This window comes from Streptomyces morookaense (genome assembly GCF_013030945.1).
In the GTDB taxonomy this organism is placed as follows: domain Bacteria; phylum Actinomycetota; class Actinomycetes; order Streptomycetales; family Streptomycetaceae; genus Streptomyces; species Streptomyces morookaensis.
Genome location: NZ_JABBXF010000041.1, coordinates 56,833 through 113,285, shown reverse-complemented (window position 1 = coordinate 113,285; position 56,453 = coordinate 56,833). Strand labels below are relative to the sequence as shown.

54 protein-coding genes and 1 riboswitch (1 of these 55 running past the window's edge) are annotated in these 56,453 nt (G+C 73.1%); of the genes, 18 read left to right on the top strand and 36 right to left on the bottom strand.

Annotated features, from left to right (window positions below; all coding sequences use genetic code 11):
- The 15 genes from HG542_RS19080 to rsmH form a co-directional block, all read right to left on the bottom strand.
- Nucleotides 1-85: the 5' end (the start) of a YggT family protein gene (locus HG542_RS19080; RefSeq protein WP_086567466.1), read on the bottom strand. The gene continues 200 nt to the left of window position 1, outside the view; the window shows 85 of its 285 coding nt (coding positions 1-85); its start codon is at nucleotides 83-85; its stop codon lies beyond the left edge, outside the window.
- Nucleotides 86-162: 77 nt separating this feature from the next.
- Nucleotides 163-771: a cell division protein SepF gene (locus HG542_RS19075; RefSeq protein WP_171083033.1), complete on the bottom strand. Its 609-nt coding sequence runs from the start codon at nucleotides 769-771 to the stop codon at nucleotides 163-165.
- 120 nt (nucleotides 772-891) lie between these two features.
- A complete protein-coding gene (locus HG542_RS19070) occupies nucleotides 892-1,611 on the bottom strand; it encodes a YggS family pyridoxal phosphate-dependent enzyme (protein ID WP_171083031.1) in 720 nt (239 codons plus the stop codon).
- 3 nt (nucleotides 1,612-1,614) lie between these two features.
- Nucleotides 1,615-2,370: a peptidoglycan editing factor PgeF gene (gene pgeF, locus HG542_RS19065; protein WP_373313163.1), complete on the bottom strand. Its 756-nt coding sequence runs from the start codon at nucleotides 2,368-2,370 to the stop codon at nucleotides 1,615-1,617.
- A 28-nt stretch (nucleotides 2,371-2,398) separates the two neighbouring features.
- Nucleotides 2,399-3,640, bottom strand: a complete 1,242-nt coding sequence (gene ftsZ, locus HG542_RS19060) for a cell division protein FtsZ (protein ID WP_171083027.1) — start codon at nucleotides 3,638-3,640, stop codon at nucleotides 2,399-2,401.
- 240 nt (nucleotides 3,641-3,880) lie between these two features.
- Nucleotides 3,881-4,741: a cell division protein FtsQ/DivIB gene (locus tag HG542_RS19055; protein WP_171083026.1), complete on the bottom strand. Its 861-nt coding sequence runs from the start codon at nucleotides 4,739-4,741 to the stop codon at nucleotides 3,881-3,883.
- Nucleotides 4,742-4,769: 28 nt separating this feature from the next.
- Nucleotides 4,770-5,864 carry an undecaprenyldiphospho-muramoylpentapeptide beta-N-acetylglucosaminyltransferase gene (gene murG, locus HG542_RS19050; RefSeq protein ID WP_171083023.1) on the bottom strand — a complete coding sequence of 365 codons (1,095 nt, stop codon included), beginning with the start codon at nucleotides 5,862-5,864 and terminating at the stop codon, nucleotides 4,770-4,772.
- A gap of 6 nt (nucleotides 5,865-5,870) precedes the next feature.
- Complete coding sequence (ftsW, locus tag HG542_RS19045; protein WP_171083055.1) at nucleotides 5,871-7,199, bottom strand: putative lipid II flippase FtsW; 1,329 nt, start codon at nucleotides 7,197-7,199, stop codon at nucleotides 5,871-5,873.
- A gap of 102 nt (nucleotides 7,200-7,301) precedes the next feature.
- Nucleotides 7,302-8,741, bottom strand: coding sequence for a UDP-N-acetylmuramoyl-L-alanine--D-glutamate ligase (murD, locus tag HG542_RS19040; RefSeq protein ID WP_227725123.1), 1,440 nt, complete (start codon nucleotides 8,739-8,741; stop codon nucleotides 7,302-7,304).
- Entirely contained in the window at nucleotides 8,738-9,802 is a 1,065-nt protein-coding gene (mraY, locus tag HG542_RS19035) for a phospho-N-acetylmuramoyl-pentapeptide-transferase (protein WP_171083020.1), read from the bottom strand. Before mraY ends, murD begins: the two co-directional genes overlap by 4 nt.
- Nucleotides 9,802-11,214 carry a UDP-N-acetylmuramoyl-tripeptide--D-alanyl-D-alanine ligase gene (locus HG542_RS19030; RefSeq protein WP_171083018.1) on the bottom strand — a complete coding sequence of 471 codons (1,413 nt, stop codon included), beginning with the start codon at nucleotides 11,212-11,214 and terminating at the stop codon, nucleotides 9,802-9,804. Before HG542_RS19030 ends, mraY begins: the two co-directional genes overlap by 1 nt.
- A 65-nt stretch (nucleotides 11,215-11,279) precedes the next feature.
- A complete protein-coding gene (locus HG542_RS19025; RefSeq protein WP_171083016.1) occupies nucleotides 11,280-12,983 on the bottom strand; it encodes a UDP-N-acetylmuramoyl-L-alanyl-D-glutamate--2,6-diaminopimelate ligase in 1,704 nt (567 codons plus the stop codon).
- A 12-nt stretch (nucleotides 12,984-12,995) separates the two neighbouring features.
- Complete coding sequence (locus HG542_RS19020; protein ID WP_171083014.1) at nucleotides 12,996-14,915, bottom strand: peptidoglycan D,D-transpeptidase FtsI family protein; 1,920 nt, start codon at nucleotides 14,913-14,915, stop codon at nucleotides 12,996-12,998.
- An 8-nt stretch (nucleotides 14,916-14,923) separates the two neighbouring features.
- Nucleotides 14,924-15,418 carry a cell division protein FtsL gene (gene ftsL, locus HG542_RS19015; RefSeq protein ID WP_373313164.1) on the bottom strand — a complete coding sequence of 165 codons (495 nt, stop codon included), beginning with the start codon at nucleotides 15,416-15,418 and terminating at the stop codon, nucleotides 14,924-14,926.
- Entirely contained in the window at nucleotides 15,415-16,374 is a 960-nt protein-coding gene (gene rsmH, locus HG542_RS19010; RefSeq protein WP_171083012.1) for a 16S rRNA (cytosine(1402)-N(4))-methyltransferase RsmH, read from the bottom strand. Before rsmH ends, ftsL begins: the two co-directional genes overlap by 4 nt.
- Nucleotides 16,375-16,677: 303 nt before the next feature.
- On the opposite strand from rsmH, the gene HG542_RS19005 reads away from it, so the two are divergent.
- The 4 genes from HG542_RS19005 (at nucleotide 16,678) to HG542_RS18990 (ending at nucleotide 22,287) form a co-directional block, all read left to right on the top strand.
- Nucleotides 16,678-17,232 (top strand): beta-class carbonic anhydrase, encoded by a 555-nt coding sequence (locus HG542_RS19005; RefSeq protein ID WP_171083010.1) that lies wholly within the window; start codon nucleotides 16,678-16,680, stop codon nucleotides 17,230-17,232.
- Nucleotides 17,233-17,390: 158 nt separating this feature from the next.
- Nucleotides 17,391-18,389, top strand: a complete 999-nt coding sequence (locus HG542_RS19000; RefSeq protein WP_171083009.1) for an AAA family ATPase — start codon at nucleotides 17,391-17,393, stop codon at nucleotides 18,387-18,389.
- A gap of 128 nt (nucleotides 18,390-18,517) precedes the next feature.
- Nucleotides 18,518-19,819, top strand: coding sequence for a DUF58 domain-containing protein (locus tag HG542_RS18995; protein WP_171083007.1), 1,302 nt, complete (start codon nucleotides 18,518-18,520; stop codon nucleotides 19,817-19,819).
- The gene (locus HG542_RS18990) at nucleotides 19,816-22,287 is read left to right on the top strand and encodes a transglutaminase TgpA family protein (RefSeq protein WP_171083004.1); all 2,472 of its coding nucleotides are present in this window, start codon (nucleotides 19,816-19,818) and stop codon (nucleotides 22,285-22,287) included. The genes HG542_RS18995 and HG542_RS18990 overlap by 4 nt, the downstream gene beginning before the upstream one ends.
- Nucleotides 22,288-22,365: 78 nt before the next feature.
- Here HG542_RS18990 and HG542_RS18985 read toward each other — a convergent pair whose 3' ends face one another.
- The 3 genes from HG542_RS18985 to HG542_RS18975 all read right to left on the bottom strand — a co-directional run bounded on the left by HG542_RS18985 (nucleotide 22,366) and on the right by HG542_RS18975 (nucleotide 24,272).
- Nucleotides 22,366-22,758 carry an SCO2097 family morphological protein gene (locus tag HG542_RS18985; RefSeq protein ID WP_171083003.1) on the bottom strand — a complete coding sequence of 131 codons (393 nt, stop codon included), beginning with the start codon at nucleotides 22,756-22,758 and terminating at the stop codon, nucleotides 22,366-22,368.
- A 240-nt stretch (nucleotides 22,759-22,998) separates the two neighbouring features.
- Nucleotides 22,999-23,754 carry a methyltransferase domain-containing protein gene (locus tag HG542_RS18980; protein WP_171083002.1) on the bottom strand — a complete coding sequence of 252 codons (756 nt, stop codon included), beginning with the start codon at nucleotides 23,752-23,754 and terminating at the stop codon, nucleotides 22,999-23,001.
- Between the two features lie 74 nt (nucleotides 23,755-23,828).
- Nucleotides 23,829-24,272, bottom strand: coding sequence for an SAV_6107 family HEPN domain-containing protein (locus HG542_RS18975; RefSeq protein ID WP_171082999.1), 444 nt, complete (start codon nucleotides 24,270-24,272; stop codon nucleotides 23,829-23,831).
- Nucleotides 24,273-24,468: 196 nt separating this feature from the next.
- Here HG542_RS18975 and HG542_RS18970 point away from each other — a divergent pair, with 196 nt between their 5' ends.
- From HG542_RS18970 to HG542_RS18950, 5 genes are all read left to right on the top strand, one after another.
- A complete protein-coding gene (locus HG542_RS18970; RefSeq protein ID WP_171082997.1) occupies nucleotides 24,469-25,233 on the top strand; it encodes an ATP-binding cassette domain-containing protein in 765 nt (254 codons plus the stop codon).
- Nucleotides 25,205-27,346, top strand: coding sequence for a YhgE/Pip family protein (locus HG542_RS18965; protein ID WP_171082995.1), 2,142 nt, complete (start codon nucleotides 25,205-25,207; stop codon nucleotides 27,344-27,346). The genes HG542_RS18970 and HG542_RS18965 overlap by 29 nt, the downstream gene beginning before the upstream one ends.
- Before the next feature lie 35 nt (nucleotides 27,347-27,381).
- Nucleotides 27,382-28,002 (top strand): TetR/AcrR family transcriptional regulator, encoded by a 621-nt coding sequence (locus tag HG542_RS18960; protein ID WP_171082992.1) that lies wholly within the window; start codon nucleotides 27,382-27,384, stop codon nucleotides 28,000-28,002.
- A gap of 249 nt (nucleotides 28,003-28,251) precedes the next feature.
- Entirely contained in the window at nucleotides 28,252-28,896 is a 645-nt protein-coding gene (locus HG542_RS18955; RefSeq protein WP_171082990.1) for a DUF4126 domain-containing protein, read from the top strand.
- Between the two features lie 75 nt (nucleotides 28,897-28,971).
- Nucleotides 28,972-30,462 (top strand): phytoene desaturase family protein, encoded by a 1,491-nt coding sequence (locus HG542_RS18950; RefSeq protein ID WP_171082988.1) that lies wholly within the window; start codon nucleotides 28,972-28,974, stop codon nucleotides 30,460-30,462.
- Nucleotides 30,463-30,495: 33 nt separating this feature from the next.
- Here HG542_RS18950 and HG542_RS18945 read toward each other — a convergent pair whose 3' ends face one another.
- The 5 genes from HG542_RS18945 to HG542_RS18925 all read right to left on the bottom strand — a co-directional run bounded on the left by HG542_RS18945 (nucleotide 30,496) and on the right by HG542_RS18925 (nucleotide 34,914).
- Complete coding sequence (locus HG542_RS18945; RefSeq protein WP_171082986.1) at nucleotides 30,496-31,314, bottom strand: hypothetical protein; 819 nt, start codon at nucleotides 31,312-31,314, stop codon at nucleotides 30,496-30,498.
- Between the two features lie 39 nt (nucleotides 31,315-31,353).
- Nucleotides 31,354-32,271, bottom strand: a complete 918-nt coding sequence (gene metF, locus HG542_RS18940; protein WP_171082985.1) for a methylenetetrahydrofolate reductase [NAD(P)H] — start codon at nucleotides 32,269-32,271, stop codon at nucleotides 31,354-31,356.
- A gap of 106 nt (nucleotides 32,272-32,377) precedes the next feature.
- Complete coding sequence (thiE, locus tag HG542_RS18935; RefSeq protein ID WP_171082983.1) at nucleotides 32,378-33,031, bottom strand: thiamine phosphate synthase; 654 nt, start codon at nucleotides 33,029-33,031, stop codon at nucleotides 32,378-32,380.
- An 86-nt stretch (nucleotides 33,032-33,117) separates the two neighbouring features.
- Nucleotides 33,118-33,483: an Rv2175c family DNA-binding protein gene (locus HG542_RS18930; protein WP_171082981.1), complete on the bottom strand. Its 366-nt coding sequence runs from the start codon at nucleotides 33,481-33,483 to the stop codon at nucleotides 33,118-33,120.
- Between the two features lie 186 nt (nucleotides 33,484-33,669).
- A complete protein-coding gene (locus tag HG542_RS18925; RefSeq protein ID WP_171082978.1) occupies nucleotides 33,670-34,914 on the bottom strand; it encodes an NAD(P)/FAD-dependent oxidoreductase in 1,245 nt (414 codons plus the stop codon).
- 314 nt (nucleotides 34,915-35,228) lie between these two features.
- Nucleotides 35,229-35,341, top strand: a riboswitch (TPP riboswitch).
- Between HG542_RS18925 and thiO the strand changes: the two genes are divergently transcribed.
- The 5 genes from thiO to HG542_RS18900 all read left to right on the top strand — a co-directional run bounded on the left by thiO (nucleotide 35,333) and on the right by HG542_RS18900 (nucleotide 40,530).
- Nucleotides 35,333-36,529 carry a glycine oxidase ThiO gene (gene thiO / locus HG542_RS18920; protein WP_227725130.1) on the top strand — a complete coding sequence of 399 codons (1,197 nt, stop codon included), beginning with the start codon at nucleotides 35,333-35,335 and terminating at the stop codon, nucleotides 36,527-36,529. (Overlaps the previous riboswitch by 9 nt.)
- On the top strand, nucleotides 36,526-36,762 hold the full coding sequence (gene thiS, locus HG542_RS18915; protein ID WP_171082976.1) for a sulfur carrier protein ThiS: 237 nt from the start codon (nucleotides 36,526-36,528) through the stop codon (nucleotides 36,760-36,762). The genes thiO and thiS overlap by 4 nt, the downstream gene beginning before the upstream one ends.
- A 7-nt stretch (nucleotides 36,763-36,769) precedes the next feature.
- Nucleotides 36,770-37,573: a thiazole synthase gene (locus tag HG542_RS18910; RefSeq protein WP_171082974.1), complete on the top strand. Its 804-nt coding sequence runs from the start codon at nucleotides 36,770-36,772 to the stop codon at nucleotides 37,571-37,573.
- A 96-nt stretch (nucleotides 37,574-37,669) separates the two neighbouring features.
- Nucleotides 37,670-39,628: a Stk1 family PASTA domain-containing Ser/Thr kinase gene (gene pknB / locus HG542_RS18905; protein WP_171082973.1), complete on the top strand. Its 1,959-nt coding sequence runs from the start codon at nucleotides 37,670-37,672 to the stop codon at nucleotides 39,626-39,628.
- Nucleotides 39,629-39,663: 35 nt separating this feature from the next.
- Complete coding sequence (locus HG542_RS18900; protein ID WP_171082971.1) at nucleotides 39,664-40,530, top strand: deoxyribonuclease IV; 867 nt, start codon at nucleotides 39,664-39,666, stop codon at nucleotides 40,528-40,530.
- 4 nt (nucleotides 40,531-40,534) lie between these two features.
- Here the strand turns inward: HG542_RS18900 and HG542_RS18895 are convergent, their stop codons facing one another.
- Nucleotides 40,535-41,155 carry a sulfite oxidase-like oxidoreductase gene (locus HG542_RS18895; RefSeq protein ID WP_171082969.1) on the bottom strand — a complete coding sequence of 207 codons (621 nt, stop codon included), beginning with the start codon at nucleotides 41,153-41,155 and terminating at the stop codon, nucleotides 40,535-40,537.
- Nucleotides 41,156-41,319: 164 nt separating this feature from the next.
- Here HG542_RS18895 and bfr point away from each other — a divergent pair, with 164 nt between their 5' ends.
- Nucleotides 41,320-41,808 (top strand): bacterioferritin, encoded by a 489-nt coding sequence (bfr, locus tag HG542_RS18890; protein ID WP_171082967.1) that lies wholly within the window; start codon nucleotides 41,320-41,322, stop codon nucleotides 41,806-41,808.
- A 16-nt stretch (nucleotides 41,809-41,824) separates the two neighbouring features.
- Here the strand turns inward: bfr and HG542_RS18885 are convergent, their stop codons facing one another.
- Both HG542_RS18885 and HG542_RS18880 read right to left on the bottom strand, forming a co-directional pair.
- On the bottom strand, nucleotides 41,825-42,088 hold the full coding sequence (locus HG542_RS18885; RefSeq protein WP_171082965.1) for a (2Fe-2S)-binding protein: 264 nt from the start codon (nucleotides 42,086-42,088) through the stop codon (nucleotides 41,825-41,827).
- A gap of 119 nt (nucleotides 42,089-42,207) precedes the next feature.
- Nucleotides 42,208-43,557 carry a class II 3-deoxy-7-phosphoheptulonate synthase gene (locus HG542_RS18880; RefSeq protein ID WP_171082963.1) on the bottom strand — a complete coding sequence of 450 codons (1,350 nt, stop codon included), beginning with the start codon at nucleotides 43,555-43,557 and terminating at the stop codon, nucleotides 42,208-42,210.
- 295 nt (nucleotides 43,558-43,852) lie between these two features.
- Between HG542_RS18880 and HG542_RS18875 the strand changes: the two genes are divergently transcribed.
- Nucleotides 43,853-45,751, top strand: a complete 1,899-nt coding sequence (locus HG542_RS18875) for an anthranilate synthase family protein (protein ID WP_171082961.1) — start codon at nucleotides 43,853-43,855, stop codon at nucleotides 45,749-45,751.
- Nucleotides 45,752-45,807: 56 nt separating this feature from the next.
- On the opposite strand, the gene HG542_RS18870 is transcribed toward HG542_RS18875, so the two are convergent.
- The 4 genes from HG542_RS18870 to HG542_RS18855 are packed head-to-tail and all read right to left on the bottom strand — an operon-like array spanning nucleotide 45,808 to nucleotide 49,569.
- The gene (locus tag HG542_RS18870) at nucleotides 45,808-46,839 is read right to left on the bottom strand and encodes a 6-phosphofructokinase (protein ID WP_171082960.1); all 1,032 of its coding nucleotides are present in this window, start codon (nucleotides 46,837-46,839) and stop codon (nucleotides 45,808-45,810) included.
- 49 nt (nucleotides 46,840-46,888) lie between these two features.
- Entirely contained in the window at nucleotides 46,889-47,533 is a 645-nt protein-coding gene (locus HG542_RS18865; RefSeq protein ID WP_227725281.1) for a response regulator, read from the bottom strand.
- Between the two features lie 41 nt (nucleotides 47,534-47,574).
- Nucleotides 47,575-48,798 (bottom strand): MacS family sensor histidine kinase, encoded by a 1,224-nt coding sequence (gene macS, locus HG542_RS18860; RefSeq protein WP_227725132.1) that lies wholly within the window; start codon nucleotides 48,796-48,798, stop codon nucleotides 47,575-47,577.
- Between the two features lie 21 nt (nucleotides 48,799-48,819).
- Nucleotides 48,820-49,569, bottom strand: coding sequence for a lysophospholipid acyltransferase family protein (locus tag HG542_RS18855; RefSeq protein ID WP_171082956.1), 750 nt, complete (start codon nucleotides 49,567-49,569; stop codon nucleotides 48,820-48,822).
- Nucleotides 49,570-49,704: 135 nt separating this feature from the next.
- On the opposite strand from HG542_RS18855, the gene HG542_RS18850 reads away from it, so the two are divergent.
- Together HG542_RS18850 and HG542_RS18845 are read left to right on the top strand one after the other, a co-directional pair.
- Entirely contained in the window at nucleotides 49,705-50,487 is a 783-nt protein-coding gene (locus HG542_RS18850) for an alpha/beta hydrolase (protein WP_171082955.1), read from the top strand.
- Entirely contained in the window at nucleotides 50,480-51,016 is a 537-nt protein-coding gene (locus tag HG542_RS18845) for a hypothetical protein (RefSeq protein WP_171082953.1), read from the top strand. The genes HG542_RS18850 and HG542_RS18845 overlap by 8 nt, the downstream gene beginning before the upstream one ends.
- A 223-nt stretch (nucleotides 51,017-51,239) precedes the next feature.
- Here HG542_RS18845 and HG542_RS18840 read toward each other — a convergent pair whose 3' ends face one another.
- From HG542_RS18840 to HG542_RS18815, 6 genes are all read right to left on the bottom strand, one after another.
- The gene (locus HG542_RS18840) at nucleotides 51,240-51,986 is read right to left on the bottom strand and encodes an endonuclease/exonuclease/phosphatase family protein (RefSeq protein ID WP_171082951.1); all 747 of its coding nucleotides are present in this window, start codon (nucleotides 51,984-51,986) and stop codon (nucleotides 51,240-51,242) included.
- 8 nt (nucleotides 51,987-51,994) lie between these two features.
- Entirely contained in the window at nucleotides 51,995-52,936 is a 942-nt protein-coding gene (locus HG542_RS18835; RefSeq protein ID WP_171082949.1) for an ROK family glucokinase, read from the bottom strand.
- Between the two features lie 56 nt (nucleotides 52,937-52,992).
- Entirely contained in the window at nucleotides 52,993-53,391 is a 399-nt protein-coding gene (locus HG542_RS18830; RefSeq protein WP_171082947.1) for a DUF5304 domain-containing protein, read from the bottom strand.
- Between the two features lie 56 nt (nucleotides 53,392-53,447).
- Complete coding sequence (locus HG542_RS18825) at nucleotides 53,448-54,878, bottom strand: ArsA family ATPase (RefSeq protein WP_171082945.1); 1,431 nt, start codon at nucleotides 54,876-54,878, stop codon at nucleotides 53,448-53,450.
- A gap of 36 nt (nucleotides 54,879-54,914) precedes the next feature.
- Complete coding sequence (locus tag HG542_RS18820) at nucleotides 54,915-55,361, bottom strand: SRPBCC family protein (RefSeq protein WP_171082943.1); 447 nt, start codon at nucleotides 55,359-55,361, stop codon at nucleotides 54,915-54,917.
- A gap of 70 nt (nucleotides 55,362-55,431) precedes the next feature.
- On the bottom strand, nucleotides 55,432-56,193 hold the full coding sequence (locus HG542_RS18815; protein ID WP_171082941.1) for a metallophosphoesterase family protein: 762 nt from the start codon (nucleotides 56,191-56,193) through the stop codon (nucleotides 55,432-55,434).
- Nucleotides 56,194-56,453 lie beyond the last annotated feature (260 nt).

The window sequence follows — 56,453 nt, the reverse complement described above, 5'->3', positions numbered from 1 at the left end:
AGACGTAGTCCATCACCAGTCGGAAGATCAGCACGATCAGGAAGCAGTACAGCGCGATGTAGATCACCTGCTGTGCGATTCCCATCTCGCGCGTCCCTCTCCCCTGTTGCTCGTACTGCTCGGCCTGACTGGCCGTTTGCCCGGATTGCCCGGTCTTGCGTCTCAGCTCTGGTTGAAGAACCCACCCTCTGCGATGCGGGCCTTGTCCTCCGCCGTGACATCGACGTTAGCAGGAGACAGCAGGAACACCTTCTGCGTCACCCGCTCGATGCTGCCGTGCAGTCCGAAGACCAGACCGGCCGCAAAGTCGACAAGTCGCTTCGCGTCGGTGTCGTCCATCTCCGTGAGATTCATGATCACCGGAGTACCTTCGCGGAAGTGTTCCCCGATGGTACGGGCCTCGTTGTAGGTCCGGGGGTGCAATGTCGTGATGCGGTAGGGCTCCCGCTCGGACACAACCTTGGGCATGATCACCGGTGCGTTCTTCTCCAGAGAGTGGCGTTCGGGTGTGATGGACGACACGGGGGCGATTCGGGCGGGTCGTCCCGTTTCCGCTACGAGCGGAGCCGGTTCGCGCTGGGCGGGCGGCTGGGCGACTCGAACCGGTTCGTCCGATTGCGCCTGTTGGGTTTGGTGGGTCTGGTGCTGCCGACGCCGGTCGGGCTCCGGCTCGGGCTCGAACTCGTCGTCGGGGTCGAACCCCGGGCCGTCGTACCCATCGTCCTCCACGAGGCCGAGGTAGACCGCCATCTTGCGCATCGCGCCGGCCATTCTCTGCGTCCTCCGCTCTGTGGTGGATCGGCTCCGTCAACGGGCCCGGATCCACGTGGTCCACCCGCCTTTTGACGGGAATGACCATATTTTCTGCTGTGGTCCGACTTCTTGGCGACGTTACCCGAGCCGGGGTCGGACTCCGAGTACCGCCGAGCCGACACGTACATGTGTCGCACCGGCCGCAACGGCTTCTTCGAGGTCCGCGCTCATCCCTGCTGACACCATGTTCGCAGCAGGATGGGCCGCGCGCAGGTCCGTTGAGATTTCCATCAGCCGCTCGAAGGCCGCCCGCGGCCGTCCCGCGAACGGCCCGGCAAGTGGAGCAACCGTCATCAGTCCTGCGGGTCGCAGCCCTTCGGCCGACGCGAGGGCGTCGGCCAGTTCCGCCACCCCGTCCGGTGCCGCTCCGCCGCGCTCGCCCCGCTCGCCCGACTCCGCGTCAAGTGCCACCTGGACCAGGCAGTCGAGCTCCCGGCCCGCGTTCACCGCGGCCGTCGAGAGCGCCGTGACCAGTCGGGTTCGGTCGACGGAGTGCACGACGTCGGCGTACCGGACCACCGAACGCACTTTGTTTGTCTGCAATTGACCAACAAAATGCCAAGTCAGAGGCAGATCCGAACACTCCGCCGCCTTGGGAGCGGCGTCCTGGTCGCGGTTCTCGGCGACGTGACGGACCCCCAGCTCCGCGAGGAGGCGGACGTCGCTCGCCGGGTAGGTCTTGGTGACCACGATGAGCGTCACCTCGTCCCGCGGCCGGCCGGCCGCGGCGCAGGCGGCGGCGATACGTTCCTCCACCCGGGCGAGGTTCCCGGCCAGTTGGGTTCTACGGTCCGTCACTGCTCAGTCCAGCCAGACATAACTGGCGAGTCGCCCCGTCATGCGCTCGCGTCGGTAGGAGAAGTGGTCCGCGGACTCCAGCGTGCAGACGCCGGATCTCCCGCCGACCGTGACGCCCAGCCGGGCGAGCTGGGCGGCGACGCCCCGGGCCACGTCCACGGCCGGGGTGCCCTGCCGGGTGGTGGCCCGGGCCTCCGGGACCACCGCGGCGACCTCGTCGCGCATGGCCGCCGGCACCTCGTAGCAGAGTCCGCAGACCGAGGGGCCGAGGTGGGCGACGATCCGGTCCGGCTCGGCGCCGAGCCCGGTCATGGCCTCGACCACGGCCGGCACGACACCGGCGACGAGTCCCGGCCGGCCGGCATGGGCCGCGCCCGCGACCCCGGCGACCGGGTCCGCCAGCAGCACCGGGGTGCAGTCGGCGGTCAGCACCGCGAGGGCCAGGCCCCGACGGGCCGTCACCACGGCGTCGACGGCCGGGATCTCACCGGTCCGCCAGGGTCCATCCACCACGGCCACATCGCGGCCGTGCACCTGGTTCATCCAGACGACCGCCGCCGGGTCGAGCCCGAGGGCCCCGGCCGCACGCGCCCGGTTGGCCAGGACGGCCTCCGGGTCGTCGCCGACCGCGCCGCCGAGGTTGAGCTCCGCATACGGAGCGGCGCTCACTCCGCCCCACCTGTCGGTGAAGGCGAAGTGCGCGCCGCGTGCGTGTGCCGTATGTGCTGCGGGGGGCACTGTGTGCTGCTGCCCTATCACGTGGGCCCGTTCACCCGTTCCTGGTCGCTTACTTGAGGAAGTCCGGGACGTCCAGTTCCTCGGCCGTCGAGTCCTGGTACGGACGGGCCGGCGGGATGGGCGGGGCCGGCGGCGGGGGCACCTCGGCGACCGGGGACGGGTCCACCGGTGCGGGCTCCTCGGTGCGCGGGGTCACATTGCCGAGACCGCCGAAGGACGGACGGGACTGCGTCTCCGGCGCGGTGGCCGGGCGGCCGGGGGCCGGGGTGGAGGCGGTGCTCTCCTCGCGGCCGGAACCGTAGGGGGAGCCCAGCACCTTGTCGCGGCTGCCCTTGGCCGGCGGCTGTCCGCCGTCGAAGCCGGCGGCGATGACCGTGACGCGGACCTCGTCGCCCAGGGCGTCGTCGATGACGGCACCGAAGATGATGTTGGCCTCGGGGTGGGCGGCCTCGCTGACCAGCTGCGCGGCCTCGTTGATCTCGAAGAGACCGAGGTCCGAGCCGCCGGAGATGGAGAGCAGGACGCCACGGGCGCCGTCGATGGACGCCTCCAGCAGCGGCGAGGAGATCGCCATCTCGGCCGCGGCCACCGCGCGGTCGTCGCCGCGGGCCGAACCGATGCCCATGAGGGCCGAGCCGGCCTCGGACATCACGGACTTGACGTCGGCGAAGTCGAGGTTGATCAGACCCGGGGTGGTGATCAGGTCGGTGATGCCCTGGACGCCCGACAGCAGCACCTGGTCCGCGGACTTGAACGCGTCCAGCACGCTGACCTGGCGGTCCGAGATGGACAGCAGCCGGTCGTTGGGGATGACGATGAGGGTGTCGACCTCGTCGCGCAGCCCCGCGATGCCGTCCTCCGCCTGGTTGGCGCGGCGGCGGCCCTCGAAGGTGAACGGCCGGGTGACCACACCGATCGTCAGGGCGCCCAGCGAGCGGGCGATGTTGGCCACGACGGGCGCGCCGCCGGTGCCGGTGCCGCCGCCCTCACCGGCCGTCACGAAGACCATGTCGGCCCCCTTGAGGACCTCCTCGATCTCCTCGCGGTGGTCCTCGGCGGCCTTGCGGCCGACGTCGGGGTTGGCGCCGGCACCGAGGCCACGGGTGAGCTCACGGCCGACATCGAGTTTCACATCGGCGTCGCTCATCAGCAGGGCCTGTGCATCGGTGTTGATCGCGATGAACTCGACGCCCTTGAGACCGACCTCGATCATCCGGTTGATGGCGTTCACGCCACCGCCGCCGATGCCGACGACCTTGATGACTGCGAGGTAGTTCTGCGGTGCTGCCACGTCGAAGGCCTCTCGCCTCGAGTTACGTATGCCTGGGGGCGGTTCTCAATGCCGACCCGAACCCTAACGTTGAAGTTTAGGGTTACCGGTGTCACTGTTCCCTGGGTTCTCTGAACCAGGACACTAAGTCGACAAGGCGCGCGCGTTCAACGAACACGCCGAACCTCCCGTTTTTCTTTTCACCCTATGTGATCACCCATAGCCGTAGCCAGCCAGGGTGCTGGCCGGACCTACGCGGCGTCAACTCCCGGACACCGCGGGGGCGCTCGGAGCGCTCACATCGAAGTGGTTCGCGCCCCTTGCGGCCTTGAGCAATGCCGTGAGCGTACGGGCTTTCGCCTCGCCCCGCTCGCTGCTGCCCCAGACCACCGTCCTGCCGCCCGTCAGCTCCAGGGTGATGGAGTCGTACGAGCGTACGCGGACGGCGGTGGTGTCCCTGCGGACCCCGGGGGGCAGGTCGCCCATGACCTCGACGGCCTCGCGTTCGAGCCGGCCGGCGCCGAAACCGCCGGCGCCGGGCGTGTCCTGGGGGTCCATCAGCAGCCGCGTGGCACCCTGCGGGACCTGATCGACTGTGGCGAACCGCACGCCCATGGAGTCGATTTCGATGAACTTGCCGCCCTTTTCGAGCACCACTTGGGGTTGCCGCTCGGTCACTTTGAGACTGATTGCGTGCGGCCAGGACCGTTCGACATCGACCGTCCGGATCCTGGGCAGCCCCTCGCGCAGCCGGTCCGCGATGGCGTCGGTGTCCACCGAGACCAGCGGCTCGCCGAGCGGCACCCGGGCGGCCGCGCGGACCTCGTCGGCCGTCAGCACCTTCGTGCCCTCGACCTCCACCTGGCTGACGCGCAGCCAGGCGGCCCCGTACAGCGCCCAGACGGAGGCGGCGCCCGCCAGCACCGCGCCCGCCGCCCAGACGACGATCCTGCGGCGCCGGGACAGCCCGGAGGGGCGGGGCCGGGGGATGCGGGGGCGGCCCTTGCGGGGCTTGCCGCCGGGCCGGGGCGGGCCGGACGACCCCGGTTTCCGCGCTGACTTCGAAGACTTCTGCTTGTTGCTCTTCTCGCCACCGCGCCGGGCGGTCGTCGGTCCGGCCACGCTCCCAGCCTCCTGCCTCTACGGGCCGTCAGCCCGCTCTGTGTGCGGCAATCGCCTCGTACACCATGCCGACCAGCAGCTCGTCGGCGTCCCGGCGGCCGAACTCGGCGGCGGCGCGGGACATCTCGTACAGCCGGTGCGGGTCGCCGAGCACCGGGAGCACCTGGCTCTGCACCCACTCGGGGGTCAGTTCCGCGTCGTCGACCAGCAGACCGCCGCCGGCCTTGACCACCGGCTGGGCGTTGAGTCGCTGCTCGCCGTTGCCGATGGGCAGCGGGACGTAGGCCGCGGGGAGGCCGACGGCCGACAGTTCGGCGACGGTCATCGCGCCCGCGCGGCAGAGCATCATGTCGGCCGCGGCGTACGCAAGATCCATCCGGTCCAGATACGGTACCGGGACATAGGGGGGCATTCCAGGCATGTTGTCCACGTGCGGCAGCTCGTTCTTCGGGCCGACCGCGTGCAGCACCTGGATGCCGGAACGCTGGAGGAACGGCACGGCCGCCTGGACGACCTCGTTCAGCCGGCGGGCGCCCTGCGAGCCGCCGGAGACCAGCAGCGTCGGCAGGTTGGGGTCGAGCCCGAAGGCCGCCCGCGCCTCGAAGCGCAGGGCCGCCCGGTCCAGCGTGGCGATGGAGCGGCGCAGCGGGATGCCGACATAACGGGCGTTGCGCAGCTTGCTGTCCGGGGTGCTCACCGCCACCGAGGCGGCGTAGCGCGAGCCGATCTTGTTGGCCAGGCCGGGACGGGCGTTGGCCTCGTGGACGATGATGGGCACCCCGCGCCGCTTGGCGGCCAGGTAGCCCGGCAGCGCCACATAGCCGCCGAAGCCGACCACGCAATCCGCCTTGGTGCGCTCCAGGATCTGCTCGGCGGCCTTGATGGTGCCGCGCAGCCGCCCGGGGACGGTGATCAGCTCGGGCGTGGGCTTGCGGGGCAGCGGCACGGCGGGGATCAGCCCCAGCTCATAGCCCCGCTCGGGCACCAGACGGGTCTCCAGGCCCCGCTCCGTGCCGAGCGCCGTGATCCCCACGGTCGGGTCCTGCCTGCGCAGGGCGTCCGCGAGGGCGAGCGCGGGCTCGATGTGGCCGGCGGTCCCCCCGCCGGCGAGTACGACATGCACCGAAATTCACCGCTCTCCGGACGGTCGCTTCTTGACGCGCCGTCTCATCGTCTTCCATCTCACCCCAGGCTGCCGCATGGCCAGTGCCGCCCGTGCACCGGGCTCGTCGCGCGCGAAGGCGATCAGCAGCCCGACGGCGAACATGGTCGGCAGCAGGGCGGACCCTCCGTAGGAGAACAGCGGGAGCGGGACCCCGGCGATCGGCAGCAGGCCGAGCACCGCACCGATGTTGACCGTGGCCTGCGCCATGATCCAGGTGGTCACGCCTCCCGCGGCATACCTCACGAAGGGGTCCTCCGTGCGTCCGGCCACGCGGATACCCGCATAGCCTAGAGCCGCGAACAGGGCGAGTACCGACAGCGTCCCCGCCAGCCCCAGCTCCTCGCCGGTGATGGCGAAGATGAAGTCGGTGTGAGGTTCGGGGAGTTCACCCCATTTTTCCACACTTGCCCCGAGCCCGGCGCCGAACCAGCCGCCGTTGGCCAGCGCGTAGATGCCGTGCACTGCCTGCCAGCACTGGTCGTTCGTCCCCGGATCGGTGGCACCGATACAGGCGAGCCGGGACATCCGGTTGGCACTGGTCTTGATGAACAGTATGGCCAGCGCGGCGGTGACGCCGAAGACGGCGGTGAACAGCTTGGTCGGCGCCCCGGCCACCCACAGCAGGCCCAGCAGGACCGCGGTGAGCACGACCGTGGTGCCCATGTCCCCGCCCAGCATGATCAGGCCGAGCAGCAGGAAGGTGACGGGCACCAGCGGGACCAGCAGGTGCTTCCACTGCAGGAGCAGCCGCTTGACCTGCTTGCGGGCCAGCAGGTCCGCGCCCCACAGGACCAGCGCGAGCTTGGCGAACTCGCTCGGCTGGAGCTGGAACGGCCCGCCCAGCGAGATCCAGTTGGTGTTGCCGTTGATGGTCTCGCCGATGCCGGGCACCTGCACCAGGCAGAGCAGGAAGACCGAGCCGGCCAGCAGCGGGTACGCCAGGGTGCGCAGCAGCCGGACGGGGGTGCGGGCCGCGGCGAGCAGCAGCACGGAGCCGATGGCGGCGGCGAGCAGCTGCTTGCGGAAGAAGTAGGAAGGCGCCAGGCCGGACTGCAGGGCCTTGATCTGGGAGGCGGAGTAGACCATCACCAGGCCGAGCACGAGGATCAGCAGGCTGCCGCCGAGGATCAGGTAGTAGGCGGTCAGCGGCCGGTCCCAGGCCTTCCGGGCGCGCAGGTAGAGCCCGCGCGGCCCGGTGGTGCCGCGGCGCGGCGGCCGGGGCGACCGGGCCGTCGCCCGCACCCGGGGCGGGCGGGCGGGCCGGGAGCCCGCGGAGGGCCCGCGCAGGGCCATCGGCCCGCCGAGGGCGCCGCCGGGCCACACGAAGTCGTCATGCATCCGGGTTTCCCCTCCGCAGTGTCCCGCGCCGCCGGCCCGCGCCGCGGGACCGGGCGGCTACGCGTCCGCTTCGCGGCCGGCGGCCAGGGCCAGGACAGCCTCGGCGAAGGCGTCGCCGCGCTTGTTGTAGTTGGCGAACATGTCCATCGAGGCACACGCCGGGGCCAGGAGGACGGTGTCCCCCGGCCGGGCGAGGCGTGCCGCCTCGCGGACCGCCGCGGCCATCGCCCCAGTGTCGGTCCGGTCGAGGTCGGTCACCGGCACATCCGGTGCGTGTCGCGCCAGGGCTTCCCCGATCAGACGGCGGTCGGCCCCGAGGAGGACCACTCCGCGCAGCCGCTTCGCCGACGCGGCCACGAGCTCGTCGAACGTGGCGCCCTTGGCGAGGCCGCCCGCGATCCACACGATCGAGCCGTACGCGGCCAGCGAGGCCTCGGCGGCATGGGTGTTGGTGGCCTTGGAGTCGTCCACGTAGGCCACGCCGTCCACGTCGGCGACGTGGGCGATGCGGTGGGCGTCCGGCCGGAAGGCGCGCAGCCCGTCCCGGACGGCCGCGGGCTCCACGCCGAAGGCGCGGGCCAGGGCGGCGGCCGCGAGGGCGTTGGCGATGTTGTGCGGGGCGGCGGGCTGACCGGTGGCCGGCGCGATGTCGGCGACCTCGGCCAGCTCCTGGGCACTGGTGCGCCGGTCGGGCACGAAGGCGCGGTCCACCAGGATGCCGTCGACGACGCCCAGTTCGGACAGGCCGGGCGGGCCGAGGGTGAAGCCGATGGCGCGGCAGCCCTCCTCGACGTCGGCCTGCTGGACCAGGCGCTCGGTGGCGGGGTCGGCGACGTTGTAGATGCAGGCGACCTTGTTGCCCTCGTAGATGCGGCCCTTGTCGGCGGCGTAGGCGGCCATCGAGCCGTGCCAGTCGAGGTGGTCGGGCGCCAGGTTGAGCACGGCGGCCGAGTGGGCGCGCAGCGAGGGCGCCCAGTGCAGCTGGTAGCTGGAGAGCTCGACGGCCAGCACGTCGTACGGCTCCTGGGAGAGCACGACGTCGATGATCGGGGTGCCGATGTTGCCGACGGCGGCGGTGCGCAGCCCGGCGGCCTCCAGGATGGAGGCGAGCATCTGCACGGTGGTGGTCTTGCCGTTGGTGCCGGTGACGGCGAGCCAGGGGGCGGCGCCCTCGCCGCGCAGCCGCCAGGCGATCTCGACGTCGCCCACCACGTCGACGCCCGCCTCCGCGGCGGCCGCGAACAGCGGGCTGTCGGGCTTCCAGCCGGGCGAGGTGACGACCAGGTCGGTGCCCTCGGGCAGGGTCGTCGCGTCGCCGAGGCGGACGGTGATGTCGCCGGCGGCCAGGGAGGCGGCCCGGTCGCGCAGCACCTCGTTGTCGCCGCCGTCGACGACCGTGACGCGGGCGCCGAGGCCGGCCAGGGCGCGGGCGGCGCTGATGCCGCTCACGCCGAGGCCGGCGACGGTGATGTGCTTACCGCTCCATGCAGAGGTCACTTGATGGCCAGCCATCCCGCGTAGAAGATTCCGAGGCCGACGGCCACGCACAGGCCCTGGATGATCCAGAACCGGACCACCACAAGGACCTCGCTCCACCCCTTGAGTTCGAAGTGGTGCTGGAGCGGGGCCATCCGGAAGACGCGCTTCCCGGTGAGCCGGAAGGAGCCGACCTGGATGATCACGGACATGGTGATCAGCACGAACAGGCCGCCGAGCAGGGCGAGCAGCAGTTCGGTGCGGGAGCAGATCGCCAGACCGGCGAGCGCGCCGCCGAGGGCGAGCGAGCCGGTGTCGCCCATGAAGATCTTGGCGGGCGAGGTGTTCCACCACAGGAAGCCGAAGCAGGAGCCCATCAGCGCGGAGGCGACGACGGCGAGGTCGAGCGGGTCGCGCACCTCGTAGCAGGCGGCGCCGGCGGTGAGCGCGTTGCCGCACCACTGGCCGTGCTGCCAGGTGCCGATGAAGACGTACGCGCCGAAGACCATCACGGACGCGCCGGTGGCGAGGCCGTCGAGGCCGTCGGTGAGGTTCACGCCGTTCGACATCGCGAGGATCATGAACAGCGCCCAGACGACGAACAGCACCGGGCCGATGGACCAGCCGAAGTCCTGGGTGAAGGAGAGCCGGGTGGAGGCCGGGGTCTGGCCCCGGACGTCGGCGAACTGCAGCGCGAGGACGGCGAAGGCGATGCCGACGATCAGCTGGCCGGCCATCTTCGCCTTGGCGCGCAGGCCCAGGCTCCGCTGCTTGACGATCTTGATGTAGTCGTCGAGGAAGCCGACCAGGCCCATGCCGGCGGTCAGGAAGAGCACCAGCAGGCCCGACGTGGTCGGCTCCTTGCTGGTGATCACCTTGGTGATCGCGTAGGCGATCAGGGTCGCCAGGATGAAGGCGATGCCGCCCATGGTGGGCGTGCCCTTCTTCCCGGCGTGGCCGCGCGGGCCGTCGTCACGGATGAACTGGCCGTAGCCCTTGCGGGCCAGGAACTTGATCAGCAGCGGGGTGCCGATGAGGGTCAGGAACAGACCGATGACACCCGCGAAGAGGATCTGGTTCATCAGCCGGCGACCTCACCGTCGACCGCGAGCAGCTGCTCCGCCACCCGCTCCAGCCCCACCGAACGGGACGCCTTCACCAGTACGACGTCTCCCGGGCGCAGCTCGCTGCGCAACAGGTCGACCGCCGCCTGCGCGTCGGACACGTGCACCGACTCCTCACCCCACGAACCCTCGTTGTAGGCGCCCATCTGCAGCCAGGCCGCTTCCCGGTCACCGACTGCCACGAGCTTGCTGACGTTGAGCCGGACGGCGAGCCGCCCGACCGCGTCGTGCTCGGCGAGTGACTCCTCGCCGAGCTCGGCCATCCGGCCGAGCACCGCCCACGTACGTCCCCCCCGGGCCCGTGAGGCCTCGCCCATGGCGGCGAGCGCGCGCAGTGCGGCTCTCATGGACTCGGGGTTCGCGTTGTAGGCGTCATTGACGACCGTCACGCCGTCCGCCCGCTCGGTGACCTCCATGCGCCAGCGCGAGAGCTGGCCCGCACCGGAGAGCGCGGTGGCGATGTCCTGCGCGGGCATGCCCAGCTCATGGGCGACGGCGGCCGCGGCGAGCGCGTTCGACACGTGGTGCTCACCGTACAGCTGCATGGTCACTTCGCCGCACCCGGTGGGTGTGTGAAGCGTGAACGCGGGCCGCCCCGTTGCGTCGAGACGGACGTCCACCGCACGGATGTCCGCGTCGGCGGCCTCGCCGAACAGGACCGTGCGGGCCTTCGTACGGCTGCTCATCGCGCGGACGAGCGGGTCGTCGGCGTTGAGCACGGCGATGCCGTCCCCGGGCAGCGCCTCCACCAGCTCGCCCTTGGCCACGGCGATCTGCTCGCGGCCGCCGAACTCGCCGACGTGGGCGGTGCCGACGTTGAGGACGACGCCGATGCGCGGCGGGGTGAGCTCCGTGAGGTAGCGGATGTGGCCGATGCCGCGGGCGCCCATCTCCAGGACGAGGTGCCGGGTGCCGGCGTCGGCGCGCAGCGCGGTGAGCGGCAGGCCGATCTCGTTGTTCAGCGAGCCCGGCGTCCACACGGTCGGGCCGAGGCCCTGCAGGAGCTGGGCGATCAGGTCCTTGGTGCTGGTCTTGCCGGCCGAACCCGTCAGCGCCACCACGGTGGTGCCCAGCTTGGCCACCACGGCGCGCGCCAGGGCGCCGAGGGCGGCCACGACGTCGTCGACCACGATCGCCGGCACGCCGACGGGACGGGAGGCCAGGACGGCCACCGCGCCCGCGGCTGCCGCGCGTTCGGCGAAGTCGTGGCCGTCGACGTTGTCCCCGGACAGCGCGGCGAACAGGCTGCCGGGCCGTACCTCACGGGAGTCGATGACGACGGGGCCGGTGACGGCGAGCGCCGGGTCCGGTATGTCGTACTGCTGTCCGCCCGTGACGGCGGCGATCTCGGCGAGGGACAGATCGATCACCGGTCCTCACCTCCAGCCGTTCTGGAGGGCTTCCGGGGGGAGGTGTGTGCGCGCATGGCGGTCTGTCATCCCTGGTCGTTCCGGTGCTTGGCCGCCGCGCGCGGCCGCTCGGCCTCGATGGCCTCGCGCAGCACCCGGCGGTCGTCGAAGGGGCGTACCACTCCGGCGATGTCCTGGCCCTGTTCATGGCCCTTGCCCAGGACCAGGACGATGTCGCCGGGTTCGGCTCGGGCGACGGCGGCGGCGATGGCGGCGGCACGATCCTCGAGGACGAGGACGGTGCCGCGCTCGGCGGCCGGCACCTCGGCGGCGCCCGTGAGCATGGTGGCGAGGATCGCGAGGGGATCCTCGGAGCGGGGGTTGTCGGAGGTCAGCACGGCCGTGTCGGCATGGCGGGCCAGTGCCGCGCCCATGGGGGCGCGCTTGGTGCGGTCCCGGTCGCCGCCGCAGCCCAGCACGGCGTGGATACGGCCGGCGCCGGGCGTGCGCAGGGCGCGGAGAACCGATTCGACGGCGTCCGTTTTGTGCGCGTAGTCGACGACCGCCAGGTACGGCTGGCCCGCGTCGACGCGCTCCAGGCGGCCCGGGACGCCGGGCACGGCGGCGACGCCGTCGGCGGCGGCCTGCGGGTCCAGGCCGGCGGCGACGAGCGCGACGATCGCGGCGAGCGCGTTGGCGACGTTGAACGGGCCGGCCAGCGGGGACTTCGCGCGGACGGTCACGCCCTCGGGGCCCTGCACGGTGAAGGCCGAGTCGAACGGGCCGATCTCGACGTCGACGGCGCGCCAGTCGGCCTCGGGGCGGCCCTCGGCGGAGAAGGTGACGACCGGCACCTCGGACTCGCCCTCGGCGAGCCGGCGCCCGTACTCGTCGTCGAGGTTGACGACGCCGAGGCGGCTGCGCTCCTTGGTGAACAGCTCCGCCTTGGCGGCGAAGTAGTCCTCCATGCCGGAGTGGAACTCCATGTGCTCCGGGCTGAGGTTGTTGAAGACCGCCACGTCGAAGACACAGCCGTCCACGCGGCCGAGCCGTAGGGCGTGGCTGGAGACCTCCATGGCGACCGAGCGGACGCCGCGCTCGCGCATGACCGCGAAGAGCGCCTGCAGGTCCGTGGCCTCGGGGGTGGTGCGCTCCGATTTCAGGCGCTCGTCGCCGATGCGGGACTCGACGGTGCCGATCAGGCCCGTCAGCCCGCCCGCGGTGCGCAGGCCGCCCTCGATGAGGTAGGCGGTGGTGGTCTTGCCGGAGGTGCCGGTGATGCCGATCTGCAGCAGGTCGCGGCCCGGCTCGCCGTAGATCGTCGCCGCGAGGGCGCCCATCCGGCCGCGCGGGTTCTCCACGGCGAGCACCGGCAGGCCGGTGACGGCGGCGCGCTCGGCGCCGGCCGGGTCCGTCAGGATCGCCGCGGCGCCGAGGCCGGCGGCCTGGGCGGCGAAGTCGGCACCGTGGAAGCGGGCGCCGGGCAGGGCGGCGTAGACGTCGCCGGGGCGCACGGCCCGCGAGTCGTGGGTGATCCCGGTGACGGCCGTCGCGGCGGCGTCCCGGGGAGCGGTGATGCCCAGCTGACCGGCGAGCTCCGTGAGCGGCACGGGGCGGACCCGGGTGGGGCGCGGCGCTCCCGGGGTGGCCGGGGGGGCGTCCTCGGGGGTGGTGTTGCGGTACTGATCAGCGTGGGGCACGGCGGTGAGCGTACCGGGCGCACCCGCTCCGCCGCGAAGCGAGGGGCGTGCCGGGGCGCGGTTCCCGGGGTCGGGCGTGATCGTCGTCACGGCGGACCCGGCTCACTGGCCGTCGTAGCTCACCGGCAGCCGGGGGGCCTGCGAGCCCGACGGCGGCACCTGGAGGGACTTCAGGGTGAACTCCATGACCTGCTTGAAGACCGGTCCGCAGATCTGCCCGCCGAAGTAGCTGCCCTGGGTGGGGTTCTGGATGGCGCAGTAGACGGTGACCCGGGGCTGGTCGGCGGGGGCGAAGCCGGCGAAGGAGGCGGTGTAGCCGTGGTAGCGGCCGGTGCGCGGATCCACCCGGTTGGAGGTGCCGGTCTTGCCCGCGACGCGGTAGCCGGGGATGGCCGCCTTGGTGCCGGTGCCCTCGCGGTCGTCCACGACCGACTCCAGCATCTCGGTGAGCTCGTGGGCTGTCTTCTCGCCGACCACCCGCATCCGGGAGGGTGCCGGCGAGGGGGTGAAGCGGCCGTCGGGGCCCTTGGCGCCGCGTACCAGGGTCGGCTGGATGCGCTCGCCGCCGGCCGCGATCGTGGAGTACACGGAGGCGGCCTGCACGGCGTTGAGGGACAGGCCCTGGCCGAAGGGGATGGTGTAGGCGCGGGAGGACTTCCAGTCCCCCGGCTTGGCCAGCAGGCCCGGGGTCTCGCCGGGGAAGCCCAGGCCGGTGGGCCGGCCGATGCCGAATTTGCGCAGATAGCCGTAGAGGACCTCGTTGGCCTGCTCGCGGGTCTTGCCGAGCTGTTCGCTGGCGAGGATGGTGCCGATGTTGCTGGACTTGGCGAGCACGCCGTTGAGGGTGAGGTGCCAGGTGGGGTGGTCGACGTCGTCGGCGAAGGAGCGGTCGGCGCGCGGCAGCCGGTTGGGCACCTCGACATGGGTGTCCGGCCGGGCGACGCCCTCCTCCAGGACGGCGGCCATGGTCATGACCTTGCTGACGCTGCCGGGCTCGTAGGCGTCCTGGAGGGCTGCGTTGCCGAGAGCGGCCGGGTCGGCGTGGCCGAGGTCGTTGGGGTTGTAGCCGGGGGCGTCGGCCATGGCCAGGATCTCGCCGGTGCGGGTGTCCTGGACGACGACGTAGCCGCGGTCCGCCCCGGACTTCTCCACCTGGCGGCTGATGGCGTCCTGGGCGGCCCACTGGATGTCCCGGTCGATGGTCAGCTGCACGTCGGAGCCGGGCACGGCGGCCTGCTCCGAGGGGCTGCCGTCGATCACCTGGCGGCCGGAGGTCTGGGTGTAGACGCGTTTGCCGTTCTTGCCCGCCAGGAGCTCGTTGAGCTGGCCCTCGATGCCGCCGGCGCCCTGGCCCTGTGCGTTGACGAAACCGAGGGTCCCGGCGGCGAGGTCCCCGTTGGGGTAGACGCGCTTGCCCTGGGCCTCGCGGCCCACGCCGGCCAGCACGTTCGGCCCCTGCTTGTGCCGGGCCCGCTCGGCCTGCTGCTGCTTGAGGGCCTTGATCTTGTTCCAGACCTGGGGGGTCTGGCGGCGGGCGAGGACGACGTACTTGGACTTGGGATTGGCCGTGAGCTTGGCCTCGATGTCGTCCGCGTCGTCGTCGAGGACGGGTGCGAGGAGTTCGGCGGCCTGCCGGGCCGCGCCCTGCACCTTGGTCCGCTCGGGGGTGAGCAGGTCGGGGTCGGCGGTGATGTCGTAGGCGTCGACGGTCGTCGCCAGGTTCACACCGTTGCGGTCGGTGATGGAGCCGCGCTCGGCGGCCAGGGTGACGGGCATGTAGCGGTGGGCGTTGGCCCGGGCCGCGTAGGCACCGGCGTCGAGGGCCTGCACCTGGAGCAGCCGCCCGGTGAAGACCAGCATCACCAGGGTGAGCCCGGCACCGATCAGCCGGAGCCGGGGGCGCGGACTGGCCAGCCGGAGCGGCCGGTTGCCCGTACCGGGGCGCGGGGGGCGCGCGGGAGGGCGTGCAGCGGGCCGTGCGGGGCCCGGGACCGGGCGGCGGGGCTGCCTGGGCGCCGTCACGACATCACCTACCTGACCTGCGCGGGAAGGACGGGTCCCGGCTGCCGCCCCGGCACCGCCGGGCGGGGGGCGCCGGGGGGCGGGGGCACGACGGCCGGGGGCGGGGCGCCCGGCGCGGTGTACGCGGCGTTGTCGGCGGCGCCGGTGCCGGCCGGGGCGGGGTTGCCGATGACGGTGCCGTCGGGCCGGAGGAAGACGGGGCTGCCGCCGGGGATCATGCCCAGCTCGCGGGCGCGGCGGGCGAGCGCGTCGGGGGCGGCGAGCTGGTCGACCTCCTGCTGCAGGGCCTGCTGCTGGTCCGTCAGCTCGGTCGTCCTGCGCTGGAGCTTGTTGAGCTCGAACGAGCCCTGGTTGAGCGAGGAGTTGAGGAGCAGCAGCGAGATCAGCCCGGAGCCGAGCATCACGACGGTCAGCAGCACAAACGGGGTCCGCTTGGTCCCCAGGCGTCCCATCGGCAGCAGCCGCACCAGCCGGGCACCCCGGCCGCGCCCCGCGGGGCTCACGGCACGTCCTCGCGGATGCGCTCGGCGCCGCGCAGCCGGGCGGGGGCGGCACGCCGGTTCTCGGCGATCTCCTCCTCGGTGGGCAGCTCGGCGCCGCGCGTGAGCAGCTTCAGCCGGGGCTGGTAGCGCTCGGGGACGACGGGCAGCCCGGGCGGCGCGGTGCTGGCCGCGCCCGCGGCGAAGACCTGCTTGACGATGCGGTCCTCCAGGGACTGGTACGACAGCACGGCGATCCGGCCGCCGACGGCGAGCGCGGCGACGGCGGCCGGGATGGCCTGCTCGACGCTGGCCAGCTCGGCGTTGACCTCGATGCGCAGCGCCTGGAAGGTGCGCTTGGCGGGGTTGCCGCCGGTGCGCTTGGCGGCCTGCGGCAGCGCCTCGCGGATCACGTCGACGAGCCGGGCGCTGTTGCTGAAGGGCTCCTTCTCGCGCTCGCGCACGATGGCCGAGACGATGCGCTTGGCCTGCTTCTCCTCGCCGTAGGCGCGCAGGATGCGGACGAGCTCGCCGGGCGGGTAGGTGTTGAGCACCTCGGCCGCGCTGATGCCCGTCGTCTGGTCCATGCGCATGTCGAGCGGCGCGTCCTGGGCGTAGGCGAAGCCGCGGTCGGCCTCGTCCAGCTGCATGGAGGACACGCCGAGGTCGAAGAGGACGCCCTGCACCTTGGGGATGCCGAGCCGCTCCAGCACCTCGGGGAGCTCGTGGTAGACGGCGCGCACCAGTGTGGCGCGCTCGCCGAAGGGGGCCAGCCGCTCGCCGGCCAGGGCGAGGGCGGTGGGGTCGCGGTCGAGGGCGACGAGCCGGGCGTCGGGGAACGCCTTGAGCAGCGCCTCGCTGTGCCCGCCCGCGCCCAGGGTGCAGTCGACGACGACCGCGCCGGGTGCGGCGAGAGCGGGTGCGAGCATGTCCAGGCAGCGCTGGAGCATGACGGGGACGTGTCGCGCGTTGCTGCTCATGCGCCCTTCTGAGAGTCCTGAGCCGGCGCGCGGTCCGCCGCGCACCACCAGGTCCCCGCCCGCTCAAAGGGGAAGCGGCCGTTCTGACGCCGGGGAAGGGGCACCAGGGCGACCGGGGAGCGGGAGGAGGCCGAGCGGTACGCGCGCGTGGAGCGCACGTGCGGGTTCTTCATTCGGTTCCACGGGGAGCGTCACGCCTCCCACTTCGCGCCACTTTAGTCCACTCGTCCCTTCGGTCAACCAACCGGCGAGCGCGTCACCTCTCGCGTGCGTCGTGGCCGGTCGCCGACTACCTTCATGGCTATGCCGATATCCACGCCCCACCCGCAGACCCCCGGCTCCGGCCCCGCCGACACGGACCTCACGGTCACGGACCGTCTGGTTCAGGCCAATGCGAAGTACGCCGATGCGTTCAAGGACCCGGGCATGGACGCCCGTCCCGTCCTCAAGGTCGCCGTCGTCGCCTGCATGGATGCCCGCATCGACCTGCACGCCGCCCTAGGCCTGGAACTCGGCGACTGCCACACCATCCGCAACGCCGGAGGCGTCGTCACCGACGACATCATCCGCTCCCTGACCATCAGCCAGCGCGCGCTCGGCACCCGGTCCGTCGTCCTCATCCACCACACCGGCTGCGGCCTGCTCGACCTGACCGAGGACTTCCGCCACGAGATCGAGGCCGAGGTCGGCCAGCGGCCGGCCTGGGCGGTCGAGGCGTTCAAGGACCTCGACCAGGACGTGCGCCAGTCGATGCAGCGCGTGCGTACCTCCCCGTTCCTGCCCCACCGCGACGACGTGCGCGGCTTCGTCTTCGACGTGACGACGGGCCTGCTGCGCGAGATCGACCCCCGCCCCTGAATGGCCGGGTTGTCCACAGGCGCTGACGCGACGGCGCACGGACGGACACAATGCGTGTACGGCACCGCCCCCGCAGCCGCGGGTGCGGTGTCCGTGTTCAGGGGAGGGCCGGTCCGCACCGAGGACGACGGCCCCGGTGTCGGGCCGAGGAGGGCCGGGTGACGACGTATGACGAACGAGCGGGCCTGGGGGAGCTGAGCGCGACGGCGGACCGGATCCGCCGGTCGGTCGAGACGGTGATCGAGGGCAAGCCCGAGGTCGTACGGCTCTCGCTGACCGTCCTGCTCGCCGAGGGGCACCTGCTCATCGAGGACGTGCCGGGCGTCGGCAAGACGATGCTGGCCAAGGCGCTGGCGCGGTCGGTCGACTGCTCGGTGCGGCGCATCCAGTTCACGCCCGACCTGCTGCCCTCGGACATCACCGGCGTGAGCGTCTACGACCAGCAGCGGCAGGAGTTCGAGTTCAAGCCCGGTGCGGTCTTCGCCCAGATCGTCATCGGCGACGAGATCAACCGCGCCTCGCCCAAGACGCAGTCCGCGCTGCTGGAGTCGATGGAGGAGCAGCAGGTCACCGTCGACGGGCACACCTACGAACTCCCCGCGCCCTTCATGGTGGTGGCCACGCAGAACCCCGTGGAGATGGAGGGCACCTACCCGCTGCCCGAGGCCCAGCGCGACCGTTTCATGGCCCGGGTGTCCATGGGCTACCCCAGCCCCGAGGCCGAGCTGCGGATGCTGGACGTGCACGGCGGGCCCTCGCCGCTGGACGATCTCCAACCGGTCGCGCACGCCCACGAGATCGTCAAGCTGACCGAGGCCGTCCGCGCGGTCCACGTGGCCGAGCCGGTCCGGCGGTACGCGGTGGACCTGGTCGCCGCCACCCGGCAGCACCCGGAGCTCAGACTCGGCGCGTCGCCGCGCGCGACGCTGCACCTGCTGCGGGCGGCCAAGGCCGCCGCGGCCCTGGCGGGCCGGGAGTTCGCGCTGCCCGACGATGTGCAGTCGCTGGCCGTGGCGGTGCTCGCGCACCGGCTGCTGCCCAGCGCCCAGGCCCAGTTGAACCGGCGCACGGCCGAACAGGTCGTGCTCGACATCCTCCAGCGCACCCCGGTGCCCGACCCGTTCGGCCAACAGCCGCCGGGCGCGCGGAGGGTGTGATGTCGGCGGGCGGTCCGCAGGACCGCGGGCGCCCCGTTTGTCCGGCCACCGCCGGGAGGTGCCCCCAAGGGCGGTGCTTCGACTGCGGGTCGTCCGTGGCCGATCGCGCCCACGCGGCGGAGCCGCATATGTCGCTGCCCCGCGCCCCTTACGGGGCGCCCGGTCACGGGGCGTCCGGCGGGGTGCGGGCGGCGCTCGGCGGGCTCACCACCCGGGGCCGCTCGTTCCTGGCCGCGGGAGTCGCCGCCGCCGGGTGCGCCTATGTCCTCGGCCAGGCCGACCTGTTGCGGGTCGGACTGCTGCTGGCCGTCCTGCCCCTGGTGTGCGTGCTCGTCCTGCACCGCACCCGGCACCGGGTCGCCGGCAGCCGCGCGCTGTCCCCGGCGCGGGTGAGCGCCGCGCAGGAGGCCCGGGTGCAGCTGTGCGTCGACAACGTCTCCCGGCTGCCCACCGGTGTGCTGCTGCTGCAGGACCGCGTCCCCTACGTCCTCGGCCCGCGCCCCCGCTTCGTCCTGGACCGCATCGAGCCGGGCGGCCGGCGCGAGGTGTCCTACCGCGTCCGCGCCGAGTTGCGCGGACGCTACCCGATGGGGCCCCTCCAGCTGCGCCTGTCCGACCCGTTCGGCATGTGCGAACTGACCCGCGGCTTCGGCACGCACGACACGCTCACCGTAGTCCCGCGCGTCGAACCGCTCCCTCCGGTGCGCCTCGGCGGCGAGGCCACCGGGCACGGGGACGGGCGGCTGCGCTCGCTCGCCCTGGCCGGCGAGGACGACGTGCTGCCCCGCGGCTACCGGCACGGCGACGACCTGCGCCGCGTCCACTGGCGCTCCACCGCACGCCACGGCGAGCTGATGGTGCGCCGCGAGGAACAGCCCCAACGCGCCCACGCCACCGTGCTGCTGGACACCCGGGGCACCGCCTACGCGGGCGTGGGCCCCGATGCCGCCTTCGAATGGGCGGTCTCCGGCGCCGCCTCGGCCGCGGTGCACCTGCTCGAACGGGGCTTCTCCGTACGGCTGCTGACCGACAGCGGCAGCGCGGTGCCCGGTGCCACCGGCGACTCCGCCGACGCCGCCGGGGTGTTGCTCGACGTCCTCGCCGTCGTGGACCACTCCGAGAGCACCGGCCTCGAAGCCGCCTACGACGCGCTGCGCGCGGGAACCGCAGGGCTGCTGGTGGCCTTCTTCGGCGAACTCGACGAACAGCAGGCGGAGGTGGCGGCCCGGATGCGGCACCACAGCAGCACGGCCGTCGCCTTCGTGCTCGACCCCGCGGTGTGGACGGGCGCGACGGTCGCCCCGGACCGGTCGCTGCGCCTGCTGCGCGACGCGGGCTGGACGGCGCTGCCGGTCGCCCCGGGGGCCTCGCTGCCCGGGCTGTGGCATATGGCGGGCTCCCCCGGCCCGGTCCCGGAGCGGGCGTCATGAGCGGACAGGCACGGCTCGCGGTGTGCAGCGTGGTGGCCACGCTCGCAGCGGCCTGCGCACTGCTGCCGCTCGTCGACCGGCCCGGCTGGATCGTGCAGGCCGCACTGCTGCTCTCGATCCAGACGGCGGTGGGCGCCCTCGCCCGCCGGGTGCCGCTCCGCCGGTGGCTGACGGTGGCCCTGCAGGCGCTCGCGGCACTGCTGCTGCTCACGCTCGTCTTCGCACAACAGCAGGCCGTCGGCGGGCTGCTGCCCGGACCGGACGTCTTCCGCGAGTTCGGACAGCTGCTCCAGGAGGGCGCCGACGACGTCGGGCGGTACGCCATCCCCGCGCCGACGACCCAGTCGCTCAGGCTGCTGCTGGTCGGCGGTGTGCTGGCGGTGGGCCTCGCGGTCGACGCGCTGGCGGTCACCTTCCGCAGCGCCGCGCCCGCCGGACTGCCGCTGCTGGCGCTCTACTCCATCGGCGCCGGGCTGGGCCGCGGCGGCGGCCACTGGCTGTGGTTCCTCGCTGCGGCCGCCGGGTACCTGCTGCTGCTCCTGGCCGAGGGCCGGGACCGGCTCACGCGCTGGGGCCGGGTCCTCGGCGGCGGCCGCCCCGGCGATGCCGGCCGCCCGCCGGCCGCCGTCCGCACCGGCCGCCGCATCGGCGCGGTCGCGCTCGGCATCGCCCTGGCCGTGCCGGCCGCACTGCCGTCGATCGACGAGGGACTGCTCCAGGCGCACGGCGCCGGCGACGGACCCGGCGGCGACGGCGGCACCATCTCCGCGGTCAACCCGCTGGTCTCGCTGCAGAACAGCCTCAACCAGCCGGAGAACCGCGAGGTCCTGCGCTACCGCACCTCCAGCGACAACACCCAGGACCTGTACCTGCGCATCGTGGCGCTCGACTGGTTCGACGGATCCTCGTGGCGGGCCTCCGAGCGCCGCGTCACGGACGTGCCGGACCCGCTGCCGACACCTGCCGGGCTGTCGCCCGCGGTGCGCACCGACCCCGTCAACACCTCGGTCGCGGCGGCCGGAACGTACGGCCAGACCTACCTCCCGATGCCGTACCCGGCCGAGCGGGTCCTCGTCGGCGGCCAGTGGCGCTACGAACCGGAGGGGCGGGCCCTCGTCGGCGACCACGGGCAGAGCACGCGCGGCCTGCGCTACCAGGTCTCCAGCCTGCTCGTGGAACCGACCGCGGCCCAGCTCGCCACGGCGCCCGCTCCCCCGGAGCAACTCCTGCGCGCCTACACGCGGGTGCCCGCCTCGCTGCCCGGCGTGGTCGCGCAGACGGCGCGCACGGTGACCGCGGGGGCGGCGAACGCGTACCAGCAGGCGGTGAAGCTCCAGGACTGGTTCTCCGCGAACGGCGGTTTCCGCTACGACACGCAGGTGCAGACCGGCGGCGGCAGCAACGCCATCGTCAGGTTCCTGGAGGAAAAGCAGGGTTTCTGCGTCCACTTCGCCTTCTCGATGGCGGCGATGGCGCGCACCCTGGGCATCCCCGCTCGGGTGGCGGTCGGCTTCACCCCCGGCACACCGCAGCCGGACGGCTCGGTGTCCGTCGGCTCCAAGGACGCGCACGCCTGGCCGGAGCTGTACTTCGAGGGCGCGGGCTGGACCCGCTTCGAGCCCACGCCGACCCGGGGCAGCCAGCCCGAGTACTCGCTCGGCCGGGCCCCCACGACCGACGGCCCCGGCGCACCGGCACCGCTGCCGAGCCACGCCGGAGCCCCTTCGGCGGCCCCTTCGGCCGGCGACGCCTGTCCGCCGCAGGAGCGGCGGCTGGGCGCGTGCCGGGCCCAGGTGCTGGGGGCGGACGCGGACGGCGGGGGCGGCGGCCCGTTGCCGCTCACGACCGCGGTCGTGGTGGCCGCCGCGCTGGCCGCGCTGGTCCTGCCCGTCGTGCCCCCGCTGTGGCGGCGCCGGGTACGGGCCCGGCGGCTCCGCCGGGGCACGCTCGCCGCGTGGCGGGAGATGACCGACTCCGCCTGGGACTACGGCATCCCGCCGGACGAGTCCCGGACCCCGCGGAACACGGCGGCCCGCATCGTGCGCACCGCGGGCCTGGACGCCGCGGCGGCCGAGGCGGCGGTTCGGCTGGCCACGGCGGTCGAGCAGACGCTGTACGCACCGGACCCCCGCCCGGTCGGCGACCCGGCGGCCGACGCCGAGCGTGTACGGGCCGGCCTGCACGCCACGGCGCCTCGCAGCGTGCGCCTCCGGGCGGCCCTGGCCCCGCGCTCGGCGGCCCGCCTGCGGTGGGGGCTCGCTGCGCGGCTGGCAACGGTGCCGGCTCGGTTGCGGCGCGCCCCGTCAGGGGCGCTGGGGGCACCCCCAGCGGTAGCTGGGGGAGGAACTGCGCGACCAGCCCCCACCGGCCCGCAGGTGGATGCACCACCCCACGGGTCCGGGGCGCAGCCCCGGGTGCCTCGACTGCGGGTGCGTCGTGGTTGCTCGCGCAGTTCCCCGCGCCCCTGACGGGGTGCCGCGAACGCGGGAGGCCGGGGCGTCATGCCCCGGCCTCCCGCGAAATCCTCTGCCCCGGCGGGCCGTTGACTAGTGGCCCTGCTCGTCGCGGCGGCGCTGCCAGCGCGCCTCGATCCTGTCCATCATGCTCCGGCGCCGGCCGGCGGCCGGGCGCCGCACCATTCCCCCGGGGCCCTGCTGCGCACCGGGCCGGGGCGCCTTGCGCCAGCCCGTGACCGCGAGCACGGCGCACGCCAGCATGACGAGGAAGCCCGCCACGCTGATCCAGATCCGCTGGGCCACCATTCCGGCCATCAGGAGCCCGATGCCCACCAGAAAACCCGCGACCGCCTGGTAGACCCGTCGCCGGGTGTACGTGCGCAGGCCGCTGCCCTCGAGCGCTGTCGCGAACTTGGGATCTTCGGCGTACAGCGCTCGCTCCATCTGCTCGAGCATGCGCTGCTCGTGCTCCGAGAGCGGCACGGAGTCCTCCTACTCGTCGGTCGCGGGGGTGCGACCGGGGTGCGACCCTTTCAGGATAGGCAGGGAATCGCCCCCGTGAAACCCGCCCCTCTGCGCCAATTCGCCCGCCCGTTCCCCCATGGGGGGACCGGCGGCGTCGGGACGTACATTCCCTGTCCGGCCATCGGCCATGCCGGACCGTGCCCCCGATCATACGGGGCGAACGGGCTGATCGGGTGGCCTGTGCCCGGCTGCGTGCGGTCAGCCGCGCTCGGCCAGGACGTGCAGCTGAGTGGCCACCGAGTGGAAGGCGGGCAGCTCGGCCGCGGCGGCCTCGAGACGGAACAGGGCGTCCATGGCGCCGGGCTCGGCGTCGACCAGCACACCGGGCACCAGGTCGGCGAAGACACGCACCCCGTGCACCGAGGCGACCTCCAGGCCCGCCTCGGCGGCCAGCGCCGACAGCTGGTCGGCGGTGAAGCGGCGGAGGACCGGGTCGCCGGGGCCCCAGTGGCCCGTGGGGTCGGTCAGGGCCTGGCGGGCCTCGTCGAAATGGCCGGCGAGGGCACGGGCGAGCACGGCACCGCCGAGGCCGGCAGCGAGCAGGCTGAGCGTGCCGGCCGGGCGCAGCGCGGCGACCACGTTGCGGACGCACTCGGCGGGGTCGTCCACGTACTCCAGGACGCCGTGGCACAGCACCGCGTCGTAGGCACCGCGCTCGACCACGTCGAACAGGCCGAGGGCATCGCCCTGCACCCCGCGCACCAGGTCGGCGACGCCCGCCTCGGTGGCCCGGCGCTCCAGCGCGAACAGCGCGTTGGGGTTGGGGTCGACGACGGTGACGCGGTGGCCGAGCCGGGCGGCCTGCACCGCGAACTTGCCGGAGCCGCCGCCGGTGTCGAGGATCTCCAGGGCATCCCGGCCGGCGGCCTTGGCACGGCGGTCCAGGGCGTCCCTCAGGACCTCCCAGACCACGGCGGTACGCAGGGACGCCCGGGGGCGGAGCTGGTCTGACACGGCGGGTGGCTCCTCGGCGGATGACTGATGTCGGTGAGGCCCAGCCTATTGCCTGTCCGGCGGATCGATCACAGTCACCCGCGCCCGGGGCGGTCGGCCCGGAGCACGAGCATCCGCTCGACCAGGCGCAGGAACATCGCCGCATCGCGCACCAGATCGTCCGCGTCCCGCGCACTCGCGGCGGAGCGTATGCCCGCCTCCGCCCGGGCCCTGCGGGCCGCGCCGGAGGCGAACAGGGCGCTCCACTCGGCCAGTTCGGGAGCGACCTCCGGGAGCAGCTCCCAGGCGCTGCGGATGCGCCGGCGGCGCGCGGGCACCTCGGGGCGGGCGCGCACGGCCAGCACGGCGGCGGCCGTGCGCAGCGCGGCGAGGTGGGCCGTGGCGTACCGCTCGTGGGGGGCGTCGAGGGCGGCGGCCTCCTGCAGGCCCTCGCGGGCCTGGGCGAGCAGGTCGAGGGCGGCGGGGGGAGCGACGGCACGGCGGAGCACGGGGTGGACGTCGTTCGCGATGCCGGCCATGACGAACCTCCTTCGTCGGGGCGGCAATCCGCATGCGGGGCGGGGCCGCCGTCTGTGCTCATCGTGGGGCACCCCACTGACAATCGCCTCGACCTGCACAGATGCCGTATGGGGCACCCCCCTCTCCCGGGCCTGGGAAGGTGCGCGCTACAGTTTTTAGACTGACTGGTCAGTTCAAGATCGCAGGGAGGTACACGTGCACAGCACCACGGGCGCCCCGCCCGGCCAGGGGGCGGCGATCAGGGCCCGGGGACTCGGCGTCAAGGGACCGCGGGGCTGGGCCTTCCGCGGGGTGGACATCGACGCGCTCCCCGGTTCGCTCGTCGCCGTGCAGGGCCCGTCCGGCTCTGGACGCACCTGTCTGCTGCTCGCTCTCACCGGCCGTATGCGGACGGGCGAGGGAAGCGCCGAGGTGGGCGGCCTGTCGCTGCCCCGGCAGATGGCCGCGGTGCGGCGCATCAGCGCGCTGGCCCACGTCCCCGGAGTCGCCGAGCTCGACGCGTCCCTGACCGTCGACGAGCACCTGCACGAGCGCGCCCTGCTGCAACTCCGCTTCGGCGGCTCGCCGTTGGCCCTGCTGCGGTCGCGCACCGAGCGGGCGGCGCGGACCGCGGCACGCATCGACGCGGCCGTGACCGCGGCCGGACTGGACCTCTCCGCCCTGCCGAAGGGCGGGCGGACGCCCGTACGGGAACTGGAACGGCTCGCCGCCCTGCGGCTGTCGCTGGCCCTGGCCCTCATCGGCACCCCACGGCTGATCGCCGTGGACGACACCGACCTCAAGCTCTCCGACGCGGAGCGCGCACAGGCGTGGGCGCTGCTGCGGTCGGTGGCGGACACCGGCACGACCGTGCTGGCGGTGTGCAGCGAGGCGCCCGAGGGCGCACTCGTCGTCAGGACCGACGGCACCGACGAGACGAAGGGAGCGGCGCATGCGTTCGCCGAAACTGGCCGCGCTTGAGCTCAAGCGGTTCGGCAGGGGCAAGCTGCCCCGCGCCGCGCTCGTCGCGCTCCTGCTGCTGCCGCTGCTGTACGGCGCGCTGTATCTGTGGTCCTTCTGGGACCCCTATGGCCGGCTCGACAAGGTGCCGGTGGCCCTGGTCAACGACGACCGGGGCGCCACGGTGGACGGCAAGAAGCTCACCGCCGGCGACTCGATCGCCGACGGCCTGCACGGCAGCAAGTCGTCCTTCAAGTGGGAGGAGACCAGCGCCGCCGACGCGCGCAAGGGCCTGGAGAGCGGCAAGTACTACCTGTCGCTCACCATCCCCGCGGACTTCAGCAAGCGGGTCGCCTCCAGCTCGGGCAACTCTCCCGAGACCGGGGCGCTCCAGGTCCGTACGAACGACGCGAACAACTACATCGTCGGTTCGATCTCCCGCACGGTCTTCGCCGAGGTCCGCGCGGCGGCGTCGCGCAACGCGTCGCGGTCCTTCTACGACAAGATCTTCGTGTCCTTCTCGGACCTGCACAACAAGACCAAGCAGGCGGCCGACGGCGCCGACCAGCTGGGCGACGGCATCGGCAAGGCGGAGAAGGGCGCCGGCGACCTCAAGAACGGCCTCAGCCAGGCCAAGGAGGGAAGCGGCAAGCTCGAGGACGGGGTGGACAAGCTGCACAGCGGGGCCGGGACGCTGGACGCCAAGTCGGGGGACCTGGCGGACGGGGCGGGTCAGGTTGCCGCCGGCACCAAGAAGCTGGCGGACGCGGTGAACGGCGCGGCGTCGAGCAGCGATGCCACGTACCTGAAGAACAATGCCGCCGACATCGGCAAGATGGCCGGCAAGGTCGCCGACGAGGCGGGGAACGTGCGGCAGCACCTGGCCGACCTGCCGACGCCGAAGGCCACGGCAGCGCTCGTCGCAAGCAGCGATCTCGCACTCACTGCCACGAAGGACGCCTACGCCGCCTTCTGCGAAAAGGCCACGACGCAGTCGAACGACGGGTGCACGAAGCTCAAGAAGGCAGTGTTCGCCGCGGAGGAGTCGAAGAAGAGCGCCCAGGCGCTCGACGACTTGGTCAACAACAAGGACGGCGCACTCGACAAGCTCCCCGCCCAGTTGGACGCTCTGCAGTCGGCCGCCCAGAAGCTGCACGACAAGGCCCCCACACTGGCCAGTGACATCGACGGCGCGGTACGCGAGGTCAACGCCCTCAACAACGGCGCCCAACAGGTCGCCTCCGGAGCTGCCAAGCTCCACAACGGTGCCGGCCAGCTCCACAGCGGCCTCGGCGACGCCAAGGACGGTGTTGCCGGGCTGGACGACGGGATCGGGAAGCTGCGCAACGGCGCCGATTCGTTGGAGGGTGGCATGTTCAAGCTCTCCGACGGCTCCTCCAAGCTCGCCGGTGGGCTGCACGACGGCGTGTCCAGGATTCCGGACTACGGCAAGAGCGACCGCGACGCCCGCACCGAGGTGATGGCCGACCCGGTCAAGCTCGCCTCGCAGGCGTTGCACAAGGCGCCCAACTACGGCACCGGATTCGCCCCGTACTTCATCCCGCTCTCCCTCTGGGTGGGCGCGATGGTCGCCTACATGCTGATGCAGCCGCTCAACCGCCGTGCGCTCGCCGCAGGCGCCCCGGCCTGGCGGATCGCGCTGGCCGGCTGGCTGCCGGTGGTGGCGATCGGTGTGCTGCAGGTGGCCGCCCTGCTGTCGGTGCTGCACTGGGGACTGGGCCTGCAGATGGAACGCGCCGCAGGGACCGTCGGCTTCCTCGTCCTCGTCACCGCGTGCTTCGCCTCCATCGTGCAGTGGCTCAACGCACGCTTCGGACCGGCCGGACGCATCCTCGTCCTGGCGCTGCTGATGCTCCAGCTGACGTCCGCGGGCGGCACGTATCCCGTGCAGACCAGTCCGGGCTTCTTCAACGCCATCCACCCCTACCTGCCGATGAGTTACGTCATCGAGGGGCTGCGCCGCCTCATCAGCGGCGGCGGGCTCGGTCCCGTCTGGCAGGCGTGCGGTGTGCTGGCCGCGTTCACCGTGGGCGCGCTCGCACTGACCGCCTGGGCGGCGCGCGGCAAGCAGGTCTGGTCGTTGGACCGGCTGCACCCGGAGCTCAGTCTGTGAGCGAGGACACCGTCCGTACAGGGAGAATCACCGTCATGGAAAGCAGCAGTACGCGCCGCATGAACACCCGGCGGAAGCTCTTCGAAGCGGCGGTCACCCTCATCGCCGAGCAGGGGTTCTCCTCGACGACGGTGGACGAGATCGCCGAACGGGCCGGAGTCGCCAAGGGAACGGTCTACTACAACTTCGCGAGCAAGACCGTCCTCTTCGAGGAGCTGCTGCGGCACGGCATCGAGCTGCTGACGGACTCCCTCCAGCAGGCCGCCGACGCGACGGCCGCCCGCGGCGGCAGCAATGTCGACGCGCTGGACGCGATGATCCGGGCCGGGCTGGAGTTCATCTCCGCCTACCCGGCGCTGACCCAGCTGTACGTGGCCGAGCTGTGGCGCACCAACCGGGCGTGGCAGTCGACGCTGATGCAGGTGCGGCAGCAGGCGATCGCGGTCATCGAGACGGTGCTGCGGAAGGCGATCTCCGCGGGCGAGCTGAGCGAGGAGATCGACATTCCGCTGACGGCGTCCGCGCTGTTCGGGATGGTGCTCGTGGCGGCGCTGGACTGGCAGTCGTTCCAGCCGGAGCGGTCGGTCGACGAGGTGCACTCGGCGCTGTCGCGGCTGCTGCAGGGCCGCGTCGGCGGTGACAGCCCGAGGGGCTGACGCTTCGCCGGAGTGCGGCGCAGTTCCCCGCGCCCCTTCGGGGCGCGGGCGAACCGCATCGGAGTGCGCCGGCCCGCCCCGCCGTTCCGCCACCCCGTGTCGGCGGTGCCGGCGGCCGCGTTCCGTCCGCGGCTCCCACTCTGCCGTCCCGGCGGACCCCGTCCCATCCGCGCGGATACTCATCCCGGCGTCTGAGTACGGGTACTCACGAGGTGAGCATCCGGCCCTGCCGGGGCTACGATGCGGCGCGTGTCAGTGCTCCCTTTGGTTTTCACCAGCGGCTGGGCGAGCGGGATCAACGCCTATGCCGTGGTCCTGCTGCTCGGCCTTCTCGGCTCCACCGGTGTCAGCGATCAGGTACCGGAGGCCCTGCAGCGGCCCGACGTGCTGATCGCGGCAGGCGTGCTGTTCCTCTGCGAGGCCGTCGCCGACAAGATTCCCTACGTCGACACGGTGTGGGATGCCGTGCACACCGTGATCCGGCCGGTCGCCGGTGCGGTGGTCGGCGCGCTGCTGGCGGGCCAGGACGGCTCGCTGTCGCACCTGGCGGCCGGAGCGGTGGGCGGCTCGGCCGCGTTGCTGAGCCATCTGGTCAAGGCGGGCACCAGGATGGCCGTCAACGCCTCGCCGGAGCCCGCCAGCAACATCGTGGTGAGCCTGCTGGAGGACCTGGCGGTCGCCGGGCTCGTGGTCTTCGCCCTGTTCCACCCGGTCGTCGCGGCCTGCATCGCGGGCACGCTGCTGGCGCTGGGCCTCGCCGTGGTGGTCGTCCTCTGGAAGCGGGTGCGCCGCTTCCTGCAGCGCCGGCGCGAGCGGCGGGACGAGAAGCGGCTGCGCGGGCTGCCGCCCGTGCACGTGGGCGGGGCGTGGCAGGGCGAGCGGACGGGCTCGTAACCGCCCGGAACGGGCCGGGGGTCCGGGGGTTTCCCCCGGGAGAATGCAGTGGTGAGGGCCGATAAGGTCGCTCCCATGGCACGGATTGCGGTGATCGGCGCCGGGATGGGCGCGATGGCAGCCGCTGCCCGGCTGGCCGTCGCGGGCCACCGGGTGGCGGTGTACGAGCGCGCGGAGACCCCCGGCGGCGCAGTGGGACGGTTCGAGCGGGACGGGTTCGTCTTCGACACCGGCCCCGGGCTGCTGCATCTGCCCGCCGTCTACCGGGACTTGTTCGTCAAGACGGGCAAGGAGCCGCTGGAGCAGTGCGTCGCCATGTCCCAGGTGGACCCGGCGAGCCGGCACCTCTTCGCCGACGGCACGGACGTCTCCCTGCCCAACGCCTCGCGCGCCGGCGTCGTCCAGGCGCTGGACGAGGCGATCGGCCCCGGCGCGGGCGAGCGCTGGAGCGACCTGGTCAACCGGGCGCGCGAGGTCTGGGACGCCACGCGGCGCCCCCTGCTGGAGGAGCCGCTGCACGCGGAGCGCGTCCCCGCCCTGGGCCGGGATCCGTATCCGGTGCCGCCCCGGCGGTGGTGGCAGCGCCGCGGCGGGCCGCCCACCCTGGCGGCCGTGGCCGGGCGGGAGTTGCAGGATCCGCGGCCGGCCGCGCTCCTGGAGAGCCATGCCCTGGCCTACGGTCTCGACCCGCGCACCGCCCCTGCGAGCGCGGCGGTGCTGCCGTACATGGAACAGACCTTCGGCAGCTGGTACGTGAGCGGCGGCATGCACGGGCTCGCCCGGGCGCTGCACGCACGGTGCGTGGCGCGCAGGGTGGAGTTCTTCTTCGGCGCGGAGGCCGTCGCGCTGGTGGAGAAGGACGGGCGCGCGGCCGGCGTACGGCTGGCCGACGGCAGCGTCGTCGAGGCGGACATGGTGGTGTCCGGGGTCGCCCCGGGGCGGCTGGAAGGGATGCCGCCGGTGGCGCCCGGTCCCGTACCGCCCGGGCGGTTCAGCGTCTTCCTGGCGCTCGGCGGGGCGCGGCCGGAGGGCGTGGTGCACCGCACGGTGGTGCACACGGACGACCGGGCGGCGGAGTTGGAGGCGGTGTTCGGCACGGGCCCCGTGGCGGGCTGCCGGCCGACGGTGACGGTGCTGCGGCCCGACGATCCGGCGACGCGGCCGGACGGGGAGCACGAGGCGGTGACGCTCACGGCGACCGTGGCGCCGCACGGCGGCCGTGTGGACTGGTCGGACGAGCGGACGGCGGCCGAGCTCGCGGACCGCATGGTGCGGGCCGCGGAGGCGGCCGTTCCGGGGCTGCGGGAGCGGGAGTTGTGGCGCGTGGTGCGCACCCCCGCGGACACGGAGGCGGCGACCGGGGCGGCGGGCGGCGGCGTGCCGGCGCCCGTCCTGGCGGGCCAGGACGGGCGGTTCCTGCGGCCTGCCAACGCGACGTCCCTGCCGGGGCTCTACCTGGCCGGAGGGTTTGCCCACCCGGGCGGCGGGCTGGCGCACGCCGGGATGTCGGGCGCGATGGTGGCGGGCCTGGTCGTCGAGGGTGCGGACTGGCGCGGGTCGCAGTGAGCATCGCGCCCCGAAGGGGCGCCATGGCAGGGGTCAGTACCGGTACTGCTGCCCGCCGTACCCCTGCTCCCCCGCCGGAGGCGTCTCGGTGTCGCGCTGCTGCGGCACCCACACACCGCCCGGCGGGGTGTCCGTGTCGTAGTGCTGCGGGGCGTACGTGTCGGCCGCGTACTGCTGTTGCTGCCCGTAGGGCGCCTGCTGCGTCTCGTATGACTCGTAAGACCCGTATGTCTGCTGCCGGTTGCCGATGTACGGGTCGGAGTACGCGGCGTACTGCTGTTCCTGCCCGTGCTCGTGCCCGTAGCCATACGGCTGTTGCTGCTGATGCGGCTGTTGCTGCTGCCCGGCGTCGCCGTACGCCGGGTACACCGCCGTCGCATCGGCGTCCGGTGCCGCCTGCAGCGGCGCATCGGGCATCAGCACCGCCGTGGCATCGTCCATGGCAGCCGCCGGGAACGCCTGGGTCTCCTCTGCGGCGAAGGCGGCGGCCGGAGTCGGTTCGGGAGAAGAGGAAGGAACAGGGGCAGGAGCAGGGGCAGCTGAACGTTCCCCCTTGCCCCTGCGGCGCCCGCCCCTCTTCCCCTTCGCGGGGGACGAACGCCGCCGGACCGCCCAGCCCTTGTCGAAGCCGCGGCGGAACGAGAGCGTCACATACGTCTGTCCCACGGCGAACGCCAGGGCACCGACGACGATGACCGCCACCGACGGGATGACCACGCCCGCGACCACGCCGAGGAACCCGGCGAAGGCGAGCAGCCGCCAGCGCAGTCGCGCCTTGTACTGCAGCAGCACTTCGCCGAGCAGCCACAGCGCGACGACGCCGAACGCGATGTAGAGGACCGTCCAGCCCATTAACGCCCCTCTCACCGGCCGCCGTTCGCCGGCGGGCCGTCAGGACCGCTGGTGCAGTCCCAGATTCTCGTAGATCTCCAACGTGGCCGTGGAGTGGTTCAGGGTAATGAAATGCAACCCGGGAATCTCCTCGGCCATCAATCGTGCACACAACTCCGTCGCGTACTCGATACCGATCGAGCGTACAGCGGCCGGATCGTCCTGCACCGCGAGGATCCGCTCCGCCAGGGCCGGGGGGAAGGCGGCGTTGCTGAGCTGAGCAAATCGTTCGATCTGCCGCACATTTGTGACCGGCATGATCTCCGGGATGATCGGAGTGTCACAGCCCGCGGCCACGACCCGGTCACGGAGCCGCAGATAGTCCTCCGGGTAGAAGAACATCTGGGTGATGGCGAAGTCGGCGCCCGCACGGCATTTGTCCACGAAGTACCGGACATCGGTTTCCCAGTCCGTGGAACGGGGGTGCATCTCGGGGAAGGCCGCGACGCCCACGCAGAAGTCGCCGGACTCCTTGATGAGCCGCACCAGGTCGGCCGCGTACCGGATGCCGTCGGGGTGGTGCACCCACTCGCCCATGGGGTCGCCGGGCGGGTCGCCGCGCAGCGCGAGCATGTTGCGGATGCCGACGTCGGCGTACTGGCCGATGACATTGCGCAGTTCGGCGACGGAGTGGTTGACGGCCGTCAGATGGGCGACCGGGGTGAGCGTGGTGTCGGTGGCGATCCGCTCGGTGGCCCGGACGGTGCCCTCACGGGAGGATCCGCCGGCGCCGTAGGTCACGGAGACGAAGGTGGGGGCGACGGCCTCGATGCGCCGGATGGCGTTCCACAGCGTCCGCTCCCCCTTCTCGCTCTTCGGTGCCGCGAACTCGAACGAGTACGACCGCTCGCCGGAGGCGAGCAGTTCACGGACGGTCCGTGCGTGGTCTGTCCTGGTGGAAGCAGTGCCAAGGGCCATACCGGCAAGTTAACCAGCGGGGACGCGGTCCCCAAACCCCTATTTGCGATATGCCCGCTTCGCCCCGCGAAGCATCTGCCGAGTGTCCACACCGTGGACACCGGGGTCACACGGCGCGCTCCCGGACCCGCCGCGCGAGCTCCGCGGCCGCGGCTCCCGGGTCGTCGGCCTCGGTGACGGCGCGCACCACCACGACCCGACGGGCTCCCGCGTCCAGCACCTCGTCGAGGTTGCCCGCGTCGATCCCGCCGATCGCGAACCAGGGACGGGCGGGCGCCAGTGACGCCGCGTAGCGCACCAGGGAGAGCCCCGGGGCGTACCGGCCCGGCTTGGTGGGGGTGGGCCAACAGGGGCCGGTGCAGAAGTAGTCCACGCCGGGCTCGGCGACGGCGGCGTCGACCTCCGCCTCCGCATGGGTGGAACGGCCGATCAGCACGTCCTCGCCGAGGATCGCCCGGGCGGCGGGCACCGGCAGGTCGCCCTGGCCGAGGTGCAGCACGTCGGAGCGGGAGGCGTGCGCGACGTCCGCGCGGTCGTTCACCGCGAGGAGCCGGCCGTGGCGGCGGGCGGCGTCGGCGAACACCGCGAGGTGCTCCAGCTCCTCGCCGGCCTCCATGCCCTTGTCGCGCAGCTGGACGATGTCCACACCGGCCGCCAGCACGGCGTCCAGGAACTCGGGCAGGTCGCCCTGGCGCCTGCGCGCGTCGGTGCACAGGTACAGCCGGGCATCGGCGAGCCGCTCGCGCGCGGTGACGGGCATTCGGGATTCTCCCCCGGGTCTTGCGCCGTACGGGCGCGGGCCGATGCGGCCCGCGCCCGTACGGCGGACGGTATGTGCGAGGTCGGTCAGACGGCGAGCGCCTGGGCGCGGCGCTTCACCTCCGTCCCACGATTCTCGCGCAGGGCCTGCGCGGGGGTGCCGGGCAGGGTGTCGTCCGGGGTGAAGAGCCACTCCAGCATTTCCTCGTCGCTGAAGCCGTCGTCCCGCAGCAGGGTCAGGGTCCCGGCGAGGCCCTTGACCACCTTGTCCTCGCCGATGAAGGCGGCGGGCACCATGAGCACTCGGTTCTCACCACGGCGCACGGCGATCAGCTGGCCCTCCTTGACCAGCTGCCGCACGCGCGTCACCTCGACGCCGAGCTTTTCGGCGATGTCGGGGAGGTTCAGCCACGCGGGGACGAGAGCATCGATCTTTGCGTCAATCTCGGTCACGGGGACAAGCCTGCCATCCGGGACCGACAGCCGGAAGCCGGGCGCCCCGTTAGGGGGCGCGGGGAACTGCGCGAGCAACCACGACGCGCCCGCAGCCGAGGTGGCCGGGGCTGCGCCCCGGACCCCGGGGGCGGTGCGTCGACTGCGGGTCGGTGGGGGCTGGTCGCGCAGTTCCCCGCGCCCCCCCTACGGGGCGCTGACCGTCAGCACCGCCCCCTTCAGGGGTACCGATGCATCCGCCGCCTTTTCGCGGTCCAGGGCGGCGCCCTGTTCGATGAGCCGTCGGCCCTGCGCGAGGTCGCGCGGGCGGCCCACGGCGAGCAGGGCGACCAGGACGCCCGAGCGCAGCCAGCACACCGTCCAGGCGGCTCCCTCGGGGTCGCCGCGCCAGATCATCTCGTCGGCGGCGGCGTGGTGCCCCGCGTACTGGACGAACCGGCCGAACTGCTCGGACCAGAAGTAGGGCACCGGGTCGTAGACCGGCGCCTCGTCCGGGCCGTGGACGATGTTCTCCGCGACCGTCCGCGGCCCCTGGAGGGCGTTGTCCCAGTGGTGCACCAGCAGCCGTTCCCCGTACCGGGCGGAGGGGAAGGAGGCGCAGTCGCCGACCGCGTAGACGTCCGGCCGCGAGGTGTGCAGGCGGTCGTCGGTGACGACGGAGCCGTCCGCGGCGAGCTCGATGCCCGAGCCGGCCAGCCAGCCGGTCGCCGGGCGGGCGCCGATGCCGACGACCACGGCGTCGGCCGGCAGCCGGGTGCCGTCGGCGAGCACCACGGCGCCGGGCTCCAGGGCCGCCACGCCGGTGCCGGTGAGCAGCCGGGCGCCGGCCTGGGCGTACCAGTCGGTCATGTGCGCGGCGACCTCGGCGGGCAGCGCGCCCGCCAGCGGCCGGTCCGCGGCCTCCACCACGGTGACCCGGCAGCCCGCCTCGCGGGCCGCCGTGGCGAACTCCGCGCCGATCCAGCCGGCCCCGACGGCGACGACGTCGTGCTGCCCGGCCAGCACCGGGCGCAGCCGCTCCGCGTCGTCCAGGGTGCGCAGCACGTGCACGCCGGGCAGGCCCGCGCTGCCGGGGAGGGAGACGGGGTCGGCGCCGGTGGCGATCACCAGGACGTCATAGGGCAGCGGGCCCGCGGTGGTCTCCAGCACGTGCTCGTCCGGCCGCAGCCCGGTGGCCTCGACGCCGAGGCTCAGGTCGATGGACAGGGAACCGAAGTCCACCGCGAAGGCCGACCCCTCGGCCCTGCCGAGCAGGACGGCCTTGGACAGCGGCGGCCGGTCGTAGGGGTCGTGGGGCTCGGCGCCCAGCAGCCGGATGGTCCCGTCCCAGCCCTGCTCGCGCAGCGCGACGGCGGTCTGCACCCCGGCCATGCCGGCGCCTGCGATGACGACGGTGCGCCCGCCGCTTGCGGTCTTCGTCTGCTCGCTCACCCGCTCACTGTAGGGCGGCGGACGGCATCTGCCGGAGCACCCGGTGACGAGACCTCTGACACAGCGTCACCGCAGGTGCCGCCCGCCAGGGCCTGTCGTCGAATTCCCGTCGTCGCCCGGAGGGCGGCCCCGCGGCGTCTGGTGCGTGCTCTCGGCGCGCCGGGCGGAAGCCCTCGTACTGGGCGTACTCGGGCTTTCGCCCGGTGCGGCGAGAGTGCGTGCCAGGCGTCGCGGGGCAGGCGGGAATTCGACGAGAGGCCCTGGCCCCCGGCCGCCCTTCCGGGCGGTCCGCGGCGCGTACTAGGGTGGCTTCGCAAAGCACTCGCGGGAGCCCGGACGGACCGGGCTGAGAGGGAGGCTGGACGGCCTCCGACCGTACGAACCTGATCCGGGTCATGCCGGCGAAGGGAGGGGCTGGATGCCCATGCATGTGTCCTCCACCGCGCCCCCGAGGATGTCGGAGACGTACGACGTCCTCGTCATAGGCGGCGGTCTCATCGGTCTCGTCACCGCCTGGCGGGCCGCCCAGCGCGGGCTGCGCACGGCGGTCGCCGACCCCGCGCCCGGCGGCGCGGGGGCGACCGTCGTCGCCGCCGGGATGCTGGCCGCGGTGACCGAGCTGCACTACGGCGAGCAGGCGCTGCTCGCCCTCAACCTGGCCTCCGCGCGCCGCTATCCGGACTTCACGGCCGAGCTGGAGGAGGCCTCCGGCCAGGACACCGGCTACCGCGCCTGCGGCACGCTCGCGGTCGCGCTCGACGCGGACGACCGGGCGCACCTGCGTGAACTGCACGCCCTGCAGCAGCGGTCCGGGCTGGACTCGGAGTGGCTGTCGGGGCGCGAGTGCCGCCGCCTGGAGCCCATGCTGGCGCCGGGCGTGCAGGGCGGGCTGCGGGTCGACGGCGACCACCAGACCGACCCGCGGCGGCTGGCCGGGGCGCTGCTGACGGCCTGTGAGCGCGCCGGGGTGGCCTTCCACCGTGCCGGGGCCGTCCGTGCGCTGCTCGCCGGCGACCGGGCGGCCGGGGCCGAACTCGCCGACGGGACCCGGATCTCGGCGGGGCGCACCGTGCTGGCCGCGGGCAGCGGCAGCGGCCGCCTGGCGGGTCTGCCGGAGGAGGCCCTGCCGCCGGTGCGGCCGGTCAAGGGCCAGATCCTGCGGCTGCGGGTGCCGGACGCGTACGCGCCCTTCCTCTCCCGCACCGTGCGGGCCGTCGTGCGCGGCGGGCACGTGTACCTGGTGCCGCGCGAGAACGGCGAACTGGTCCTCGGGGCCACGTCGGAGGAGCTCGGCTGGGACACCACGGTCACCGCGGGCGGCGTCTACGAACTGCTGCGCGACGCCCACGAACTCGTGCCGGGCATCACGGAGCTGCCGCTCGTGGAGACCCGCGCCGCCCTGCGCCCCGGCTCCCCCGACAACGCCCCGATGCTCGGTCCCACCGTGCTGCCGGGCCTGCTCGCGGCCACCGGCCACCACCGCAACGGCGTGCTGCTCACACCGCTCACCGGCGACGTGATGGCCGAGGTGCTGACCACCGGCCGGCTGCCCGACGAGGCCGTCCCCTTCTCCCCCCGGCGCTTCGCCCCCGCACTCCAGGAGCAGTCCGCATGACCACCACCGACGGGAACACCCGCGCGACCACCGTCCGGGTCAGCGTCAACGGCGAACACCGCGAACTGCCCGCGGGCACCGCGCTGGACGGGCTGGTGGCCACCCTCACCACCGCCCCGGGCGGTGTCGCCGCCGCCGTCAACGAGGCCGTCGTCCCACGCGGCCAGTGGCCGGCCACCCCGCTCGCCGACGGCGACCGGGTCGAGGTCCTCACCGCAGTGCAGGGAGGCTGACCGACCGATGGCAGACGATCTGTTCACCATCGCCGACACCCCCTTCACCTCCCGCCTGATCATGGGCACGGGGGGTGCGCCCAGCCTGGACGTGCTGGAGCGCGCCCTGCTGGCCTCCGGCACCGAGCTGACCACGGTCGCCATGCGGCGGCTGGACGCGACCGTGCAGGGCTCCGTGCTGTCCGTCCTGGAACGGCACGACATCCGGGTGCTGCCGAACACGGCGGGCTGCTTCACCGCCGGCGAGGCCGTCCTGACCGCCCGGCTGGCCCGGGAGGCGCTGGGCACGGAGTGGGTCAAGCTGGAGGTGATCGCCGACGAGCGCACGCTGCTGCCCGACCCCATCGAGCTGCTGGACGCCGCCGAGATCCTGGTGGACGACGGCTTCACCGTGCTGCCGTACACCAACGACGACCCCGTGCTGGCCCGCAAGCTGGAGGACGTCGGCTGCGCCGCGATCATGCCGCTGGGTTCGCCCATCGGCTCCGGCCTGGGCATCCGCAACCCGCACAACTTCCAGCTGATCACGGAGCGGGCGTCCGTCCCCGTGATCCTGGACGCGGGCGCGGGCACGGCGTCGGATGCGGCGCTGGCGATGGAGCTGGGGTGCTCGGCGGTGATGCTCGCGTCGGCGGTGACGCGGGCGCAGGAGCCGGTGCTCATGGCGGAGGCCATGCGCCATGCGGTTGACGCCGGGCGGCTGGCCTATCGGGCCGGGCGGATTCCGCGGCGGCACTTCGCCACCGCGTCGTCGCCGACGGCGGGGGTGGCGGTGCTGGACCCGGAGCGGCCGGCGTTCGGGGCGGCGTAGCCGCTTCCCTGCGGGGGCCTGTGCCCCGAAGGGGCGCGAAGCCTCGTCGTCGGGTGCAGGCCGGGCGGGGCGCCGGGGCTCGTAGACTCGTCTGTCGTGGATACGACCCTGCCGGACCCTCTCGTCGATCAGTTGCTCGACGGCCGCTATCGCGTCGAGGCGCGGATCGCCGTGGGCGGCATGGCCACGGTCTACCGGGCGCTGGACACCCGGCTCGACCGCGTGGTCGCCCTCAAGGTGATGCACCCCTCGCTGGCCGCCGACGCGGCGTTCGTGGACCGTTTCATCCGCGAGGCCAAGTCCGTGGCGCGCCTGGACCACCGCAATGTGGTCGGCGTCTTCGACCAGGGCACCGACGGCGGCTATGTCTTCCTGGCCATGGAGTACGTCGCCGGGTGCACGCTGCGCGACGTGCTGCGCGAGCGCGGCGCCCTGCAGCCGCGGGCCGCGCTGGACATCGCCGAGTCCGTGCTGGCCGCGCTGGGCGCAGCCCACCTCGCGGGGCTGGTGCACCGCGACATGAAGCCCGAGAACGTGCTGATCGGCGACGACGGCCGGGTCAAGGTGGCGGACTTCGGCCTGGTCCGGGCCGTCGACACGCACACCAGCACGAGTACCGGCTCGGTGCTGGGCACGGTCTCGTACCTGGCCCCCGAGCAGATCGAGCACGGCACCGCCGACCCGCGCGCCGACGTCTACGCCTGCGGCGTGGTGCTCTACGAGATGCTGACGGGCGCCAAGCCGCACTCCGGCGGCACCCCCGCCCAGGTGCTCTACCAGCACCTGCACGAGGATGTGCCGCTGCCGTCCGAGGCGGTCCCGGGGCTCGCCCCCGAGCTGGACGGCCTGGTGGTCAAGGCCACCGCCCGCGACCCGCAGCTGCGCCCGGCCGACGCCGTCCGGCTGCTGGAGCTGACCCGCGCCGCCCGCGCGGCCCTGACGGACGCACAGCTGGACGCGGAGCCGCCGGGCGTCCGGCACAGTCCGCTGCCGGCCGGTTCCGAGGACCGTACGAGCGTGATACCGCGGCAGCCCGCGGCGCAGCCGCTGCCGCCGCCCGCCGGCGAGGAGCTGCTCAACCGCACCACCCGGCTGGAGCGGCAGCCCGCTCCCCCGGCCCCGCCGGGCCCCGCGGCGCAGCACCGGCCGGCCGGGCAGCCGCGTTGGCGCGTCAACCGGCTGGCCGTGGTGATCGGGCTGCTGGTCGTGCTGCTGGGCGGCGGGGCGGGCGTCTGGTACGTCGGTTCCGGCCAGTTCACCTCGGTGCCGGCCGTCCTGGACATGACCCAGGCCAAGGCGCAGCAGGAGCTGGACAAGGCCGGGCTCGGGGCGCAGGTCCGGCAGGACTTCAGCGACACCGTCGAGCGCGGGCACGTCATCTCGACCGACCCGAAGCCGGGCGAACGCATCCGCAACAACGGCAAGGTGACGGTCACCGTCTCGCGGGGCCCGCAGAAGGTGCAGGTCCCCAATGTCGTCGGCATGACGCTGGACGACGCGAAGAAGCAGCTCCAGGACAAGGGCCTGACGGTCGGCGACGTCTCGGAGCAGTTCAGCGGCGAGACCCCGAAGGGCTCCGTGCTCGGCACCGACCCCCGGCCGGGCCAGGAGCTGCGGCCGGACTCCGCGGTGGCGCTCGTCGTCAGCAAGGGCCGGCAGCTGAACGTGCCCGATGTGACGGGCATGACGGTCGCCGACGCCACGGCGGCGCTCCGGGACGCCGGGCTCCAGATCAAGGTCTCGGACACCCAGGTCTACTCGCCCAGGGACAAGGGCACGGTGGCCGAGCAGTCGCCGGGCAAGGGCGAGAAGGGCGCCGAGGGCGACACGGTCACGGTGACCCTCTCCAAGGGCAAGGAGATGATCACGGTCCCGGATGTCACCGGAAAGAGCGAGGCCGACGCCAAGAAGGCGCTGACGGACGCGGGCTTCCAGGTGAAGGTCGACCGGCCGTTCTTCTTCCCGCAGGACTCGGTGGACTCCCAGTCGGTCCGGGGCGGCGACCAGGCGGCCCGCGGCGACACCGTCATCATCCGCCTGAAGAGCGGTTTCTGAGGATTTCGAGCAGCTTGAACAGCACGTTGAACGCAATGACACGCAATCCCGTCGGCGGGCACATCCCCGTGGCGGGCGGTCTGGCGAAGACCGGGCTGCCCTACGCCCGCGCGATGGGCGCCGAGGCCGTCCAGGTCTTCGTCGCCAACCCGCGCGGCTGGGCGACCCCGCCGGGGAACCCGCGCCAGGACGAGGAGTTCCGCGCCGGGTGCGAGGACGCCGGGCTGCCCGTCTTCGTCCACGCCCCCTACCTGATCAACTTCGGCTCACACGGCGCCGCGACGGTCGACAAGTCCGTGGAGTCGCTGCGCCACTCGCTGCGGCGCGGCCGGGAGATCGGCGCGCAGGGCGTCGTGGTGCACACCGGCTCCGCCACGGCCGGCCGGCCGCGCGCGGAGGCCCTGGCCCAGGTGCGCGAGCGGATGCTGCCGCTGCTGGACGAGCTCACGCACGACGACGACCCGTGGCTGCTGCTGGAGCCCACGGCCGGTCAGGGCGCCTCGCTCTGCTCGCTGGTGGAGGACCTGGGCCCGTACGCCGAGGCGCTGGACCGGCATCCGCGGCTGGGCGTGTGCCTGGACACCTGCCACGTCTTCGCCGCCGGGCACGACCTGGCCGCGCCGGGCGGGGTGAAGCAGGTGCTGGACGAGCTCGTCGACGTCATGGGCGAGGGGCGGCTGCGTCTGATCCACGCGAACGACTCGAAGGCGGGCGCGGGGTCGCACCTGGACCGGCACGAGAACATCGGGGCGGGGCGGATCGGCGCCGAGGCCTTCGGGGAGCTGTTCGCGCACCCGGCGACGGAGGGCGTGCCCCTGACGATCGAGACCCCGGGCGGCCCGGAGGGACACGCGGCCGACGTGGCCCGGCTGAAGGAACTGCGCGCGGCGCGGCGGCCGTAGAGCCCTACAGTTCGGGGCCCTCGCCCGGCTCCTCCTGGTAGGAGTACCGCTGCTCCCGCCACGGGTCGCCCACGTTGTGGTAGCCCCGCTCCTCCCAGAAGCCCCGGCGGTCGGCCGTCATGTACTCCACGCCGCGGACCCACTTGGGCCCCTTCCACGCATACAGGTGCGGCACGACGAGCCGCACCGGGAAGCCGTGCTCCGCGGTGAGGAGTTCGCCGTCCTTGTGCGTGGCGAAGATCGTCTGCTCGGCCGTGAAGTCCGACAGCCGCAGGTTCGAGCTGTAGCCGTACTCGGCCCACACCATCACATGCGTGGCCTCGGGTGCGGGCGGGGCCAGTTCGAGCACGGTGCGGGCCGACACGCCGCCCCATTCGGCGCCCGGCATGCTGTATTTCGTCACGCAGTGCAGGTCCGCCACGACCGTCGTGTACGGGAGGGCGGTGAACTCCTCGTGCGTCCAGCAGTGCTTGTCGCCGTCGGCCGTCGCGCCGAAGACGCGGAACTCCCAGCGCTCCGGCCTGAACTTGGGGACGGGACCGTAGTGCGTCACCGGCCATCCGCGCTGGAGGCGCTGCCCCGGGGGAAGCTCGATTTCCCCTTTGCGGCTTTCCGACTGACCCATGAGTCCATGGTGTCAGACCCCGGGAGGTGCTGATGACCACGGGTCACCCGGATATGGACAAGTCAGAGACAAGTCCCGCTAAGTGTGCACTTACTGGACGGCTCCTCGGGGCGGTGCAAGGATGCGGCGCAATCTGCCGGACATCCGCCTGGAAGGACTGCGCAATGCAGGGCGACCCCGAGGTCATCGAGTTCCTCAACGAACAGCTGACGGCCGAGCTGACCGCCATCAACCAGTACTTCCTGCACGCCAAGCTGCAGGAGCACCACGGTTGGACGAAGATCGCCTCGCACACCCGTGCAGAGTCGTTCGACGAGATGAGGCACGCGGAGGTCCTGACGGACCGGATCATCTTCCTGGAGGCGCTGCCCAATTATCAGCGGCTCTTCCACGTCCGGATCGGCCAGACGATCACCGAGATGTTCCAGGCCGACCGGCAGGTGGAGGTCGAGGCCATCGACCGGCTCCGGCGCGGGGTGGAGGTCATGCGGGCCAAGGGCGACATCACCTCGGCCAATATCTTCGAGTCGATCCTCGCCGACGAGGAGGACCACATCGACTACCTCGACACCCAGCTCGAACTGATCGAGAAGCTCGGCGAGGCGCTGTACATCGCCCAGTTCATCGAGCAGGAGAGCGGCAGCAGCAAGTAGGCCCCGCCCGAGGCGGCTACGCGGCCCGCACCGCGGGGGCGGCGGGCAGGATCACGACCTCGGCACCCGGCACCTCGGCCGAGCCCTGGTCGGCCGGCTCGCGGCGCGGGCACGCGCCGCGCCCGAGCAGCGCCTGGATACGGCGGACGCAGCTGCCGCAGTCGGTGCCCGCCTTGCAGGCCGAGGCGATCTTCCGGGGGGTGCACGCCCCCTGCTCCGCGTGCTTGCGCACCTGCTGCTCCGTGATGCCGAAGCATGAGCAGACGTACACGCGGGTCACCGCCTCACCAAGTGATCAATAAGGTAACCCTTACCTTACCCTCGCCCGGCGTGGCCGCACAACGCGATGGGGTGCGGATCACAGGATCCGCACCCCATCGTTCATGCGTCACAGGCGACTCACTGGTCGCGGTACATCTCCGCCACCAGGAACGCCAGGTCCAGCGACTGGCTGCGGTTCAGCCGGGGGTCGCAGGCCGTCTCGTAGCGCTGGTGCAGGTCGTCGACGAAGATCTCGTCGCCGCCGCCCACGCACTCGGTGACATCGTCGCCGGTGAGCTCCACGTGGATGCCGCCCGGGTGGGTGCCCAGGGCCTTGTGGACCTCGAAGAAGCCCTTGACCTCGTCCAGCACATCGTCGAAGCGGCGGGTCTTGTGGCCCGAGGCCGCCTCGAAGGTGTTGCCGTGCATCGGGTCGCTGATCCAGGCCACCGCGGCACCGGACGCGGTGACCTTCTCGACCAGCTCGGGGAGCTTCTCGCGGATCTTGCCCGCACCCATCCGGGTGATGAAGGTCAGCCGGCCGGGCTCGCGCTCCGGGTCCAGCCGGTCGATCAGGGTGAGCGCCTCGTCGACCGTGGTGGTCGGGCCGAGCTTCACCCCGATCGGGTTGCGGATCTTCGACGCGAACTCGATGTGCGCGCCGTCCAGCTGCCGGGTGCGCTCGCCGATCCAGACCATGTGGCCCGAGACGTCGTAGAGGTGGCCGGTGCGGGAGTCGACACGGGTCAGCGCCGACTCGTAGTCCAGGACCAGCGCCTCGTGGGACGCGTAGAACTCGACCGCCTTCAGCGCCTCCGGGTCCACGCCGCAGGCGTTCATGAAGTTCATCGCCCGGTCGATCTCCCGGGCCAGCTGCTCGTAGCGCTGGCCGGAGGGCGAGGACTTCACGAAGTCCTGGTTCCAGGCGTGCACCTGGCGCAGGTCCGCGTAGCCGCCGGTGGTGAAGGCGCGCACCAGGTTCAGCGTGGAGGCCGAGGCCTGGTACATGCGCTTCAGCCGCTGCGGGTCCGGCGTCCGGGCCTCGGGCGTGAAGGCGAAGCCGTTGACGGAGTCGCCGCGGTAGGTCGGCAGGGTCACGCCGTCGCGGGTCTCGGTCGGCTTCGAACGCGGCTTGCTGTACTGGCCCGCGATCCGGCCGACCTTCACGACGGGCACCGACCCGGCGTACGTGAGCACCGCGCCCATCTGGAGCAGCGTCTTGAGCTTGTTGCGGATCTGGTCGGCGCCGACGGCGTCGAAGGCCTCCGCACAGTCACCGCCCTGGAGCAGGAACGCCTCGCCGCGCGCGACGGCTCCCAGACGCTGACGCAGCTGGTCGCACTCGCCGGCGAAGACGAGGGGCGGATAGGACTCGAGCTCGGCGATCACATCGCGCAGAGCCTCTTGGTCCGGCCAGTCAGGCTGCTGCGCCGCGGGCAGGGAGCGCCAGGTGTTGCCACCGGCGTGGATTTCAGCGTTCACGGTCACGCACTCAACATTACGGGGTCGCCGGGGCCGTTCAGGGGCCGGACCGGACTATGAGACGAATCGTGAGACGAGGCTCCGGATAAACGCACGACAGACGCGCGGGCCGTCCGGTAACCTGCCCCGCATGTACGTGCTCGACACCCGTAACCAGTACTGGTGGTGGACCGCTCCTCCGGCGGCCCACTGATCGCGCGTACACCGATCTCATCGCCAAGGCCGCCCCGAGGGGCGGCCTTCCGCGTCCGCGGGGCGCATCCGGCAGGCCGTTCCTCCCCCACCAGGAAGGAACCTCCCGATGGACGGAACCACCCCTGCCGCCCTGCTCGCGCGGCTGACCGCGCACGGCTGCCCGCCCTTCGCCCTGCTGCACCGCCGCACCCCCGGCCATCCCGAGGGCGTGGTCGAACTGCTCCTCGGCCCGGTCTCGGAGGCCGGGCGGCTGGCGGACGTCCCGCTCCCGTCCGGCCCGCCCGCGGGCGGCGCGCCGGTGCACGACGCCCTGGCGCTCGTCCCCTTCCGGCAGATCCGCGAACGCGGCTTCGACGTCCGCGACGACGGCACCCCGCTGCTGGTGCTGCACCCGGAGGAGGCCCACGCCCTGCCGCTCGACGCCGTCCTCGACGCCCTGCCCGGCCATGAGGTCCACGTCGAGGGCGGCGCCTTCGACGTGGACGACGACGCGTACGCGCGCATCGTCGAGCGCGTGATCGAGGACGAGATCGGCACCGGGGAAGGCGCCAACTTCGTCATCCGGCGCACGTTCGAGGGCGAGGTCCACGGATTCTGCGCCGCCGACGCCCTGGCCCTCTTCCGGCGGCTGCTGTCCGGCGAGCGCGGCGCCTACTGGACGTATGTCGTCCACACCGGCGACCGCACCCTGGTGGGCGCCAGTCCGGAGGTGCATGTGCGGATGTCCGGCGGGACGGTCGTGATGAACCCCATCAGCGGCACCTACCGCTATCCGGCCGGAGGCGCCTCGGAGGACGGGCTGCTGGCCTTCCTGCACGACCGCAAGGAGGTGGAGGAACTGTCCATGGTCGTCGACGAGGAGCTGAAGATGATGTGCACCGTCGGCGACATGGGCGGCGTGGTCGTCGGCCCGCGGCTCCGTGAGATGGCCCACCTCGCGCACACCGAGTACGAACTGCGCGGGCGCTCCTCGATGGACGTGCGCGAGGTGCTGCGGGAGACGATGTTCGCGGCGACCGTCACCGGCTCGCCCGTACAGAACGCCTGCCGTGTCATCGAGCGGTACGAACCCCGCGGCCGCGGCTACTACGCGGGGGCGCTCGCCCTGATCGGCCGCGACGCGGGCGGTGCGCAGACCCTCGACTCCCCGATCCTCATCCGCACCGCGGACATCGACCGGCGCGGCCGGCTGCGGGTGGGGGTCGGCGCCACGCTCGTCCGCCGCTCGGATCCGCGCGGCGAGGTCGCCGAGACCCACGCCAAGGCGGCCGGCGTGCTGGCCGCCCTGGGCGTGCGCCGCGGACCCGTACGCCCGTCGGCCGCACCGCCCGTACGGCTCGGGGACGACCCGCGGGTACGGGCGGCGCTGGACGCCCGGCGCGCGGATCTGGCCCCGTTCTGGCTGCGGATGCAGACGTCCGGGTCCACCGGAACGCTGACCGGGCACGCCCTGGTCGTCGACGGCGAGGACACCTTCACGGCGATGCTCGCCCACCTCCTGCGCACCTCGGGGCTGACGGTGACGGTGCGGCGCTACGACGAGCCCGGGCTGCGCGACGCCGCCCTCGCCCACCCGGGCCCCGTGGTGCTGGGCCCCGGCCCCGGCAACCCCTCGGACGCGGCCGACCCGAAGATGCGGCTGCTGCGCGGGCTGGCCGCGGACCTGCTGCGCGGGCACCGGCACGGGCTGCTGGGGGTGTGCCTGGGGCATGAACTGATCGCGGCGGAGCTGGGGTTGGAGATCGTGCGGAAGGAGGTGCCGTATCAAGGGGCGCAGGAGCGGATCGACTTCTTCGGGCGGGAGGAGACGGTGGGCTTCTACAACACGTTCACGGCGCGCGGCACGGGACTCGACGGGGCCGAGCTCAGTCTGGACCCGGCCACCGGCGACGTCCACGCCCTGCGGGGCCCCGGTTTCGCGGGGGTGCAGTTCCACCCGGAGTCGGTGCTGACGCTGAACGGTGCGTCGATCGTCACGGAGCTGCTGACCGCTGTCCTGGTCTGACCCGCGCCCGCCCACCCGCCCGGGTCACGGGCGGGTGGGCGGGGAAAGCCCTGCCCTCAGCCGAAGAAGACCTTCGCCTCCTCGTACTCCGCAAGCGGCACCGTCTTCAACTTCGCCGTCGCCTCGGCCAGCGGAACACGGACCACGTCCGTCCCCCGCAGCGCGACCATCTGCCCGAATGCGCCGTCCCGGACGGCATCGATCGCATGCAGCCCGAACCGCGTCGCCAGCCACCGGTCGAACGCACTGGGCGTGCCGCCGCGCTGGACGTGGCCGAGCACCGTGGTCCGCGCCTCCTTGCCGGTACGGGTCTCGATCTGCTTGGCCAGCCACTCCCCCACGCCGGACAGCCGGACGTGCCCGAAGGAGTCGTGCGCCGCGGCGTCCTTGAGCACCAGGTCGCCGTCGCGCGGCATGGCGCCCTCCGCCACCACCACGATCGGTGCGTAGCTGGAGCGGAAGCGCGAGGTGACCCACTCGCAGACCTCGTCGAGGTCGAACCGCTGCTCGGGAACGAGGATGACGTTGGCGCCGCCCGCCAGGCCGGAGTGCAGGGCGATCCAGCCCGCGTGCCGGCCCATGACCTCGACGACGAGGACGCGCATATGCGACTCGGCCGTGGTGTGCAGCCGGTCGATGGCCTCGGTGGCGATGTTGACGGCGGTGTCGAAGCCGAAGGTGTAGTCGGTGGCGGAGAGGTCGTTGTCGATGGTCTTGGGCACTCCGACGCAGGGGATGCCGTGCTCCTCCGAGAGCCGGCGGGCCACGCCCAGGGTGTCCTCGCCGCCGATCACGATGAGGGCGTCCACCTCGTGCTTGGCCAGGTTCTCCTTGATGCGGCGGACCCCGTCCGGCTCCCGGAGGGGGTTGGTCCGCGAGGAGCCGAGCACGGTGCCGCCGCGCGGCAGGATGCCCCGCACCGCGGGGATGTCGAGGCGCGTGACCGCTCCGGTGAGCGGTCCGCGCCAGCCGTCCTTGAAGCCGGTGAAGTCGTAGTGGTAGCGCTGGACGCCCTTGCGGACGACGGCGCGGATGACCGCGTTGAGCCCGGGGCAGTCGCCGCCGCCGGTCAGTACTCCGACCCGCATGACACCTTCCCTTCGCCGAGTGCCGGGTGACGCCCGGCCGCAGGCGGCGTCAGGCGTCGTCGAGACCTCGCTCTATCGCGTAGCGGACGAGCTCCACGCGGTTGTGCAGCTGGAGCTTGCCCAAGGTGTTCTGAACATGGTTCTGCACCGTGCGGTGGGAAATAACCAGCCGCTCGGCGATCTGCTTGTACGAGAGCCCCTTGGCGACGAGGCGCAGGACCTCGGTCTCGCGGTCGGTGAGGCTCGGGACCTCGGGCTCGTCGGGCGCGGCGGGGGCCGGGCCGGCGGCCAGCCTGCGGTATTCGCCGAGCACCAGGCCGGCCAGGCCCGGGGTGAAGACCGCGTCGCCCGCGGCCGTGCGGCGGACGGCGTCCAGCAGCTCCTCGGTGCTCGCGGACTTCAGCAGATAGCCGGTGGCCCCGGACTTGACGGCCTCCAGGACGTCGGCGTGCTCGCCGCTGGCGGAGAGGACGAGGACCCGCAGGGCGGGGTTCGCGCCGACGAGCTCCTTGCAGACGGCCACGCCGGGCAGGCCGGGCAGGTTGAGGTCGAGGACCAGGACGTCGGGGGCCGCGGCCTTCGCCCGGCGCACCGCCTGCGGCCCGTCGCCCGCGGTGGCGACGATCTCGTACCCGGCGGCCGCCAGGTCGCGCGCGACCGCGTCGCGCCACATGGGGTGGTCGTCGACCACCATGACCTTCACCGCTGCTGCCGTACCCGTCCTGCTCACCCTGCTCATCCTGTGACTCCGTTCCCCCGTGAGCTCCGCGGAACTCTCAGCTCGACCTCGGTGCCCTGGCCGGGCACGGACTCCAGCACGGCGCTGCCGCCCAGGTCGCGCAGCCGGCCGCGGATGGACAGGGCCACGCCCATGCGCCCCTCCCGTTCCGCTGCCGCCAGCCGCCCCTCGGCGATGCCCGGCCCGTCGTCCCGCACGGTGACGATGATCTCGTCCGGTTCGTCCTCCAGCAGGATCCAGGCCCGCGCGTCCTGCCCCGCGTGCCGGGCCACATTGTCCAGGGCGGCACCGACAGCGGCCGCCAGCTCCGCCGCCGCGGCCGCCTCCAGCAGCACGGGCGTGCCGGGCGCCGCGACGGAGACGGCGGGCCCGGCGTACGGGGCCAGCAGCGCCCGCAGGTCGCAGGGGCCGGCGGGGGCCTCGGGGACGGTCCGGACGAGCTCGGCGTCGTCGGCCGGCTGCCCGGCCGGGCGCTGCGGCGGCAGCAGGCCGCCGGCCACCAGGGTGCGCAGGGCGATCTCCTGTTCGCCGGCCATCCGGCCAAGTTCCGCGGCCTCGCCGCCGAGGGCGGCGCCGCGGCGCTGCACCATGGCCAGCACCTGCAGCACGCTGTCGTGGATGTCCCGGGCCAGCCGCTCGCGTTCGCGGGTGGCCGCCTCGATCCGCAGCGCACGGGCGAGGGTGCGCTCGCTGGCGCGGGCGACCTCGACGATGTAGCCGATGGCGATGCTGGAGATCCACACCAGCAGCACGTTGTGGACGGTGTCGCGGGCGAAGTAGCCGCGCTCGGCGAGGTTGGCGGCGGCCACCAGCGTGGAGCCGGCGGCGGCCCAGCGCCAACCGCCCTTGATGGCCAGGCCCAGCACGGCGCCGCCCGCCCAGACGGTCGGGAGCGTCGCCGCGCCGCCGTCGATCCGGGCCGGGGAGTCGACGACGGCGGTGAGCAGGATGCCGGTGAGGGCGATGCCCAGGTCGGCGATCAGGAAGGACCGGGTGCAGCGCTCGGGAGCGGTGACCCTGTTCCAGGTCAGCAGCATCCAGACGGTGAGCGCCGCCATGTAGGCGGCGGCGCCGAGCGGGTGCGCGTAGTGCCGGTGGGCGAGCCAGAAGAGGGCGAGGGCGTAGCCGAGGGTCAGGATGCGGTAGCCCGTGAGCGCCCGCCACAGCGGGAGCTCGACCGACATCCGCACCGCGCGCGGACGCCCGGTGCGCTGCGCCATCCCCCGCCCCCGTCGCCCCTGCTACTCGTCCGTCTTCTCCAGGCCGGCGGCCTTGGCCGCCTTCTCCTCCTCGGCCTTGCGCTTCGCCTCCTCCGCGATCTGCCGCTTGGCGGCGGTCGCGTAGATGTCGACGTACTCCTGGCCGGAGAGCTTCATGATCTCGTACATGACCTCGTCGGTCACCGAGCGGAGGATGAAGCGGTCGCCGTCCATGCCGTGGTAGCGGCTGAAGTCCAGCGGCTTGCCGATCCGGATGCCGGGCCGCATCAGCTTCGGCACGACCTTGCCGGGCGGCTGGATCTTCTCCGTGTCGATCATCGCGACCGGGATCACCGGGGCCCCGGTGGCCAGCGCGACCCGGGCGAGGCCGCCCGGCTTGCCGCGGTAGAGGCGGCCGTCCGGGGAGCGGGTGCCCTCCGGGTAGATGCCGAAGAGCTCACCGCGCTCCAGCACCTCGATGCCGCTCTTGATCGCGGCCTCGCCGGCGCCGCGGGCGCCCGAGCGGTCGACCGGGAGCTGGCCGACACCCTTGAAGAAGGCGGCCGTCAGCTTTCCCTTGACTCCGGGGGAGGTGAAGTACTCCTGCTTCGCGATGAACGTGATCTTGCGATCGAGCACCGCGGGCAGGAAGAAAGAGTCCGAGAAGGACAGGTGGTTGCTCGCCAGGATCGCGGGCCCCTCGGCCGGTACGTTCTCCAGCCCCTCCACCCACGGCCGGAAGGCAAGCTTCAGCGACCCGCCGATGGACAGCTTCATTGCGCCGTAGAACAACCGAGAACCTCCTGTGTGTGACGAGGAGACCTTAACCTGCCTACCCGCCGTGCGACGCTCCGCGTACGCTGAGGACCGACCCCTTTCCTCGGGTTTCCCCGCGGTCTTCCCTGCCACCTGCGATCGGAGAATCCGGTGCTGCTCCTCCCCGGGGCCGAGCCCTTCCGCCATGACGGCGGAGAGGTCGGCGTCCTTGTGTGTCACGGCTTCACCGGCTCCCCGCAGTCCGTCCGCCCCTGGGCCGATTATCTCGCCGAACGGGGTCTGAGCGTCGCCCTTCCGCTGCTGCCGGGGCACGGCACCCGCTGGCAGGACATGCAGATCACGGGCTGGCAGGACTGGTACGCGGAGGTCGACCGCGAGCTCTGGCGGCTGCGCGAGCGCTGCGCCCAGGTCTTCGTCTTCGGCCTCTCCATGGGCGGCGCGCTGGCGCTGCGGCTGGCCGCCCACCACGGGGACGCGGTCTCCGGCGTCTGCGTCGTCAACCCGGCGAACAAGGTGCACGGCCTGGCGGCCAAGGCCCTGCCCGTGGTGCGGCACCTGGTGCGGACGAGCAAGGGCATCGCGAGCGACATCGCCAAGGACGGCGCCACGGAGACCGGCTACGACCGGGTGCCGCTGCACGCCGCGCACTCCTTCCGCCGCTTTCTGCAGCGCCTGGACGCCGAACTGCCGCTGGTCACCCAGCCGTTGCTGCTGATGCACAGCCCCGAGGACCATGTGGTGCCGCCGGCCGACTCGGCGCGCATCCTCTCCCGGGTCTCCTCCCGCGACGTCACCGAGCGGCTGCTGGAGCGCAGCTACCACGTGGCCACGCTGGACCACGACGCCGGGACGATCTTCGACGAGTCGTATGCGTTCATCGGCCGGCTCACCGGCGCGGCCGCTGCCGGGGAGGGGGCGGCCGGCCGTGGCTGAGCGTGACGCGGGCCGCGACCGCGACCGCGACGAGAGCCGCGACCCGCTGGACGAGGAGGCGGCGTGGCAGCAGCTCGTCGCCGCCTACGGCGAACAGCCCGACCCGGAGAAGGGCCTCTGGCCCGCCACGGGCGGCGAGGACGCCCCCGCCGCCGAGGAGCCGCCGAAGCCGGCCGAACCGGAGCGGCCGGGGAGCTTCATCGTCTACGCGCCCGGGGTCGGCCCGCGCGACTGGACGACCCCGCCTCCCGCGACGGCCGCCGCGGAGCAGGAGGACGAGGGCCACTTCGTCCCGCCGGAGCCGCCGCCGCTGCCGACCGGTGACGTGACGTCGCGGTTCGCGTGGATCGCGGTGCTGGGCGGCCCGCTGCTGCTGCTCGTGATGGTGCTGCTGCGGCAGGAGTTGACGTGGTGGATCACCACGCTGGGGGTCGGCGGCTTTCTGGGCGGCTTCGCGACGCTGGTGCTGCGCATGCGCGACAGTGACGGGGACGATGACGACGACCCCGGTCGGGGTGCCGTCGTCTGAGGCGGTGCGCCCCGTAAGGGGCGCCGTGGTAAGGGGCGCGGGGAACTGCGCGAGCAACCACGACGCGCCCGCAGTCGAAGTACCCGGGGCTGCGCCCCGGACCCCAGGGGTGGTGCGTCGACTGCGGCCCGGTGAGGGCTGGTCGCGCAGTTCCCCGCGCCCCTTACGGGGCGCCGTGGTACCGCATGACGTCACAGCCCCGCGCCCCTTCGGGGCGCCCTGGCTAGGCGACCGGCACCCGAACCGCCGCCAACACCGGCAGGTGATCGGTGGCGGCCCGCAGATCGGGCACCGCCACCCCCGGCAACCCCATGGGAACCCCGCAGCCCAGCACTTCCACACCCGCGGTGGCGAACACCGCGTCGATCCGCTGCAGCGGATCCCCGAGCCGCGTCGTGTGCTCCCGCCCCCACGGCGCCGTGGCCCAGCCGTCCTGCAGGACTCCCGCCAGCCGGCCGAAGGTCCTGCCGTCCGGGCGGTCGTTCAGATCGCCCGCCGCGACGGCGTACGGCACACCCAGCGCGCCCAACTGCTCCAGCAGCAGACCCCCTTGGACGTATCGCTCGCGCTCATCGATGCTCAGGTGACAGCTGAGCACGCCCAGCCGGGCCTGCCCGAAGCGCAGCACCGCCGTGGCGAAGCCGCGCTGGTGCAGGCCGGGGGTGCGCGGGAGCAGCACGTCCTCCGTGTGCTCGACGTGGGCGCGCAGCGAGGAGAGGATCATCGGCCCCGAGGCGGTGGCGCCCCCGGTGACGTACACCAGGCCGGACTCGCGGGCGAGCCGGGCCGCCGCCTTGCGCCAGCGGAAGAAGCGCGGGGCCTCCTGGATGCAGACGACGTCGGCGGCGCAGGCCCGGATGACCCGGGCCAGTGCCGCCACGTCGTCACGCATCGAGCGGACGTTGTAGCTCAGCACGCGGACGACCGACGCGTCCGGGGCGGACGTCGAGGCCGGCAGGTCCGCGAGCATCCGCGTCGTCAGCCCTGCCGGGCCAGGTCGGCGGCGCCGACGAGTCCTGCCTTGCCACCGAGCTGGGCGGCGAGGACCTGGGCGTGCGGGCGCCACTGTCCGCCCACCAGCCAGCGGCGGAAGGACTTGCGGATCGGGTCGAGGACGAGGTCGCCCTCGTCCGAGAGCCCGCCGCCGACGATGAACGCCGAGGGGTCGAAGAGCGAGGCCAGGTCGGCGAGCCCGGAGCCGACCCAGCGGGCCAGCTCGCGGAAGGAGTCGACGGCCACCGGGTCGCCCTGCCGGGCGGCCAGGCTGATGTGCTTGCCCTCGATGCCCTCGGGGGTGCCGTCGCCCAGGCCGAGGAGGAGCTCCGCGTTGCCCGGGGTGGCCTGGGCGCGCTGCCTGGCGTAGCGGACGAGGGCGCGGCCGGAGGCGTACTGCTCCCAGCAGCCCTGGCTGCCGCAGCCGCACAGCAGACCGTCCGGGACGACCCGGATGTGGCCGAATTCGGCTGCCACGCCGAAGCGGCCGCGGCGCAGCTTGTTGCCGATGATGATGCCGCCGCCGAGGCCGGTGCCCAGCGTGATGCAGATGACGTCGTCGTGGCCCTGGCCGGCGCCGAAGCGGTACTCGCCCCAGGCGGCGGCGTTGGCGTCGTTCTCGACGACGACCGGGAGGCCGACGCGCTGCTCGACCTTGTCCTTGAGCGCCTCGTGGCGCCAGTTGATGTTCGGGGCGAAGAGCACGGTGGCGCGCTTGTCGTCCACGTAGCCCGCGGCACCGATGCCGACGGCCTCGACCTCGAAGCCCTCGCTGACGGTGCGCACCGCATCGGCGATGGCGTCGATCACGCCTTCCGGGGTCGGGGGGGTCGGCACCTTGCACGTGGCGAGGATCGCGCCCTCTTCGTCGACCACGCCGGCCGCGATCTTCGTGCCGCCGATGTCGACGCCGATGGTGAGTCCCATGTGTCCCTCAGTCAGTAGCTCTAACCCCGCCGCGACCAACCGTACCGGAGCGCTCGTCAGTCCAGATCGATGCGTTCGCTTCCGCTCCCGGCGGGACCGTCCGGGCCCGGATCGTCGCGGGTCCAGCGGCGCTCGTGGCCGGCGACGGCGGCACGGTAGGCGGCCATCAGCTCGGAGCCGGCGGCGGCCAGGTGGTCGAAGACCTCGGGGTTGCGCTCGACGACGGGCTCGACGGCCGCCCGGGCGGCCTCGACGACGTGCTGCACGGCGGGCAGCCGGATCTCGGAGACCTTGCCGGCGACGGCGTCCATGAGCTTGCGCAGCTCCTCGGCCGCGGTGCCGGGCTGCTCCTGCCCCCGGCGCCGGGCGTTCTCGGCGGCGAGATCCTCGGCGCAGGCCCGCTCCCAGGCATCGGGGTCGGGCGCCTCGCCGGGGCGCTGGGTGGCATCGTTCATGTCGGAACTCCTGCGGCCGGTATTTCCTCCGACGTTACCCGAACGGGGTAGCGCCGTTACGAGGTCCTGGGCCAGAGGTCCGGATCGGGTATGAAGCGCACGCAGAGCGCCCCGTCCTGCAGCCCCGCCCCCGCGACACTGCACCGGCGCAGCGCGGACGGCAGCGGCAGCACCCGCCGGAACGGCCCGACGGCGACGACGAGTTCGTCCCCGCGCCGCACCAGCCCGAGCGCGTCGCGCTCCGCGCCGGGCAGAGGGAGCCGCCAGACGAGCATGCCGTCGTCCTTCAGCCGGTCCTCGACGGACCAGGGCTCGGGGCGCCGCTCCGCAACGGGCCCGGCTGCGCCGAGGCCGAGGAGGAGACCGTCCGCTGCGAGGTGCCCGGGCCCGGCGGGCGTACGCGGACGGTCCCCGCCGGTGCCGCCCGCACCGGCAGCGTCCCCCCGGACGTCCGGCCCGGAGCCGGGACCATCCGCGGCCTCCCCGGCCGCCCTCCCGCCCTGCGGCTCCGGCCGCGACCCGGCACCCTCCACCGGGCCCTCCGTCCGCCCGGCGGCGCGCTGGGCGAGCTCCGTCAGGTCCGCCATGCCCCGTGGGCTGCGCCCCAGGTGGGGCAGTTCGCAGACGGGGACGGCGTCGGCCGTGAAATCGTCCCGCAGCGTCTTGCACGCAAGACGCTGCTCGGCGGCGAGCGCCGTCAGCCAGGGGTCGGCGGAGTCGTCGGGGAGCAGGCGGTTGAGGACCAGGGCGTCGACGTGGCAGCCCTGGAGGGCGAGGCCGGCGCGGGCCTCCCGGAGGGTTTCCACCGTTGCCGGGAGCGGTTCGGCGACGAGGCGGACGGTCGTGGCGGCGGATTCGAGGACGGCCTGGACGGCGGCGAGTTCCTGCTGCCACCGCTCGGCCGTCTCGTACAGCCGGGCGGCCGGCATCGGCACCCCGGCGAGCTGGGCCAGCATGGGGCGCAGGGCACGGGCCGCCTGGCGTTCGGGGGGCAGCAGGCGGCGCAGGTAGCGCCGCAGCTGTTCGGGCAGGGCGAGCAGCCGCACGGTGTCGTGGACGGGCGGCATGTCGGCGACGACGAGGTCCCAGCGGCCGTCGGCGTGGGCGGCGCGCAGGGCGGCGAGGATCGCGAGCGGCTCGGCGCCGGGCACCTCGGTGAGCTCGTCGGCGTCCAGGGGCGCGGCGCCCAGCAGGTCGAAGAGGGAGGCGCCGCGGTCCTGGAGGTCGCGGGCGACGGCGCGGAAGTGCCCGTCGGTGGCGACGCGGGCGGCCCACATCCCGGGGACCGCCTCGACGGGCGGCGTCCAGGGGCCGCCGCCCCCGCCGTCCGCGGGCAGCGGGCCGCCGAGCACCGCGCCGGGGGCGGGGCCCCGGTCACAGCTGAGCAGCAGCACGCGCCGCCCCTGCCGGGCCGCGGCGAGCGCGGCGGCCGCGGCCGCGGTGGTGCGGCCCCCGCCGCCGGGACCGGTGACGAGGACCGTGCGCAAGAAAAGCCTCCGGGTGGGTGGTTCAGGGGGGCGGGGTCAGACGGCGCCGCTCTCGACGCGCTTCTTCAGACCGTCCAGCGCGCGGTCGATGATGACCTTCTCCGCCTTGCGCTTGATCATCCCCAGCATCGGGATCTTGACGTCGACGGTGAGCTCGTAGGTCACCTCGGTGGCCGTGCCGCCGGCGACCGGCTTCAGGCTGTACGAGCCGTCGAGCTGGCGCAGCATCTGGGACTTGACCAGCGACCACTTGACCACGTTCGGCTCGGGCCAGCTGTAGGCCAGCACATGGTCGTCCTTGATCGCGCCCGCGTCCAGGACCAGGCGCAGCTGCGAGGCGCGGCCCTGCTCGTCCTTCTCCAGCACCTCGGCCAGCTTGACCTCGCCGGTCCAGTCCGGGTAGCGGTCGAAGTCGGAGATCACCGCCATGACGCGGTCGGGGGCCGCTTCGATCGTGATGCTCGACTTGGTGTTCTCCGCCATCTGCCTGGCTCCTCCGGTACCGTCCGCCGCCTCGAAATGTCTGCCGCTGAAGGCTACATCCCGCGCCGCGTCACCATTCCAGCACCCAGGGTGTTCCGGTCGAGGCGAAGTGCCCCACGTTGACGCACTCGGTTGCGCCGATGCGCATCCGGCGCGCCAGCGGCTGATGGACATGGCCGAAAAGGGCGTACCGGGGACGCACGGCGCGGAGGGTCTCCAGCAGGGCCGCGCTGCCGCGTTCGAAGCGGCGGGCCACGGTGTCGTAGCAGAGCTCGGGCACGTCGGGCGGGATGTGCGAGCAGAGCACGTCGACGTCGCCGAGGGCGGCGAGCTTGGCCGCGTACGTCTCGTCGTCGATCTCGTAGGGGGTGCGCATGGGCGACTGCAGGCCACCGCCGACGAAGCCGAAGACCAGGCCGCCGATCTCGACGCGCTCGCCGTCGAGCACCCGGGTGCCCGGCCGGGCGTACTCGGACCACAGGCGGGGGATGTCGACGTTGCCGAAGGTCGCGTAGGTCGGCGCGGGGAAGGCGGCGAAGAGCTCGGCGTACTGCTTGCGCACCGCGGCCTCGATCGCGGCCTCGCGGTCCAGCCCGTCCCACAGCCGCCGACCCAGCTCGCGGGCCTCGTCGAAGCGGCGCTGGGTGCGCAGCTCGACGATCCGGTCGGCGTTCTCGACGCCGAAGAGGTCGGGGAAGATGCCGCGTGAGTGATCGGCGTAATCGAGGAAGAGGACGAGGTCGCCCAGGCAGACCAGGGCGTCGGCACCGTCGCCGGCCCGGGCCAGGCCCTCGGCGTTGCCGTGCACATCGCTGACCACATGGACTCGCATGGCGATCACCCTAAGTCCGCGGCGCCCGTCCCGGAAGGGCCCCGACCTGCGGTTACTTCCCGGTCACCCAGCGGAGGAGCTAGGGTTTTGCCCGCAGTCCCGTGGCATGTGACGCAGAGAACATCTGAGCACGACCCCCTATTCGAAAGCTGTACTGGTGGGTAACGTCCGGGCAGTCCACTACCCCCCTGCCTGATCATGGACCGCAGCCGACGACGCGCCCCTCGACGACGCGGCGGCGCCGGCGCCCGACGAGGAGC

Coding starts and splice junctions, on each gene's coding strand:
- HG542_RS19075 (WP_171083033.1), bottom strand. CDS start 771: ATGGCCGGCGCGATGCGCAAGATGGCGGTCTACCTCGGCCTCGTGGAG.
- ftsW (WP_171083055.1), bottom strand. CDS start 7,199: ATGGCCCTGCGCGGGCCCTCCGCGGGCTCCCGGCCCGCCCGCCCGCCC.
- mraY (WP_171083020.1), bottom strand. CDS start 9,802: ATGAACCAGATCCTCTTCGCGGGTGTCATCGGTCTGTTCCTGACCCTC.
- rsmH (WP_171083012.1), bottom strand. CDS start 16,374: ATGAGCAGCAACGCGCGACACGTCCCCGTCATGCTCCAGCGCTGCCTG.
- HG542_RS19005 (WP_171083010.1), top strand. CDS start 16,678: ATGCCGATATCCACGCCCCACCCGCAGACCCCCGGCTCCGGCCCCGCC.
- HG542_RS18995 (WP_171083007.1), top strand. CDS start 18,518: ATGTCGCTGCCCCGCGCCCCTTACGGGGCGCCCGGTCACGGGGCGTCC.
- HG542_RS18990 (WP_171083004.1), top strand. CDS start 19,816: ATGAGCGGACAGGCACGGCTCGCGGTGTGCAGCGTGGTGGCCACGCTC.
- HG542_RS18975 (WP_171082999.1), bottom strand. CDS start 24,272: ATGGCCGGCATCGCGAACGACGTCCACCCCGTGCTCCGCCGTGCCGTC.
- HG542_RS18965 (WP_171082995.1), top strand. CDS start 25,205: ATGCGTTCGCCGAAACTGGCCGCGCTTGAGCTCAAGCGGTTCGGCAGG.
- HG542_RS18960 (WP_171082992.1), top strand. CDS start 27,382: ATGGAAAGCAGCAGTACGCGCCGCATGAACACCCGGCGGAAGCTCTTC.
- HG542_RS18950 (WP_171082988.1), top strand. CDS start 28,972: ATGGCACGGATTGCGGTGATCGGCGCCGGGATGGGCGCGATGGCAGCC.
- HG542_RS18945 (WP_171082986.1), bottom strand. CDS start 31,314: ATGGGCTGGACGGTCCTCTACATCGCGTTCGGCGTCGTCGCGCTGTGG.
- metF (WP_171082985.1), bottom strand. CDS start 32,271: ATGGCCCTTGGCACTGCTTCCACCAGGACAGACCACGCACGGACCGTC.
- thiE (WP_171082983.1), bottom strand. CDS start 33,031: ATGCCCGTCACCGCGCGCGAGCGGCTCGCCGATGCCCGGCTGTACCTG.
- thiO (WP_227725130.1), top strand. CDS start 35,333: ATGCCCATGCATGTGTCCTCCACCGCGCCCCCGAGGATGTCGGAGACG.
- thiS (WP_171082976.1), top strand. CDS start 36,526: ATGACCACCACCGACGGGAACACCCGCGCGACCACCGTCCGGGTCAGC.
- HG542_RS18910 (WP_171082974.1), top strand. CDS start 36,770: ATGGCAGACGATCTGTTCACCATCGCCGACACCCCCTTCACCTCCCGC.
- HG542_RS18900 (WP_171082971.1), top strand. CDS start 39,664: ATGACACGCAATCCCGTCGGCGGGCACATCCCCGTGGCGGGCGGTCTG.
- HG542_RS18895 (WP_171082969.1), bottom strand. CDS start 41,155: ATGGGTCAGTCGGAAAGCCGCAAAGGGGAAATCGAGCTTCCCCCGGGG.
- bfr (WP_171082967.1), top strand. CDS start 41,320: ATGCAGGGCGACCCCGAGGTCATCGAGTTCCTCAACGAACAGCTGACG.
- HG542_RS18875 (WP_171082961.1), top strand. CDS start 43,853: ATGGACGGAACCACCCCTGCCGCCCTGCTCGCGCGGCTGACCGCGCAC.
- HG542_RS18870 (WP_171082960.1), bottom strand. CDS start 46,839: ATGCGGGTCGGAGTACTGACCGGCGGCGGCGACTGCCCCGGGCTCAAC.
- HG542_RS18865 (WP_227725281.1), bottom strand. CDS start 47,533: ATGGTGGTCGACGACCACCCCATGTGGCGCGACGCGGTCGCGCGCGAC.
- macS (WP_227725132.1), bottom strand. CDS start 48,798: ATGGCGCAGCGCACCGGGCGTCCGCGCGCGGTGCGGATGTCGGTCGAG.
- HG542_RS18840 (WP_171082951.1), bottom strand. CDS start 51,986: ATGCTCGCGGACCTGCCGGCCTCGACGTCCGCCCCGGACGCGTCGGTC.
- HG542_RS18835 (WP_171082949.1), bottom strand. CDS start 52,936: ATGGGACTCACCATCGGCGTCGACATCGGCGGCACGAAGATCGCGGCC.
- HG542_RS18830 (WP_171082947.1), bottom strand. CDS start 53,391: ATGAACGATGCCACCCAGCGCCCCGGCGAGGCGCCCGACCCCGATGCC.
- HG542_RS18820 (WP_171082943.1), bottom strand. CDS start 55,361: ATGGCGGAGAACACCAAGTCGAGCATCACGATCGAAGCGGCCCCCGAC.
- HG542_RS18815 (WP_171082941.1), bottom strand. CDS start 56,193: ATGCGAGTCCATGTGGTCAGCGATGTGCACGGCAACGCCGAGGGCCTG.